We start from the raw sequence: 57671 nt of genomic DNA, 5'->3' as shown, positions 1-57671 counted from the left end.
TCGGCGTCCTGCTGATCGCCTTGGGCTACTCCAGTTTGGGGCAACCGAGTTGGCTACTTGTCTGCCTGGCCGGCCTTGTGGTCTGGGCCCTGCTGGTCCGAGTGGCTAGCCGTTTCTCCCGGCTCCGGCGACCTTTGATGCCGCTGTTCCTGCTGGGTGCCCTTGTCGGCGGACTGCTGGCCTGGTACGGTCTCTTCAAGGCTGGAGTCCACCCGGTGCTAGCGGGAGTGGCTATGGGCCTGTTGACCCCTGTTGCCAGGTCACACGAGGCTGAACCATCCCGAACAGAATCTACCGGAGCCAATCCAGCTGGGACCGAGACAATAGGGATTAAGCAGAGCTACGTCCAGGCATCATCGCCTGCCGAACAGTTGGATCGCCTGCTGACACCCTTGAGCGCCCTGGTGGTCCTGCCCGTGTTCGCCTTCTTCTCCCTGTCCATCTCCCTGGATCAGCTGGGACCTGGACTGCTGACGGACCGGGTCTTTTGGGGCGCCATGCTGGGACTGGCTTTGGGCAAACCCCTGGGAATCATGACCATGGTGATCCTGGCAAGTCATCTGGGGCTGCGGCGGCCTGCCGGCTCCACGACCGGAAACATGATCGGCCTCTGCCAGCTCTGCGGAATCGGCTTCACCATGTCCTTCCTGATCGCCAACTTGGCCTTCGCTGGTTCCCCGCATCTGGAGTCAGCCCTACTGGGCGTGCTGGCAGGATCGGTCCTGTCCGTGCTCATCGTAGCCGTGGGCACCATCCCCGGTCGACTACGTTCTGCCAGGCACACATAGGCTTAGCTGCCAAGACTCAACCTCTGCCAGACCCGGTTCCTGCCAGAATCAGCCCGTCAAACTCGGTTTTGACAGAATCAGTTTTGACTGAATCGGTCCCTTATCAGGCTTAGCTACGACGGTAGAGCTTGGTGTAGGAGCCCTCAGCGCGGGGGCGGACCACAATCTGGTCAATGTCCACAGTGTCGGGTTGCTCCAGGGCCCAGGTGACGCATACGGCGATGTCGTCGGCGGTCAGCGGGTCAGGCACCCCGGCGTAGACCGCATCGGCCCGGTCGCTATCGCCGCCGAACCTCTTCAGGGAGAACTCATCGGTGTGGACCAGGCCCGGGGCGATGTCGACCACGCGCACTGGCTCGCCAATCAGCTCCAGCCGCAGAATGCGGGCCATGACACGTTCCGCTGCCTTGGAAGCGCAGTATCCGCCGCCGCCCTCATAGGGCTCGATGCCTGCCGTCGAAGAGATGACCAGAACCGTGCCCTCCGACTCTTTCAGGGCCGGGAGCAGCTTCTGGATGACCCGCAGAGTGCCGATGACGTTTAGCTCGTACATTCCGCGCCAATCGTCCAAGCTGGAGGTAGCCACCGGGTCCTTGCCGAAGGCTGCACCGGCGCAGTTGACCAGAGCCTTGACTGGACCGCCCTTGAGCACGGCATCGACGGCCGCCTGGGTGGAGTCCTCGTCGGTCACATCGCAGACCTCATAGGTGAAGTTCTGACCCAGCTGGTCGGCCAGAGCCTTGAGCTTGTCCTCGCGCCGGGCCAGGCCGACCACCTTCCAGCCCTTGTCCACCAAGGCCCGAGCACTGGCCTGGCCGATGCCGCTGGAGGCGCCGGTCACCACGGCACGCTTGATTGTTTTCTTGGATTCCGTCATCTCATCCGCTCCTTCATGATCGATTGCCCCGGATCGGCTCCACACACGTCTCCGGGTCACAGGGACCCTACCTAACTGCTGCAGGATCACCACTCTTCCTCAACGCTAGCGCACCATCATGGGCTGCGGCAGTCTCCTGTCGGTCTTCGATGACAAATGTGGCGCATTAAACCAGCCTTGAGTAAGTAGGATCAGAACTAATCAAGGCACATTAATTGAGTCAGAACAGCTCACAGTCAGATCGGTCTGAATCAGACCACATAGACGGGTTAGATCAAGATAGACCGGACGCATCAAAAACCAATCCAACTTCGCACCAGAAGACCCAGCAGGTTTCGGGCGCGAAATCATCAGCACGTATGATGCCACAGGTTCGTAATTTACAAGCTTGCATTGCACAAATTCAGAAATCACGTGGAGTTGATGACCCCAGGATTCATGGCTCTCAAAGTCATAGCTTCAGATGTCCAAGCTTCTGTAGTCACAAAGCCAGATAGCCGTTGAGTCGACGACGGCGCTCGGTCCAGTCGGGCATATAGCGATCCATCCGCGCGCGGAAGCCGGGTCCGTGACCATGCTCGTAGAGGTGGGTCAGCTCGTGAACCAGCACATACTCCAGCAGGTCCGGATCCAGCCAAGCCAGGTCGGTGTTGAGCCGGATGCTGGCAGTGGCGGGAGTGCAGGAGCCCCAGCGGGTTTTCATCTTCCGCAGACTGATGCGCTCGGGTCGGCGACCCACCACGGGGACCCAGCGATCCAGCAGAGTTGGCAGCCTTTCTTGGAGAATTCTCTTAGCTTCAGCCTCGGATCGTCCTGGCTGCAACTGACCACCAGCTCCAGGTTGGGCGTAGACATCGCGTGAGCGGGCTAGACGTTCTCTAGTTGTTGCGATCCAGCGGCGCTTGCCGTCGATAAAGGCACGAATCTGGTCAGCGCTCAGCTTTAGAGGCGCCGTCACTTCCAGATGGCCGTCAGGTGGCTTGACCCGCAGATAGACGTTGGCGATCCGCTTCCTGATGACCAGAACCGTCTCGCCGCCGACCTCCAGCTGCTCCGATCGGACTGGTTCCGCACGCCGTTTCCGCCTCATGACCACCATTCTTCCGCCAAGACGCGACGCGACGCCGCCGAGATTGACTTGAGGAGACACTATGGTAAGCTAACCATTTGTGTGATTCTTCGGTCACACGGCATGGGCCTGTAGCTCAGCTGGTTAGAGCGCATCCCTGATAAGGATGAGGTCGGAGGTTCAAGTCCTCCCAGGCCCACGCATTCTTGCGTGGTTGAAGTTCTTTTCACATTTACGGGGCTATGGCGCAGCTGGTAGCGCATCTGCTTTGCAAGCAGAGGGTCGCCGGTTCGAATCCGGCTAGCTCCACAGGTAGGGATTTCCGAGGCTTTCGAGGTTTTTTTACATCATTTTTGGCAAATATTGACTATCCAACTACGACTACTACAGCGTGGATGACACTGATCCAGTGGGGTGGACACTCTAGCAGCTGAAGCTCATACAACCGAATGTATGACTACACCCCGCCGAATCATTCTATGTAAAGAGAACTTTCAGCAATACTGCCAGCAGGAACAGAAAAATCAATTATAAAAGCCTGCAATCACTATTGAGTTACACAGTCGGTTTCAACACTGATGAAGAAGGAAATGGTCTAAACTCTTGCTCTCCGATAAAATGACTACCTTAAACCGGTAACTGAGCAGGATTCACTTAACTGAAAAAGGCTGAGGGATAAAATGCAATCTTCCGCTTTGATGCGGCTGGTCACTTTCAGCTTTAATGTATTCCGAGAACGCTCGCGAAATACGAATAATGCATGCAAGAGTATTCCTTAAGTGGATGCACTCCGAATTCCCCTGATAATACTGCTCGTAATTCTTGCATATTCTTTGTTCTAGATCTGACATCAATTTTGCTGCTATGCGTCGTATGGGCATACTGTTACAGACTATAAGAAACATGCACAAGAAACTTGAATAGTCATAGACAAGTTGCGACTTCTTAATCGTACTCGGAATAGGCGCCGGGGGGTTATCCATTTGGAACAAATCGCACAAACATCCATCAACAAACTCAGTCTGAGGCACATGGCCCTGCTTGTTTGTCCTATCCACATCCAGCAGTAACGGGGCACTATGCGATACAGCATTTCGCAACCTACGGAAGTTGCCAAAAAATTTTGTAGCATTGTCTCTCAGATGTAATGACTCCAGATACTTCATGTATGAATCAATCAAATCACCCAGATTGAAGCATTCCCATAAGTTCCATATTTCTGGGTCAGGGAAATATTTGCGAACCATAGCATCTGAATAAGGAGAATATTTAAGCTTAATTCCTGTCTTGCCGGGCCTGCCATCGTGCTGATTTCGATAGCCAATTTTTTCATCAAATACAAAGCGATCATCTGGATCAACCAGCTTTGCGACTCGTCTACCGTCAAGCTCAGAATTTGACATCAACAAATTATTAAATCGCACTTTCAAATCATGTTCCGCGTTTGCTACCAGATATTCCAGTGCCATCCTGAGCTCATAGTCAATGACCGCCAAATCCTTGAGTACAGCGAAATCGAGATTCTTGTACTTCCCGTCATCGTGCTTGTTGAAATTGGAAGCATATCGCTTAATCCTAAATAGATAGGTATTTGCAGATAGATATGCTTTAGCGGATTCCTCATTACAGATGTCGAATACGATGCCATCGTTTTGCAAATTAGCAATTTGAAAATCGAGGCTTTTAGCAAGACACGTGCGCTTTGAACTGTCCACATTGGCCCCCGCAGTTAAACTAATGGGGCATCCGCTTCGAAAAGCGCTGCCCCATTAGTGAAGAGCTGGTCAATGTGACCAACCCTCTTTTGACTTTGTACCTACAATGTTAATTGCATATAAGCATCTGTCAATTTATTTCGCGCGTGTTGAAAATATAGTTTTGACGCAGACAAAGGCTAGATTTTTCTGTTTTTCCAAGGACTTATCAGGTGCTGCTGAGTCTGTTTTCTGAAGTCATGGATACCGAGTAATTTTCATAATATTTAAAACTTATCGGTTATCGTTTCAACATAACAGCGGCAACAAAGTACTCAATATAAAGATAAAATTACTAAACATCTAGTCTTTGCTGTTCACGGAGATCAGAGTAGTTATATAAGTGCTGCTTTCATAGTCAAACTTACTGATTCTGCACTCGATAGAAACATAGAAACCTGCATTAACACCGTTAAGCTCGGCGAGCATGGTCTTCTGCTCATCCGGTGTCAGCTTACGGATGCCGATTCCTGTGCATCCTCAGATGGGGGCGAAGATCACGCCAGTCCAACAGAGGATTGCCCAAGGCATTAGGAGAGCGTAGGTACGCCCAAGGTGGCCGCCATATTGGTGCCAGCAGCAGTCAAGGGCAGGATCGACTTGAATATGGTGCCGGAATCCTCTATGCTTCGCCCGAGATTGCAAGGATGCGAGCCTGAGCAGCTCGCCAGGCAGCAGGAGGGAGACCTGGCCGTTGTAGGGGTGGATATTAGTCAGGATGCCGGTCAGCAGGGTGACGACAATCTATGAGCCAGTGCTCTTTCTGATCTTTAGCAGAGACTCCACAATCTTGTTCAAAGCCCCGGGGGCCGAAAGCACCCATGCGAAGGACAGGGTACAGAACGCAATCAGGAGGGTCATCATGCTCTCCATGCCTCCCCTGTTCAGCAGACTGGTGACATCCTTGGCTGCGGGACCCAAGTTGAAACCCTTGGGGAGCACAGAGGTGTCGAATCCGTTGCCGATGGCGTTGAATGCGTTGGCGAAGGAGAAATGCTGGATGACGACGGCATTGAACATGGCCACCACCGACGAGAGCAGCATGACCGGAATAGTTGGCTTCCTCCACGCTGACCCAATCAGGATGCTCAGGAGAGGCATAAAAGCAGCATGGGCACGTTCCAGGTGATGGCCTGTGAAAGCGTGTTGTTCGTCTCAGCGGCCTTGTCAAAGCCGCTGCCACCTGTGGACTGGACCCCATGGCCCGCCACGAACATAATTATCGCTGACACTAAACAGGGAGGGGAACGTGGTCCACAACAGGTGCTTCATATGTGTGAACACATTCCCATAGGGGATGGCAGCAGCCAGGTTGGTCTCCAGACAGAGGGACAGCTTGTCTCCGAAACAGGCGCTGCTGACCAAAGCTAACATCCACCTATTAATTAGGTATGTGAATCAGTAAAGCGATAACTTTACTTATGCACTAAAAGACCTCGACTTTATCAAACGGAATCGTCCGCCTTTCAGCTGTTCTAAGACAGCTAAGCTCCGTGAACCTCACTTATGCGGAACCTTGTCGAAATACCACCACCCCGAATGAGAGCAGACTCCTATTTGGCTGAACCACTTTTCTCAGAACTGACTCCAATCGGGCTTCCCATTTGCACAGTCGGTAGACGGAATCGCTGCCGGAATCACCCGTTGAAATGGACCAGCGCCGGATCAAATTACGTCGATAACACTACGAGCAGCAATTCGAAGTGACACTATGAATTGCACCTCGAATTGCACCTCTTCTCTATGAAATGTTCAGGCGGGGATAAGCTTGCCATTTTGCAGCGTCAGCAGACGGTCAACCCTGGCAAGGACCGAGGGACGATGGGAGACGATCAGACAGGTACGGTCGCCTTTCCGCTCAATCAGCCTGGTCAGAACTCTGCCCTCCAAGAGAGCATCCATATTGCTGGTGGGCTCATCCAAAAGCATGAATGGCGCCGAGCTCAAAAAGGCGCGAGCCAGAGCCACCCTTTGCCGCTGTCCCTCGGACAGGTCCGAGCCGTTGTCAGCAAGCAGATGATCCAAGCCGTCGGGTAGCTGGTCGATCAGATCATCCAGGCAGGCATCATGAGCCGCCTGCTCAATATCCTCTCTGCTGGCATCGGGCCGGGCCAGAGCAATGTTATCCGCCAATGTGAGACTGAATATATAAGTGTCCTGGCTCACCAGAGTCTGCTGGGCACGCAGATCAGCGGTGCGGATGGTCTCGATCGGCAGGTCGGAAACGGTCAGATCCCCGCCGCTTCGCTCCTGGAACCGCATCAGCAGGTCGATCAAGGTGGACTTGCCAACCCCGTTGGCGCCTTGGATGCCAATCAACTCGCCAGGTTTGATCGAAAGATCCAGATTATCCAAAACCGCGATTCGACCGCCATATTTACCTGGGTCAGTCTTGCCCGTGTCAGTCTTGACAGCGTAGGAGAAGGAAACCACCTTGGCCTCCTCTCCAGTGAACTCCGCCAGGTGATTCCCATGACCGGATTCCACCTCGCGCACAGGCGGCTCCTTGTCCAAAAGCGAGAAGACCCGCCGAGCAGCAGCCAGAGTAGGCTGCAGGCCAGCTCCGAGCCGAGCCACAGGTATCAAGGGAGCAAAGGAAGAGAGGAAACCGACCAGTCCGATCATTCCCCGTGCAGGATCCACCAACCCTGCCGAACCTAAGTGGCAGGCCATCAGAGTGAAGACTCCAGCGCAGATCAGAGTGACCACGTTGGTGACCAAATCGTTGGCAATAGTCCGCCCAGAGGTGCGGCCCCGCGCATCCAACATCTGGCCCGTAGCGGCTCCCACCCGACGGCGAGTGTTCTCTAGAGCGCCCAACCCCGCCAGCTCTGTGCGGCCCTGCAGGGTCTCCAGAAGAAGGGAATGCAGGTTGGCTTGGGCCGTCCGTTCCTTCATGGCCATCTTGAAAGTGGGCCGTGCGCTCAGGATAGGAATGAGCAGACCGACGATCAGGTAGGAGACCAGGGCGGCCAGACCCATCCAGGGCGAGAGCCAGGTGAGCAGGGCCAGGTTGGCCAAGGAGGTCACTAGAGCGATGGCGATGGGCGATAGGGTGTGGGCGTAGAAAATCTCCAGCAGCTCGATGTCGTTGGTAATCACCGTCACCATGTCTCCGCGCGCCTGGTCCCGCAGGCCGGCCGGAGCCAGGGACCGCATCTTATCGAAGACAGTCGTGCGGATGTCGCGAAGCATACTAAAGGCCATCTCGTGGTTGTAGTACTGCTCCCCATAGGCCATAACCCCTCGGCTGAGAGCGGTCAGAACTGCCACCAGAGCCCAGACGACCCACTGGCCATTCAGCGGCGGCCAGTCCGTGACCAGACCGAGCAGGGCCGCAGCGGCTGCCATCATGCTCCAGACAGCAAAAAGATGGCCCAGGCTGCCGCAGAGGATGGCCTTGCCCTCCGTACCAGCCAGAGGCTTCATCAGCCGGGCCATGCGGCGCATCATCGCCAGGTTGCCAGTCGCTTGCTGCATGTCGTCACTCCCCGTCCTCATACTGTGCCTGCTCCTTCCACTGGGCCGCGAATCCGCCTCCGGTATCCATCAGTTCGGGGAAGCCGCCTCTCTCCGCTAGACGACCTTCCTGCAGGAAGAGGATGGAATCGGCATTGCGAACTCCGGCCAAACGGTGGGTGATGGTCAGGACCAGGGACTCCTTGCCCAGCGCATCCATCAGGACAGCCAAGGTGGCGTCATGCTCGCGATCCACGGCGCTGGTTGCCTCGTCGAAGATGTAGAGAGGAGAACGCCGCAGGAGCCCGCGGGCAATGGACAGACGCTGGCGCTGCCCTCCAGAAAGGTTGCCTCCCTCGGGGTCGATAGGAGCGTCCAGCCCGCCCTTGCTTTGAACAAGTCCGGTCAGGCCGACCTGGTCCAGTGCATCCTGCAGCTCCCAATCCGAGTAGCCCAGCCCAGCCGGATCGAGATTCGACCTGATGGTCCCGGTAAAGAGGTGATCGGTTCCCCGAACCACGGTCTGCAGACCTACCAGTTCCTCGCGTGACAGATGGCTGATCTGACGCCCGCCAATGGTCAGCTCTCCGGCATACCCCTGAAGTCGCCCGGACAGCAGGCCCGCCAAGGTGCTCTTGCCAGAGCCAGAAGCGCCGACCAGGCCCATATGCCCCTTGGCCGGCAGGTCGAAGTTCAGGTCAGTCAGGGCCTGGAATCCATCAGGATAGGTATAGGTCAGATTGCGAGCGCTGATGCCCGGCAAATCGTCGCCAGACATATCCGCCTGATCTGCCTGCTGCGAGCTCGATCGCGCCGAACCGGTATTCTGCCCCACCACATCGGCAGAACCCGACGCAGAAATTTGGACAGCATCCAAAGCAAGGTTCGAAGCGGATCCCGATGCAGGAATTCGGACATCATCCGAAACAGGTTCCAAAGCAGATTCCGACTCAGGCTGCAAAGCAGGCTTCGAGACGGATTCTGATTCAGAATCCCGAACTGCTCCCTCTGATGCTTCGAGAATCACTTCCGGAGCCGCTTTCTCGGATGCTTCCGGAATCGTTGCCGGAGCAACTTCCGACGCCACTTTCTTGCGTGGCTCAGGAGTCGTCCCCGGAGCCGCCGACTCCCCGTCGCTCCCCTGCCGCGCCTGGAGAATATCGTCAATGGCCTTGCCCTGCTTGATGGCGACCATGCCGGAATGCATCATGTAGACCAGCTGCCGCTCAGGTGCAAAGAGCCGGACCCCAGCCAGGGCGACAACCAGGCAGGACAGCACTCGTGAGGTCCCGCCCTGCCCAATCAGGACCGTAGCTGCAACCGCCAAAATAAGACTGGTGTAGATGACCACGTCGGCCTTGATCAGCGAGCGCAGCTGCCCGCCCAGAACCCCCATGGTTATCCGGCGGAATCCCTCGGACTCCTCGGCCAGATCGTCGGCCTGCCGCTGGTCTGCCCCGAAGATCTTCAGGGTGTTGAGCCCCCTCAGGGCATGCTCGAAATGGACCCCGACCTTGTCGTACTTGCGCAGCTGGCCCAGCTGAATCTTGATGTTCTCGCCCATGGTGGGCTTGGAAGCCAGGGGCAGGGCCACCATGCCAATCACGACGATCACCGCAGCCAGCGGGCTGACAGGCAGGAGGACGGCCAGGGTCACGACCAGCATCAGGGCGGTCTGGACCAGGGCCGGAATATAAGCCGTGAAGTAGGAGACGACCGACTTGACCCCCTCGGTCGAAAGCCCGGCCAGGGTCTGCGCCGGAACGCCCAGGTCGTCCTTCTGCGCATTGGGGTCGAACACAGACAGGTACAGGGCCTGGGAGAGCGCCTTGCCCATCCCATCGGCCAGCCGGGCACTGACGGACTTGGTGACCGCCTGGGTCAGGAGCCGAACCAGAATAAGCCCACCTATCAAGGCCGCCAGAGGTCCGGGCCGACCGGGCACCCAGGCAAGGGCATGGGGAACAGGCAGGCCAAGGGAACGGCCCACGGCCGCGATGGCCACCGGCAGGAGGAGCACCTCCGCCAACGCACCGATCGTCTGCAGGAGGGCCAGCAGGAGGCTGGCGCCCATCCTGGCTCCCGGTAGATGAAGTAGTCGCTTGCTGATCATGCCTGTCCTCCGTGCCGCCTTTCTGATACGCCTCTCTCAGTGGACACTAACAAAATCCTCGCGCGGCAGGCAATACTCTTATTGTGAAGCACTGGCAAGAGACATAAAAAAATATCATTTACTTTCCCTCCCGGCCCTCCTAAACTTGACGGCACAACCTGAAATCGGCGGATATGGCCTAGGGCCGAGCGACCGCCACCCGGATGGGAGCGATCCTTTATGAAAGCACTGAAGACAAAAGACCTGGTCAACGTCGGCGTTTTCACGGCCCTCTACTTCGTCAGCATGGCGGTGGGCAACTTCATCACCGTCTTCCTGGCTGGCCTGGTCATGCCCGGCCTGTCCTCCCTCTTCATCCCTGCTGTGGTGGGGCTGGTCTCCGGCCCGGTCTACATGCTGATGATCCGCCGGGTGCCCAGGTTCGGGGCCATCACCATCGTCGGCGTCATCATGGGCCTCTTCCTGCTGGTTTTCGGCCACTTCGCCCTCTCCTTCATCCCCTACGCCTTCTGCGGCCTGCTGGCTGACCTGGTTCAGTCCTCGCTCGGGGAGAGCCGTCCCAACCTGGCCCGCTACCTGAGCTATGTCATCCTCACCTTCGGCTGCACCGGCCCAGTTCTGCCCCTCTGGTTCATGAAGGACGCCTATGTGGCCAGCCTGGTCCGCCGCGGCAAGAGCCAGGAGTACATCGACGGGGTCTTCGCACCCATCACCGGAGCCACCTTCCTGGTCTGCATTCTGGCCACCCTGGTCGGCGCCCTTCTCGGTGCATGGATAGGCGCCCGGATCGTCGACAGGCATTTCAACCGGATACCCGCCAAGCAATGAGGCCCATCTCCATCTACACCAGATTCCTGCTGGTCATCTTCGCCAACGCCCTGATCTTCGTCACCTTGCCCACCCCGCTGGTCCTGGCCATCAACATCTACTTCTGCAGCTTCCAGGTCATCGTAGGCAGGGTCAGGAAAGGCCAGGCCTGGCTTATGGTCTGTCTGGTCTTCGCCCTGGGCGCCTCCCTGGCCATGGTCTTCCCCGAGAACCTGCCGGGGCATTACCTGCTCTTCCTCTTCGTCGGCGTGGGCAGGGTCCTCCCCCTGGTGCTGGTTGCGGCCTTCATGATGGGCACCACCAAGGTCTCGGAGCTGGTTTACCTGCTGCGCAAGATCCACGCTCCCCAGTGGCTGGTCATCCCCGTCAGTGTCCTCTTCCGCTTCTTCCCGACCGTCAGGCACGACTATGCCCAGATCAGGCGGGCCATGAAATTCAGGGGGATCGCGGTCACCACCGGCGACATGGTCCGGCATCCGATGCGAACCATGGAGCACATCTACGTCCCCCTGCTCAATAACGCCACCAATGTGGCCTCCGACCTGACCTCGGCCGCCCTGACCAGGGGGATCGGCGACCCCGGGCCCAAGACCTCCATCCAACGGATTGCCTTCACCGGACTGGATGCGCTCATGTGCGCCCTGGGTCTGGTCCTTATGGGATGTGGAGCCTATGTTGCAATGTTCCAGGCTTAGCTTCACCTACGAAGGCGCCAGCCAGCCATCCCTCAAGGAAGTCTCCTGCCGGATGGGCCAGGGACGGCTGACCGTGGTCACCGGGCCGAGCGGTTGCGGCAAGACCACCCTGTCCAGGGTCATCAACGGCCTGATTCCCGAACTCTATGAGGGCAAGCTGGAGGGAGGGTGCCTGATCGGGGGCGAACCCACCACGGCCCGGCCCATCTACCGGCTTTCGGAACAGGTGGGGTCGGTCTTCCAGAACCCCAAGACCCAGTTCTTCACCACCGACGTCCGCAGCGAGCTGGCCTTCCCCCTGGAGAACACCGGGGTCCAGCCAGATGCTATCCGGGAGCGCATAGACCAGGTGGCTGACCTCTTCGGCATCGCCCCGCTTATGGACCGGGACATCTTCTCCCTGTCGGGGGGCGAGAAGCAGATGATCGCCATCGCCTCCTCCTGCATGATGGACCCGCAGATCCTGGTCCTGGACGAACCCTCGGGCAACCTGGACGTCGAGGCGGTGGCCAGCCTGGCGCAGATTTTGGGCCGCTTGAAGGACCGGGGCCTGACCATGGTCCTGATCGAGCACCGCCTCTATTACCTGGACGGCCTGGCCGACGACTTCCTGGTCATGGAGGACGGCAGGCTGGCGGAGCACCTGACTCCGGCCGCCATGAGGGGGCTGGATGGCCCAAGCCGCCAGGCCATGGGGCTGCGGGCCCTGAATCTGGACGCGACCGAGAATGCGAGCGCCCCAGCCAGGGTCACTACCGAGAAGACCCCCGACCTCTTGCGGGTCAGGAACCTAACCTATGCCTACCACCACGACCAGGATCCTGCTCTGGATGTGGACGACCTGACCCTGTCCAGCGACGACATCACCGGCATCATCGGCCGCAACGGAGCCGGCAAGAGCACCTTCGCCTCCGTCCTGACCGGACTGCTCAAGCCTGGCGACAGGTCGGAAATCAGCCTGAACGGGACCAAGCAGACCAGCAGGGAGCGCGTCGAGGACTCCTACATGGTCTTTCAGGATGTCAACTATCAGCTCTTCAGCGAGACCGTGGAGGGCGAAATGCTTCTTGGGGCCAGGCGAACCGACCTGTTCGAGGAAGTGGCGCGAAAGCTGGACCTGGAGCGGCTCCTGGGCCGGCACCCCAACACCCTCTCCGGCGGGGAAAAGCAACGGGTGGCCATCGCGGCCGCCATACTGTCGGGCAAGCGCCTGGTGGTTCTGGACGAGCCCACCAGCGGCCTGGATCTGCTCCACATGAACCAGGTGACCGGGATGATCCGCTACATGCGCTCCCTGGGGGTCATGGTGATCGTCATCTCACACGACCAGGAGTTCCTGGCCCAGACCTGCCAGCGGTTCATCACCTTCCGCCAGGGCAGACCAGTCAGGGACAGCCGCAAACTGGGCAACCTCCTGCAAGCCCTCTGAACCTCCGAACCCTTGCAAGGTCGGCGAACATGACGCCTCCCGGCAGGCGGTTCTCCTGTGCTCCGGACCCCACAAACGTATACAGTAGTGGGGAAAAGAGCATCAGGAGGGCGTCCCTTGCGTCGGACGACCCCGCCGCACAGCCAGGGTTACGAGAGGGCATGATGGGCTATATCGACGTCATCGGAGAGACGAAACGGTATGTGACCGGCGAGACGACCATCGTGGCCAACAATGAGGTCACCTTCTCCATCGAGAAGGGCGAACTGGTGGTCATCCTCGGTGCCTCGGGGGCGGGCAAATCGACCGTACTGAACATCCTAGGCGGCATGGACACCTGCAACGAGGGCCAGGTGATCGTGGATGGAAAGGACATCGCCGGCTACGACGCCCGACAGCTGACCACCTACCGCCGCTACGACGTGGGCTTCGTCTTCCAGTTCTACAATCTGGTGGCCAACCTGACCGCCAGGGAGAACGTGGAGCTGGCCTCTGAGATTGTCGACGATGCCGCTGACCCGGTCCAGACCTTGGTCGACGTGGGCCTGGGCGACCGGATCGACAACTTCCCCGCCCAGCTTTCCGGCGGCGAGCAGCAGCGGGTGGCCATCGCCCGGGCTGTGGCCAAGAACCCCAAGATCCTGCTCTGCGACGAACCCACCGGAGCCTTGGACTACCGGACCGGCAAGCAGGTGCTGCGCATCCTGCAGGACCAGTGCCGCAAGAAGGGCGCCACCGTAGTCATCGTCACCCACAACGCGGCCATCGCCCCCATCGCCGACAGGGTCATCCGCATGCACGACGCCCGGGTCCAGGCCGTGCAGACCAATGACAGCCCCGAAGACATCGAAAACGTGGAGTGGTGAGGATGCAGCCCGTCAGGAAGGTGCTCTGGCACGACATCCGGGTCTCCCTGCGCAAGTCCCTGGGACGGTTCATCTCCATCGTCTGTCTGGTGGCGCTGGGCTCCTTCGCCCTGGTCGGACTGAGCGTAACCGGGCCGGACATGCGGCAGGCCGGCAACACCTACCTGTCCAGCCACCATCTGGCCGACCTGATGGTCATCAGCAGCTACGGGCTGGATCAGGGGGATCGGGATGCCATCGACACCGCCCCCGGCAACTCGGGCATCGAATACGGGTATCTGAAGGACGTGGTGCTCAAAGGCACCGACAAGAGCCTGCGCATCTACTCCGCCCCCGACCGGATCTCCACCTATGAGCTGGTCGAGGGATCCATGCCGACCAGACCCGACCAGATAGCGGTCGACACGGCCCTGGGTGAGAGCCACCCCATCGGCAGCAGCATCCAGGTGGACGAAAAGGCTGACCAGCTGGGCAGGAAGGTCTTGAAGCACCACAAGCTGCGCGTGGTGGGCACGGTCAGGTCAACCGAAATCCTGAGCAAGGTCAACATGGGTCCCTCCACAGCCGGATCCGGATCCCTGGACTCCTACGCAGTGACCACGCCAAAGGCCTTCGACTCGGACGAGTACATGATCGCCCGCCTGACCTTCAAGGATCTGGACCGAATCAGGGACCACTATTCCGACCAGTACATCCAGGCCCTACAGACCCACAAGGACGACCTGAACCGGATCCTGTCAGGACGCCCCGCCGCCAGGCTGAACGCCATCAAGGCCCCCCTAAAGAAGAAGCTGGACCAGGGGCAGGACCAGGTGAACCAGTCCAGAGACAAACTTGAGGGAAACCGGCAGCAGCTGGACCAGGCCAGGAAGGATCTGGACCAGGGTGCCCAGAGCATCCAGTCCGCCAAGAACCAACTGGCTGCAAAGACGGTGCAGGCCCAGGCGGCCATCGACCAAGGGCAGCAGGAGGTGGACCTGAGTTCGGCCGAACTGGCTCGAAAGCAGAAGCAATACCAGTCCTCCGCCAGCCAGGTGGCCCAGGGCAGGCATCAGGCCGACCAGGGGCAGCAGGCCATCGACCAGGGACAGGCCAAGCTTGATGGTTCCCGCCAGCAGCTGGAAGGCGGCAAGGCCCAGGCCGATCAGGCTGTAGCCCAGGCCCAAGCGGCTCAAACACAATGCAGACAGGGCATCGCACAGGTCACCGGCCTCATTCAGACCATCGACGCCCAACTGGCCACACCCGGGCTGACCCCTCAGCAGCAGGAGGACCTCAACCACAAGAAGGCCGGGCTCCAGACACAGCTGACCGAACTCAACCGGCAATCACCGCAGATCGATGCCCTGGTGACCAAGGCCAAGACGGGCCGCGATGCCTTCATGACCAACCAGTACACCCCCGGCATGGCCCAGGTTGCGGCCAACCAGCAGACCCTGGATGCAAAGCGTCGGGAGCTGACCCAGGCAAGAGCCAAGGTGAACGAAGGCGAGCGCCAACTGGCCCAGGGCAAGACCCAGCTTGACCAGGCCTCCGCACAGCTGGCCCAGGGCAGGACCAAACTAGCCCAGGCCCGGCGACAGCTGGCCGACAGCCGGGCCTCGGCCCAGGGGCAGATCGACCAGGCCCAAGCCACCCTGAATCAGAAAACCGCGGAATACCGGGCCAAACTGGACAAATTCAACAAGGAAAGCCCGGATGCCCAGAAGAGGATCGACGACTCCCAGAAGAAGCTGAACAAGGCGGCTGACCAGTTGAGCCGACTGGAAAAGCCGGTCTACGCCCTGGACTCTCGTCGTGAGGCGCCCGGCTCGGAAGGCTATAAGGTCTACGCCTCCGTCTCCTTCATCGTGGACTCGCTGGCCAAGGTCTTCCCCTACTTCATGTATCTGGTGGCCGCCCTGGTCACCTTCACCACCATGACGCGCTTTGTGGACGAGGAGCGGATCAACGCAGGAACACTCAAGGCCCTGGGCTACAGGGACCAGGATGTCATGGCCAAGTTCCTGGTCTACGGCGGAGCGGCCTCGGCCCTGGGCGCGCTTCTGGGCATCATCGCCGGCCACACCCTGCTGCCCTGGATCGTCTACCAGGCCTATGTCCACGCCTTCGACATGCCGCCCATCCACTACGGCTTCCACCTGCCCATCACCCTCCTGGCCTGCCTGCTGGCCTTCCTGAGCGCCGTTGTCCCGGCCTTCCTGAGCGCCTGGCGGGAGCTGCACGAGAAACCGTCGGCCCTCCTCCTGCCCAAGCCGCCCAGTGCCGGATCGAAGATCTTCCTGGAGCGCATCCCCCTGATCTGGAACCGGCTCAACTTCACCCACAAGGTCACCGCCCGGAACATCTTCCGCTACAAGCAGCGGATGCTGATGACCATCTTCGGGGTCTGCGGATCGGTGGCCCTGCTGATGGCGGGATTCGGCGTGCAGGGATCCATCTCGGCCATCAACGAGCACCAGTTCGGCCAAGTCATTCGCTACGACCTGATCGCCGCCGAGAACAGCCAGGCCACATCCGACCAACGCCAATCCATCAAAAAACGGCTGGAAAAGCCCGATGTGAGCCGTTCCCTGAACGTGCGTTACGAGGAGATGAGCAAGACGGCCGGCCACAACGCCGACAAGCAGTCCATCACCATGATCGCGCCGGCCAACGCCGAGCACCTGGACGACTTCATCCGCATGGACACCCGGTCGGGGCACAAGCCCCTGAACCTCAAGGGCGACGGCGTGATCCTCTCTGAACGGATCGCCCAATTGACAGGGACCAAGACCGGCGACAGGATCACTCTGCAGGATTCGGGTGGCAGGGACAGGACCATGCGGGTGGACGGCATCTGCGAGATGTACCTGGGGCACTTCGTCTTCATGAGCCCATCGGCCTACAGGACCGTCTTCCACCAGGACTTCTCGCCCAACGCCCATCTGGTCACCTTCAAGGATTCCAGCGCGGAGAACACCAGAAGACAGGCCGCCTCCTTCATACGGATCGACGGCATCCAGGGGGTGGTGCAGAACACGACCCTGATGAGCCAGATCGACACCGTGGTCAAATCCTTGAACATGATCATGCAGGTGCTGATCATCGTGGCCACCCTGCTGGCCCTGGTCATCCTCTACAACCTGACCAACCTGAACGTGGAGGAGCGGATCCGCGAGCTGAGCACCATCAAGGTGCTGGGCTTCTACGACCGCGAGGTGACCATGTACATCTACCGGGAGACCATCCTTCTGTCGGCCATCGGCGTCCTGGCCGGGTACGGGTTCGGGGCCTGGCTGCACCATTACATCATCACGACCGTCCCGCCGGACAACGTCCTCTTTGACCCCTCCATCAGCTGGGTGGCCTTCGTCGTGCCCCTGGTCATGATCACGGTCATCACGGCCGGCCTGGGCTGGATGGTCAACAACAAGCTCAAGCATGTAGACATGCTGGAGGCCCTCAAGTCGGTGGACTAGGCCATATCGGCATTTACCCATGCTGATGGCGTAAGCTGGCACTCCAAGAGTCCATAAGTCCATGCCATTAAAGCCATTGAGAATCCAGAAAGCGGAGGACGACGGTGCTGCAGATCGAACACATCTCCAAACAGTACAAAACGGGGGACTTCGTCCAGCAGGCCTTGAATGATGTCAGCGTCAACCTGCGCGACAACGAGTTCGTGGCCATCCTGGGCCCCTCCGGCTCCGGCAAGACCACCCTGCTCAACATCATCGGCGGGCTGGACCGCTACGACCAGGGCGACCTGATCATCAACGGCACCTCCACCAAGAAGTATAAGGACCGTGACTGGGACTCCTACCGCAACCACACCGTAGGCTTCGTCTTCCAGAGCTACAACCTGATCCCCCACCAGAGCATCCTGTCCAACGTGGAGCTTGCCCTGACCATCTCGGGCGTGCACCGGCAGGAGCGGCGGGAGCGTGCCAGGCAGGCCCTGGAGCAGGTGGGGCTCGGTCAGCACGTGAACAAGCGGCCAAACCAGCTCTCGGGCGGGCAGATGCAGCGGGTGGCCATCGCCAGGGCCCTGGTCAATAACCCCCGCATCCTCCTGGCTGACGAGCCCACCGGAGCCTTGGACTCCGAGACCTCCATCCAGATCATGGACCTGCTCAAGGAGGTGGCCCAGGACCGGTTGGTAGTCATGGTCACCCACAACCCCGAGCTGGCCCACCAGTACGCCACCAGGATCGTGGAGCTGCACGACGGCTCTGTGATCAGCGATTCCGACCCCCTGCCTGATGACCAGGTGCCCATCCGCCGGGCCCGCCACCGCACCTTCGGCAAGGCCTCCATGGGGCTGCTGACCTCCCTGTCCCTGAGCTTCAACAATCTTCGTACTAAAAAGGCTCGAACTGCACTCACCGCCTTCGCCGGATCCATCGGCATCATCGGCATCGCCCTGATCCTGTCGGTGTCCACCGGGGTCAACCGCTACATCGACAGGGTGCAGCGGGAGACCATGACCTCCTACCCCATCACCATTCAGGAGCAGTCCTTCGACCTGAACAAGATAGTGGACTCCGCCCAGGAATCCCAGAAGGAGGCCAAGGCCCACAAGAATCTCAAGGCCATCCAGCCGGACGACTCCAGCATCAAGGGGGCCTCCAGCCTGACCAGCAGCATCACCCAGAACAATCTGACAGACTTCAAAAAATACTTGGATAATCCCAAGAGCGAGATCCACCAGTACGTGGGGTCCGTAGGCATCCAGTACTCCTACGCCACCAAGTTCGCGGTCTTCGGACACGATCCGGACGGCAAGCTGGTCTCTGCAGACAAGGTGACCATGAGCGGGCAGGACGACGCCAGCTCCACCGCCAGCCAGATGGCCACGGCCAACACCGACAGCGACATGGGCGACATCCAGTCCATGCAGATGTCCTACCTGACCGGCAAGACCGAGAAGAACAAGGCTCCGGAGATCTTCGGCGAAATCATGCCGGGGGCCGATGCCAAGACCACCATCAGCAAGGTGGTGACCGACAACTACCAGGTGGTGAACGGCACCTGGCCCAAGGCCAAGGATCAGGTGGTCCTGGTGCTGGACAAGAACAACCAGATGCCCGTCACCAGCCTCTACAAGCTGGGCATCCTCCCCTCCAGCCAGTACACCGACATGATGAACAAGCTCAACAGCGGCCAGGAGGTCAAGGTCGACACCAAGCCCATCGAATACGCCAAGGCCATGGACCAGAAATTCTCCCTGGTGCCCGCTGCGGACCAGTATGCCAAGGGGACCGACGGCCACTACCACTACATCGGCGACAGCACCGACCAGATGACCAAGGCCGCCGATCAGGGCCTGCAGCTGCACATCGTAGGCATAGTACGCCCCCACCAGGGAGCCAAGGCCACACCCCTCAAGGTAGGCGTCGGGTATACCCGCCAGTTGACCGACTACCTGATCGACCAAGCCAAGACCAGCCCCATCGTCACCGACCAGGAGGCCGACCAGGGCCACAGCGTCCTCAACGGGATGGCCTTCGCCCCTGCCGACGATGCCGCCAAAGCCAGCGACGCCAAGGCCTACATCGCATCCCTGGGCGTCACACAGAAGGCCAGCATGGCCCAGGAGATCATGAAGAGTTCGGCAGCCATGGCCGGCCAGGAGGCCCAGCGTCAGGGCCAGGGCCGGGTCGGAGCCGCTGCGGGAGCCCAAGGTCCTGCCGGCATCCCCACGGGGGCCTCAGCCGAGCAGCAGACGGCCCAGGCCTTCGACCAATACATTGCCACCGCCCCTCAGGAGGCCCTGGTCGCCATCTACAACCAGTACGTCTCCACAGGCACCTACGCCGACAACCTGAGCGACTTCGGCCTGATCTCCCGGGACGCCCCCTCCCGCATCAGCATCTACACGGACAGCTTCGAGAACAAGAATTCCGTGGGCGACTCCATCAAGCACTACAACGACAAGGCCGCGGAGAAGAACCGGATCGTCTATACCGACTACGTGGGCCTGATGATGAATTCGGTCACCACCATCATCAACGTCATCACCTACGTGCTGATAGCCTTCGTCGGGGTCTCGCTGGTGGTCTCCTCCATCATGATCGGCATCATCACCTACATATCGGTTCTGGAGCGGACCAAGGAGATCGGCATCCTGCGCGCCATGGGCGCCTCCAAGCGGAACGTCTCCAACGTATTCAACGCCGAGACCGGCCTCATCGGGCTTCTGGCAGGCCTGATGGGGGTAGGCATCACCCTGCTGCTGATCATTCCGGCCAACAGCATCATGCACCACTTCATGGGGACCACCGAGGTCAATGCGGCCCTGCCTGCCTCGGGCGGCGTGGCTCTGGTCATTCTGAGTGTGGTCCTGACCCTGATTGGCGGCCTGATCCCCTCACGGAAGGCAGCCAAGCAGGATCCTGCCACCGCCCTGCGCACCGAGTGACACTGGCAAAGAAGTGAATTCCCGCACAGTCGGGCCCTAAGGCCGGTCCCCCTTTACTCAGGAATGCCATAATGAACCCCGTGAATGAGCAATCCAATCAGATGACAGATCAACAGAAGAGACAGCCCCTCTTCCCCGGGCGGGCCTTCATCAGCACCGTCCTGGACGTGGTCGAGAGCAAGAAGACCATGAGCGGCGCCCTGACCGGCAAGTACATGCAACGAGCGACCATGGCCGGCCTCTTTGTGGGTATCTTCTTCACGGCTTTCTTCGTCATCATGGGTCAGGCCGGCCAAAACCCAGCCGACCACGGCCTGATCCTGGCAGGCCGGGTCCTGGCGGCGACCACCTTCGGCTGGGCCCTGGTCCTGATCTACTACACCAACTCCGAACTGCTGACCTCCAACATGATGGTGGTCACCATAGGCGCCTACCACAAGCGCTTGGGCTGGCTGGCCTCCCTGCGGATCCTGGTCCTCTGCCTTCTGGGCAACCTGGCCGGAGCCCTGATCGTAGCCGTTATCCTGCGCTTCTCATCCATCATCAGCGGTCCCACCCTGGACCAGATGCTGGCTGCTGCGGCGACCAAGACCGGCTACGTCTCCGGCGGCCCCATGGGATTCGCCGACCTCTTCGTGCGCGGCATCCTGTGCAACTTCTGCATCAACATTGCCATGCTCATGGTCTACAACGGCAAGCTTTCCAACGACTTCACCAAGTGCATCATCATGGTCGTAGCCGTCTTCGTCTTCGCCTTCTGCGGGTTCGAGCACTCTATAGCGGATTCGGCCCTTTTCCTCATCCTGGGCGTCTTCGGGCGGGTCAACGCCTGGAAGGCAATCCTGGTGGTCCTGGTGGCCATGCTGGGCAACTACATAGGCGGCGGCATCCTGATTGGCCTGAACTTCGCCACCATGAACGACGAGCGCCACTTCAAGGCCTGATAGCCTTTCCGTAAGCCACCATCCACCTGCTCACCTTGGTCTCATGCACGCTTACGAGCCTGAGCGAAGACACCCATCATGAAGAAACCCGAAAGCCTGGGTACTGGCGGAAGACGAGGGTTCATGATGAGCATGAGTGAGACGGCAGCCAACAAGTCCCTGGTGCAGGAGTTCTACGACCAGGTCTTCAGCCAGGCAGATATCAGCAACCTCGACAGGTTCATGCGGGACGACTACATCCAGCGCAACCCAACATGTGCCGATGGGAAGTCAGGATTCCTGGAGTTCATCAAGGGCTTTCTGTCCCTGGGCCCGCAAATTGACATCATCAGACTGAGCGGCGAGGACGACATGGTCTATGTCTTCTTCAAGTGCACATTGAAGAACGGCCATGTCAACAAGGTCTGCGATATCTACCGGCTGCAGGATGGCCAGCTGGCCGAGCACTGGGATATCATCGAGCACAACGTAGAAGGCGTGAAGTCCCGCAACGACAACGGCCTCTTCTGACCCCAAATTCGAGGAGGGCAACTCCTACAGCATCACTTGCCGTAGGAGTTGCCCCTCCCCCATTTCTTTAGCGGAGACTATACCTCGTTCCCCAAGGTCCCTCAGACCACCAGCGAAAGCAGGAGGACTGCAGCAAGGCCGGTCACAGAAAGAACCGTGGTCACCGTGGTCCAGGACATGAATGTCTCCTTCAGACTGAGTCCGAAGTACTCCTTGATCATCCAGAAGCCTGCGTCGTTGACGTGATCGGCCACGACGGACCCTGCCCCTACAGCCAGAACCATCAGGGCCGGATTGACGGGAGACATGGCCATCAGAGGTGCAACCAGACCGGCGGCCGTCAGCGAAGCCACTGTAGCGGAACCCAAGCATACCCGGAGAACCGCTGCTACCAGCCAGGCCGCGATCAGCGGCGGCATGTTGATGTGAGCGAACAGGGTGGAAATGTAATCGGAGATGCCGCCATCCACCAGAACCTGCTTGAAGGCGCCGCCACCGCCAATGATGAGGAGCATCATGGCGATTTGCTTGACCGATTCCGTCATGGATCCGGCAATCTCAGGCATTTTCTTGCCTCGGGCATATCCCATGGACCATACCGCGAAAACCAAAGAGAGCAGCATGGCGATGTCGGGGGCACCGATGAAGGTGATGACCTTAGTAATAAGTGCGGCCTTGGGCAAGACGAAGGAACATATCGTGGCCACAGCGATCAGAATGACCGGCATCATGGAGGTCAAAACACTGATCCAGAACCCGGGGGTGTCCTTCTCTTCGAACTCCTTGAAGTCGCCCAAGACAGCTACATCAATGTTTTCGTGGTACATCGATGGGCAAACACGGTGGAGGAAGGAGTTGAAAAGGGGGCCGGCAACGATGATCGTGGGAATGGAAACGATAATGCCGTAGATCAGGACCTGGCCCATACTGGCGCCTAGAGTCGCGGTGATGGCCGTGGGCGCAGGGTGAGGTGGCAGGAATGCGTGAGTCACATTCAGAGTGGCTGCCATGGGAATACCCAGATACATGAGTGGCATGTCCAATTCCCGCGCGATGACGAAGATAATTGGCAGAAGAACCACCAAACCCACCTCGAAGAAGAGCGCCAGTCCGATTACGAAGGATGCCAGCACCACGGCTATCTGGATGCGTTTGCGCCCAAAATGTCTGATCAGAGTCATAGCTATGCGATGGCCGCCGCCGGAGTCAGAGACGAGTTTGCCCAGCATAGAGCCGAATCCAAAGATGATGGCAAGATGACCTAATTGACCCCCGATACCATTCTCAATGGTAGTAGGAATCTTATCCGGAGGAATCTGCAGAACCAGAGCTGCCAATATGGATGTGATGATCAGGGAGACGAAAGTGTTGAGCTTGACCTTGACTATAAGGAATATAAGCACTGCTACGGCGCAGGCAACTATGAGAAGCTTCATTGGATCCTCTTTTGTGAGTGGTTTCAGATATCATGCTCAGAATTCCCGATCTACATCGATCGGAGGATGAAGAGAAGAGCCGGCACCCCCGGCCGACAGCTTGAGCCGGGGATATGGCATTGCAATTAACGCAGAAGGTAACCACCGTCTACAGGTATCATGACTCCGGTCATGTAGTCTGAAGCCTTGGAGCAGAGGAAGACCATGGCACCCTTGAGTTCCGAGGGCTGTCCCCAGCGCCCTGCGGGAATATGATCCCTGATCTCTACGCTGCGAACAGGGTCTTTCTGGAGGGCTTTGGTCATGGGAGTGTCAATATAGCCCGGAGCTATTCCGTTGACCTGAACGTTGTAGGGTGCCAAGGCATCTGCATAAGCCCGCGTAAGCCCCATGACCGCATGCTTGCTGGCGGCGTAGGGGAAGATATATTTCCCCGCTCGGTAAGACTGCATCGAACCGATATTGATAATCTTGCCTGAACGCTGCTTCATCATCACCTTGGCCACCGCATGTGACAGGTAGTACAGGGCGTTCAAGTTGAGGTCAATGACGGCCCGCCAATCCTCGTCGGGGAACTCATCTAATGGGTGGCGACGCTGCATACCGGCATTGTTGATAAGGACATCGATCCTGCCGAACTCCTTCATCGCCGTCTCCACCACCTTATCGGCGGCGCCCTCCTGCGTAATGTCCTGCTTCAGGAGGACCAGACGACGCCCCTGGGCCTGGACGAATTCCCTGATCTTGTCCCAGTTTTTCTCCGTGCTCGAAACGACCATGACATCGGCTCCAACCTGGGTCACAGCCTGTGTATAGTACTCACCCAGGCCACTAGCACCGCCCGTAATGACGACCACCTTGCCTGTCAGGGCGAAGCTCTGTAACGAGAAATCATCGTCCACCATCGACAACATCCTTTCGCTGAACACTTAGCACCTTGTCTTGGTAGCGCTTACCTCCGCTGCGTTGGTTAAGGCCTCAGTGTTTTTTATTGGTTTATCGATATCACTTTCATTGAAAACGGCAACGTTTTTATGAGGTTTATCGATTAACCTTAGGTATACACGGTTTGCCCCATTATGTCAATCCGGTCCGCTCCGTAACCTCTCTAGTCACATTGTCGGAGTAATTGTCGGAGTAATCCAAAACCCGGGCTACATAGTGAGGTAAAACGAATAAGGACCAGTGCCCCCGCTACGTATACAAGGCTGGATAAGGGCGCGAATCTCAGGAGGATGCATGAGTAAGGCGACGATAGCGGATATTGCTCGTGAGGCCGGAGTCTCAGTCACCACTGTTTCGCGCTTCATCAACGGCAACTACCGGAAGATGAGTCCTGCCACCAGACTACGCATCCAGGCAACAGTGAATCGGCTCGATTACACGCCCCGGGCTTCGGCAAGGCAGCTAAGACGAGGACAGAGCATGATCGTCGGCGTTATCGTCGGTGATATCTCCAATGTTTTCTCCTCGCTTCTTTTCAAGGGAATCTACAACGTACTGCAGCCCTCCGGTTACGACATCATGCTGATGAACTCCAACAATTCAGTCGACCAGGAAAAGGATGAAATTGAGAGACTGCTATCCCAGCAAGTAGACGGTTTGATTATCCAGCCTAATGCCTGCTATTTTGAAGCCTACAAGTCTATTTCAACTGCTCATCTACCCCTGGTCATGGTTGACAGACTAATCGGGGATCAACCCCACCAGATCAGCCAGGTAGCCAGCGACAATTTTGACTCATGCTTCTCCCTTGGTTCCAAGCTTTTGTCCGGACCCTATCGGAAAGTAGTAGTTCTGAGCCGAGTGCTGAGCCAGGTATCCGCCCAGACCATACGCGCAGAAGGGTTTGAACGGGCATCCCAAGCCTTGAAGAAGAAATATGTCAGAATAGAGATGGGTGATCATGACGGATCATGGTTGTCCAAACAAATCAGAAAAGAAATCGCCGACATGGCAGAGGATGGCAACACCGGCAAGACTCTCCTGGTTTCTTTGATGGGCCCGCTCCTCTTCGAAACACTCGCCTCTCTCCGGGAACTCGGACTCGTTTTCCCTAGAGACTTGGGCCTGGTAAGTTTCGACGACTGGGACTGGTCGCAATACGTGGAAAACGGCATCTACCTGCTTGAACAGGATCCTAAAGCAATGGGTGAGCAGGCCGCTTCCAATCTCTGCCTGCAGATGAAAAAGGCAAAGGCCGGCCGCGACCCTTATGGGGTTAGCAAAAGTTATAGCCTGCCAGTCAAGAATGTTCCAGCTCCCTCTGTCTAAGAACGTAGATCAGAGTTTACCTGTACAGGAAGTCAAGGTCTCCTAGGCCAGGTCCGCCTGTAATACCGTTCGGCTTAATCTAGCCAATTTGAAGTTCATCTCTTTAAGAAAAACAAAAGGCCTCGGGCGCTTATGCGTCTCGAGGCCTTTCAATGTGTTGTGGCGGCGGTGTGCTACTCTCCCACACTCTTCCGGGTGCAGTACCATTGCCGTGCTGGGTCTTAGCTTCCGGGTTCGGAATGGGACCGGGCGTCTCCCCCAGGCCATGACCGCCGCGAATCTTCAATTCTTCCGATCCCGTGGGGTCGGGGTCTCCTGGCGGTTTGGGGACCGGATGGTGGACGCGTGTTCCGTGTGCTTCGATCGTCTGTGGCTGTTCGTGCATATTGCCGCAGGCAGGATGCGCAGTAAGGGTTGATGCCGCCACCCCTCCAGGGGGGTGGGTGTTGTGTTGTCTTCGACCATTAGTGCCGGTCGGCTCCGCCCCTTGCGGGGTGTCCACGTCCGGTCTATCGACCATGTGTTCTGCATGGGGTCTTCAGAAGCCGCAAGGCTTCATGGAATCCTTATCTTGGAGGGGGCTTCCCGCTTAGATGCTTTCAGCGGTTATCCCATCCGAACGTAGCCAACCGGCCGTGCCGCTGGCGCGACAACCGGCATACCAGAGGTTCGTCCACCCAGGTCCTCTCGTACTATGGGCAGGGCTCCTCAAGATTCCAACGAGCGCAGAGGATAGAGACCAAACTGTCTCACGACGTTCTGAACCCAGCTCGCGTGCCGCTTTAATCGGCGAACGGCCGAACCCTTGGGACCTGCTCCAGCCCCAGGATGCGACGAGCCGACATCGAGGTGCCAAACCATCCCGTCGATATGGACTCTTGGGGATGATCAGCCTGTTATCCCCGGGGTACCTTTTATCCGTTGAGCGATGCCGCGTCCGTACGCCGGCACCGGATCACTATCTCCGACTTTCGTCCCTGCTCGACCCGTCGGTCTCGCAGTCAAGCTCCCTTGTGCGATTGCACTCAACACCCGATTGCCAACCGGGCTGAGGGAACCCTTGGGCGCCTCCGTTACTCTTTGGGAGGCAACCGCCCCAGTTAAACTACCCGCCAGGCACTGTCCCTGGCCGGGATGACCGGCCGAGGTTAGAGGCCAGATGAGGACAGAGCGGTATTTCACATTACGGCTCCACGGATGCTGGCGCACCCGCTTCGAAGCCTCCCGCCTATGCTACACAGTCCGCACCTAACGCCAATACCAAGGTATAGTAAAGGTCCCGGGGTCTTTTCGTCCTTCTGCGCTTAACGAGCATCTTTACTCGTACTGCAATTTCGCCGAGCTCCTGGTCGAGACAGTGGGGAAGTCGTTACGCCATTCGTGCAGGTCGGAACTTACCCGACAAGGAATTTCGCTACCTTAGGATGGTTATAGTTACCACCGCCGTTTACCGGGGCTTGAATTCACCGCTGCCCCCCCCGAAGGGGATGACGGATCCTCTTAACCTTCCGGCACCGGGCAGGCGTCAGTGCATATACAGCGACTTACGTCTTCGCATGCACCTGTGTTTTTGGTAAACAGTCGCTACCCCCTGGTCTGTGCCGCCCCCGCCGGCTCCGCGCGTGAAGCGCCTCACCGGCAGGGGCCTCCCTTATACCGAAGGCACGGGAGTGATTTGCCGAGTTCCTTGACCAGGATTCGCTCGATCGCTTTGGTATACTCTACCTGACCACCAGTGTCGGTTTAGGGTACGGGCGGCGCCACTCCTCACGCCGAAGCTTTTCTCGACGGAACGGCACACCGGATTCGGGGCACAAGACCCCCCATCATCACACCTCGCGCTCATGCCGGGCGGATTTGCCTGCCCGACGCGCCGCATGCTTGACCACGGATAACCACCACCGCGGCCCGGCTCCCGTTCCGTGTCACTCCCGCGCTACCCGCCACGCATCCACACGCCGGTCCCATGCCATCGGACGGTCCGAAGACCACCACCCGACACAGGTAAGGGCACGCTTCCACGTCTTGGATTGGACGGCTTGACGCCGGTAGGAGAATATCGACTCCTTCATCCATTCGACTACGCCTGTCGGCCTCGCCTTAGGACCCGACTCACCCGGGGACGACGAACGTGGCCCCGGAACCCTTGGTCATCCAGCGGGCGGGATTCTCACCCGCCTCTCGCTACTCATGTCTGCATTCTCACTTCCACGCGGTCCACGGCCGGCTCACGCCGCCGCTTCACCCCACGCGGAACGCTCTCCTACCCAGCACAGCAAACTGCGCTGCCGCGTCTTCGGTGGCGTGCTTGAGCCCCGCTACATTATCGGCGCGGAACCACTAGACCAGTGAGCTGTTACGCACTCTTTCAAGGATGGCTGCTTCTGAGCCAACCTCCTGGCTGTCTATGCGACTCCACATCCTTTCCCACTTAGCACGCGCTTAGGGACCTTAGACGACGATCTGGGCTGTCTCCCTCTCGACGACGGAGCTTATCCCCCGCCGACTCACTGCCGCGATACACCTCACACGTATTCGGAGTTTGGCTGCTGTCGGTACCCGATACGGGCCCTCAAGCATCCAGTAGCTCTACCCCATGGAGGCACTCACGCGACGCTGCACCGAAATGCATTTCGGAGAGAACCAGCTATCACGGAATTTGATTGGCCTTTCACCCCTAGCCCCAGGTCATCGGCCCGGTTTTCAACCCAGGTCCGTTCGGTCCTCCACGCGGTCTTACCCGCGCTTCAACCTGCCCAGGGCTAGATCATCCCGCTTCGGGTCCAGGACACGCGACTGGAAACGCCCTTATCGGACTCGCTTTCGCTACGGCTGCCCCACACGGGTTAGCCTCGCCACGCACCACTGACTCGCAGACTCATTTTTCGATAGGCACGCCGTCACCCCGAAAGGCTCCGACGGATTGTAGGCACACGGTTTCAGAAACTCTTTCACTCCCCTCCCGGGGTGCTTTTCACCTTTCCCTCACGGTACTCGTACGCTATCGGTCAGACAGGAATATTCAGGCTTACCCCACGGTCGGGGCCGATTCACACGGGATTCCACGAGTCCCGCGCTACTTGGGAACAAGAACCGGCAGGCGGCGCGCCTTCGGCTACGGGGCCATCACCCTCTACGGCCGGGAATTCAATCCCGTTCGCCTCACACGCCGCTTTATCACTGCCGCCGGGCCCGTCGGAGCCCGGACGCCAAGTCCCACAACACCCATGCCGCAACCCCCGACGGGTCTCACACGGCACCGGTTTGGCCATCATCCGCTTTCGCTCGCCACTACTCACGGAATATCCTTTCCTGCAGGTACTGAGATGTTTCACTTCCCTGCGTACCCCCCGCACGAATGCGGTGCCGGCCCATAACAGCCGGCGGGTTACCCCATTCGGACACCCTCGGATCAAAGCCCTGTCGGCGGCTCCCCGAGGCCTATCGCGGCCCCACGCGTCCTTCATCGGTCCTGTCTGCCAAGGCATCCACCATGCGCCCTTGCCGACAACACGACCACAGGCCATGCCACGACAACAACAACTGCGAACTGCCAGACGACAAATCATCACACTAAACGATCACAAAACGATCGACCCGAACCCACCAAACATGGGCCCGGACGAAACAATACAGCAGACAGCCAGCCCGAAAGCCAGCCATCCGCTCGCGTCCACTATCCAGTTCTCAAACCACCAGCACACCATCAGGACCCGCCACAGGGCAAAACCCCCACGCAGGACCCGACGGGCATCAGGAACACCACCCACAAGGGTGGCGGTCCGGGAACCCAACAGCGCATCCATGCCACAGCCTCAAGACCGTTCCACGCCAGCACGCCCACGCCAGCCGGCCAGACGGCCGGCCCGCAGGCACGACCCCCACGCAGACCACGCAGGGGAATTTCCATAATCTCCGTAGAAAGGAGGTGATCCAGCCGCACCTTCCGGTACGGCTACCTTGTTACGACTTAGTCCCAATCGCGGACCTCACCTTAGACGGCTCCCCCCCTCGCGGGTTGGGCCACCGGCTTCGGGTGCTGCCCACTTTCATGACTTGACGGGCGGTGTGTACAAGGCCCGGGAACGCATTCACCGCGGCGTTGCTGATCCGCGATTACTAGCGACTCCGCCTTCACGGAGCCGGGTTGCAGGCTCCGATCCGAACTGAGACCGGTTTTCAGGGATCCGCTCCATGTCACCATGTCGCATCCCGCTGTACCGGCCATTGTAGCATGCGTGAAGCCCTGGACGTAAGGGGCATGATGATCTGACGTCATCCCCACCTTCCTCCGGGTTAACCCCGGCGGTCCCCCGTGAGTTCCCACCATAACGTGCTGGCAACACGAGGCGAGGGTTGCGCTCGTTGCGGGACTTGACCCAACATCTCACGACACGAGCTGACGACGACCATGCACCACCTGTGAACCGGCCCCGAAGGGAAGCCACGTCTCCGCGGCCGTCCGGCACATGTCAAGCCCAGGTAAGGTTCTTCGCGTTGCATCGAATTAATCCGCATGCTCCGCCGCTTGTGCGGGCCCCCGTCAATTTCTTTGAGTTTTAGCCTTGCGGCCGTACTCCCCAGGCGGGATGCTTAACGCGTTAGCTCCGACACGGAACCCGTGGAACGGGCCCCACATCCAGCATCCACCGTTTACGGCGTGGACTACCAGGGTATCTAATCCTGTTCGCTCCCCACGCTTTCGCTCCTCAGCGTCAGTGACGGCCCAGAGACCTGCCTTCGCCATCGGTGTTCTTCCCGATATCTACACATTCCACCGTTACACCGGGAATTCCAGTCTCCCCTACCGCACTCCAGTCCGCCCGTACCCGGCGCCGATCCACCGTTAAGCGATGGACTTTCACACCAGACGCGACGAACCGCCTACGAGCTCTTTACGCCCAATAAATCCGGATAACGCTTGCACCCTACGTATTACCGCGGCTGCTGGCACGTAGTTAGCCGGTGCTTATTCGAAAGGTACACTCACTCTCGCTTGCTCCCAATCAAAAGCGGTTTACAACCCGAAGGCCGTCATCCCGCACGCGGCGTCGCTGCATCAGGCTTGCGCCCATTGTGCAATATTCCCCACTGCTGCCTCCCGTAGGAGTCTGGGCCGTATCTCAGTCCCAATGTGGCCGGTCGCCCTCTCAGGCCGGCTACCCGTCGAAGCCTTGGCAGGCCATCACCCCGCCAACAAGCTGATAGGACGCGACCCCATCCCATGCCGGTAAACCCTTTCCCACACCATCATGCGATGATGCGGAGCATCCGGCATTACCACCCGTTTCCAGGAGCTATTCCGAGGCATGGGGCAGGTTGGTCACGCATTACTCACCCGTTCGCCACTCTCACCAGACAGCAAGCTGCCTGGATCCCGTTCGACTTGCATGTGTTAAGCACGCCGCCAGCGTTCATCCTGAGCCAGAATCAAACCCTCCACAAAAAACCATGAAGAAGGCCGAAACAGCCCACATCAATAATTGACGGGCCAGCTTCCATAAGGAGGAAACCAACCCACGAAAAACCCCGACACCCCTCACAACGCTCCCACGTACCCGACAACAGCCGGGCGGGCATCGGACTGGCAATCAAAAAGCTATAAGTAGCACAAACACGCTCTTGAGTTCTCAAACCACCACCACACCAACAGTTCCAAGCCCTCCGAAGAGTTCTCATCACTGCCGGGCAGCAAGAAGTAAACTTACACGAACTTAGATCGTCCCGCAAATTGGCATAGAAAGATATCGGAGGATCCCAATGATTCCGGGGATTCTACGGCGTGTCGATTTTCATCGACATAGACCCCGTTTCATCGACCTTCGTCTATCCAGGAACCCCGCACACTCTTCAGCGAGGCTCAAACCAATATCTTCAATGACTTATATTAGTGGATTTAGTACCTTGCAGGATGTATTTCCACCATGCGGATGAGCCCGAATGGTGAGGTAGCTGTTCCTTCACTAATCATGCGCTACAGGCAGATGGCTTTAACCGTTGCCGCGAAGCGTTCTGGCTCATCCCATTGTGGGCAGTGCCCGGACCGGTTAAAGCGGATAAACCGATGCGGGCTCTTTAACCCATCCGCAAACCGCTCAACCAGACTGCCCGGCAGATGACGGTCATACTTGCCACTGATGAAATATACCGGCGCCCCGAAGGAGGTCTGCCCGCTGAAATCGACCTGCTCCAGCTCTGCGTCCAATCGAGCGCGAGATTGAGCTACCCCCTTGGCGTGGTTGAGCAGACGCGACCAGTTGTAGTAAGGCGAGCGCAGGTAGGTCATGATCCGCCCCAGGGACTCGAACAGCATGGCAGCCCCTCCACGAGACAGCAGCTCATTGATCATCAGCACCATGTCAGCAGCTCCGCTCTCCCTGCTGACGACCGAACCGAGCCGGGGACCCAAATTCTGTTGCCCCCAATGCCGTCTGAGCCGAAGAGCGGCGCGCATGCTGACAACCTGTCCAAGGCCGATATAGCAGCGAATAAGAGAGGGATACCGCTTCACCATCTCCAGCCCTAGGACGCTGCCCCAGGAATGGCCGACGATGATAAGGGAATCCTGTCGGTAGGTTCGAAGAAGCTCTAGCACGAACTGGTGAATATCTTCGACCATCGAATCAATGGTCACCACCTCGTCAGGCGCAAAGGGATGGTAGGACAGTCCGCTGCCTCGCTGATCCAGGTTGATGAAGCGGAAATCACGCTCCAAGGCCGCGTTGTAGCGCATGGTCAGCGGAATGCAGGCATCGCCCGGACCACCATGGAGGTAAAGGATAATAGGGGCACGGCGAGGGGCTGGATTCATTGAGAAAACCAGACGCGTGCCATTGATTTGCGCCCTATATAGGCGAGAGCGGCTGGGAACTATGTCTGCACGACTAGTCATAGATTTATTTTATCTGCGTCTGTATCTGTTCCTTCATATCTTGCCCTATGACCGCACTGGCACCCCCTCCCCAGAGAGGTATAGAACCGGGGATATTCAATTGCGGTAGAACCCGTTTCTTTAAGAGTTGTCCGTCATCATCGCAGTCCAGGACGACTCCGTCCCGGCAGTTTGGTCGTTCGCTGCAAAAGAAAACTGCTTCACACGTGCCCTGCCAAGCCGAACCAAACAAGGAAAGGTCTTCACCACATACGCCGATACAGGTCATAAATCGATTCAAGTTATGCGGCAAATTCGGCAATTCGCGCATATGCAGCTACAGAAACAGGTCATAAATGTTTAACTGAAACCGTGGCATAAAGGCGTGTCGATGCAGCTGAAGGTCGCTCGCCCACCCTGGAGACGGATCACAGTTCAAATGCTCCGTCTACTTCGTGACCGGCCCGTAGTCGTGACCGGGTGAAGCTTCGGCAGAGAACAGAGGAAAGTAGCGAACATGCTCAATATTAATCTGAGCGATGTGGTCGCCGTACTCAAGTCGCTGATTCCGCAGTTGACGGTCATTGGCGTCTTTCTGATACTGGCACTGCTGATTACAATCACGGTGAACAAGCACACCGTCAAAAACGTAGCCAACCGGAAGATGATCCACTCCCAGTCCTGGCTAGTAACCTTTGTGGCCGTCGTCGTAGCTCTGGCGACCATGCTTCTGGGACCCTTATCCAACCTGATCACCAAGTCCACCAGCAAACATGAGCTCCAGCCCGCAACGGTGACCGCAGCCAGGAATTTGGCCAAGAATATCCAGCGTGAGTCAATCACCCTGCTGCAGAACACCGATCATGCATTACCTCTGGAAGAGCAGAAGGTCAACGTCTTCGGCTGGGCCTCGACCAACCCCGTCTACGGCGGCACAGGCTCAGGATCCATGTCGGCTGATAATCCCACCACCAGCCTGCTTGACGGTCTTCACCAGTCAGGCTTGAAGACTAACACCGAACTGTCCGACTTCTACAGGCACTACCGTGCCGACCGACCAACCGTAGGCATGTTCGCCCAAGATTGGACACTGCCGGAACCAGACGCTACAAAATACACCAAGAAGCTTATAGACGATGCAGCGCACTTCTCTGATACTGCCATCGTGGTCATTGGCAGAGTCGGTGGGGAAGGTGCCGATCTTCCAATCAACATGAAAGCCAAGGGCATCACTTACCATGACAACGATAAATCTACACCAGATTTCAAAAATGGTCAGAGCTTCTTGGAGTTGTCCAAGCCCGAGCAGGACATGATCGCCAAAGTTACTGGCACTTTTAACAAAGTCGTTCTGGTCTACAATGGCGCTAATGCGTTCAACCTGAACTTTGTGGGTCAATATCCCCAGATCAAGTCCGTCCTCTGGTGCCCACCCCCAGGGCAAGCTGGATTCACCGCTTTGGGTGAAGTAATCAAGGGCACAACCAACCCTTCGGGAAGAACTTCAGACACTTTCGTGCGTGATCTAAGCGCAACACCGACTTATCATAATTTCGGTTCATTCACATATACCAACATGGATGACCACCAGGCTACCTACACCGGGTTCACTGGCAAACCGCAGACCGTTACTCCCACTTTCGTCAACTACAACGAGGGCATCTATGTCGGGTACAGGTTCTGGGAAACAGCCGCCAAAGAGGGCCTGATCAACTACGACCAGATGGTCCAGTACCCCTTCGGATATGGCTTGTCGTACACAAGCTTTACTCAGCATATGAGCCCCATCAAACATGACAATGGGAAAATCTCTTTCGATGTGACAGTAACCAACGAAGGTGCGACGAGCGGCCGTGACGCAGTCGAAGTCTACTTCGATCCGCCATACACCGATGGCGGCATCGAGAAAGCCAGCGCAAACCTGATCTCTTTCAAAAAGACCAAGGTCCTAAAGCCTGGAGAGAGTCAGACCATTCCTATCTCCTTCAAGGATGAGGATATGGCCTCTTATGATGCCAACCAGGAGAGAGCCTACGTACTTGATCAGGGGAACTACGAAATCTCGATACGCTCTGATTCCCACCGGCCAATTATGTCGGACGCTATCACAATCAATAAATCCGTCATCTACAACCAGAGTAATCCACGTTCAGTCGATAAGGTCGCGGCAACTAATCATTTCGGCGACTTGAAAGGCAACGTGATTTACCTGTCGCGCGCTGGTCATTTTGCCAATTATGCAGAAGCCACAGCAGCGCCGAAGAGCACAGACATGCCTGAGCAAGCAAAGGCCAGGTTCCTGAATAATGACAACTATCATCCCAAGAAGCTAGATAAGGCCGATGACGCAATGCCCACAATGGGAGCCCGCAATGGCATCAGGCTTTATCAGCTGCGCAACAAGTCCTATGACGACCCCATGTGGGAAAAGCTGTTGGACCAGCTCAGCGTCAAGGACATGGATAACCTGATCGCTATGAGCGGGTATGGGACACAACCAGTCAAAGGTATCGGCAAGATCGAGCTAACTGATGCCGACGGACCTGCTGCGCTGAACAACAACTTCACTAAGGTCGGCTCTCTTGGCTTCCCATCTTCAACTTCCATGGCCTGTACCTGGAATCCAGATCTGGCATCTGAATATGGCAAGATGATTGGCACTATGGCCCATGACATGGATGTTTCCGGCTGGTATGCACCCGCTTTCAACATCCATCGCAGCGCTTTTGCCGGCAGAAATTTCGAATATTTCTCAGAAGACCCGCAAATCAACGCTGTCTTAGGTTCCAACGAGGTCGCAGGAGCCAAATCCAAGGGTGTCTATTCCTTCATGAAGCACTTCGCTCTAAACGAGCAGGAGACCAACCGCCTCAACATGCTAGCTACCTGGATCAATGAACAAACCATTCGTGAAATCTACCTGAAGCCCTTCCAAACGGCTGTGGTTAAAGGCGGCGCTCAGGCTGCAATGAGCTCACTCAATTACATCGGAACCACCTATGCCGGAGCCTATGCACCGTTGATGAAGGATGTGCTACGCGGCGAATGGGGATTCCGCGGAATGGTGCTGACCGACTACTTCGGCGTCTATGGTTATCAGAACGCCGATCAACTGATCCGCAACGGGAACGATGCCATGCTGGCTACCACAGACGTGACCAACCACGTCAAGGACAAGAGCGCCACTTCGGTCAAGGCCATGCGCCAGGCCAGCCATAACATCCTCTACACAGTCGTGCACGGATACAAGTACGCCAACGGTGACCCCAAGGTGCAGACCCCGGCCTGGCAGATTGCCCTCTATGTGGCACTGGTTGTGCTGGCCCTAATCTTCCTGGCCCTGGAGTACCTGGCCTTCAGAAGGTTCAAGGCACGGCGCAGCGCTGTCAACGTGGGCACCCTGAGCGATCTGGCAGACGACGCCCGGCAGACCCGCGCTCAGGATCCGGCCAGCATGGAGTCCACGCCATCCGAAAACAGCTCTGACCAAGGGCCGACGGCCTGATCCTCCATCTCTATTGATTTGCTCCTCGGCAGACGGACCTATGCACCGTCCGCCGGGGAGCGGATTGACACACCCGTTGACATCCAGGCGGCATTCATGCCAGGAAAACAACAGGTTATGCAACCCGCTCGAGCAGGCCTCGGCAGTCGGGGAATAATGAAATTCAGTACCAATCCGAGGCCAATCGTGGAAGCAACGAGGGTTCCCGCCGCAGGATCAACCCCCGTCATAGAGAGGGAACACTATGGAAGTCAAGGATTTGACAGTTCTGGAACGGGCATCGCTGCTCTCCGGAAAATCCACCTGGGCAACCCGTGCCTTGAAGAGGGCGGGCATCCCGAGCATGGTCCTGAGCGACGGGCCGCATGGCCTGCGCCGCCAGACCGGATCAGGGGACAACCTAGGCATGGGCAAATCCAAGCCCGCCACCTGCTTCCCCACAGCCGGCACCGTGGCCTGCTCATGGGACCCGGAGCTGGCCAAGACCATGGGCCAGGCGCTGGGTAGCGAGGCCAGAAGCCTGGGCGTCAACATGGTCCTGGGCCCGGGCATGAACATCAAGCGCAACCCCCTGTGCGGCAGGAACTTTGAATACTATTCCGAAGACCCCCAGGTGGCAGGTCGCATGGCTGCAGGCCTGATTGAAGGCATCCAGTCCCAGGGCGTGGCCGCCACCCCCAAGCACTTCGCCATGAACAGCCAGGAGCTGCGGCGCCAGGCATCCGATTCCGTGGTGGACGAGCGCACCATGCGCGAGCTCTATCTGACCGGATTCGAGATCGCCGTGCGCCAGGCCCATCCCTGGGCCATCATGACCTCATACAACATGGTCAACGGCACCTATGCCAACGAGAATCCCCACCTGCTCAAGGACATCCTACGCAAGGAGTGGGGCTTCGACGGAATGGTGGTCTCGGATTGGGGCGGCTCCAACAGTGCGGTCGCCGCAGCCGCCAATGGCTCCTCCCTGGAGATGCCCCAGGCAGGATATGACTCCGTGCGACAGGTTGCCAAGGCCGTGCAGGAGGGCCGCCTGGACGAAGCCGACCTGAACGCACGGGCCGAAGAGGTGGCGCGGCTGGCCAAGCTGACCTACCACTCTGGCATGGATCCTGATGGGAACCTGACCGCGGATCAGATACGGGACCACCATCAGGTGGCACGGAGCATCGCCGAAGGATCCTCCGTCCTTCTAGTCAACCGGGAAGGATGCCTGCCACTGGCCGCCGGCACTCGGGTCGGCCTGGTCGGGGATATGGCCGAGACCCCAAGGTTCCAGGGATCTGGGTCCTCAAAGGTCAACGCAGCCAAGCAGGAAAGCATGCTGAGCCTGCTCAGACAGGGCAACAGCGACGGCCTTGAGCTGGCCTCCTACAGCCAGGGCTACGAACGCCATGGTGAGAAGAACCAGTCTTTAATCGACCAGGCCGTAGCTGCCGCTGGCCAGGCTGACGTGGTTGTCGCCTGCGTGGGCCTGGATGAACGCAGCGAATCCGAGGGCCTGGACCGCTCCCATATGGACATTCCCAGCAACCAGGTCGATCTGATCAAAGCCCTTGGTGCGACGGACAAGCCCCTGGTGGTCGTCCTGGTGGCGGGCTCCCCCGTCACCACCGACTGGATTGACCAGTGCGATGCCGTTCTCTATATAGGGCTGTCCGGGCAGGCTGGAGCCTCAGCCACCCTGAACATCCTGACCGGCCGGGTTAACCCATCCGGTCACCTGGCGGAAACCTGGCCCAAGTCCTATGCCGACTGCCCCAGCGCCGACTGGTACCCCGACCCCGCGCACGAATCCATCTACCGAGAGGGTCCCTTCGTCGGCTATCGCTACTACCTGACCGCCGACGTGGAGGAACGCTTCCCCTTCGGCTACGGCCTGTCTTACGCACACTTCGCCTACGCCGATCTGTCCGTGGACGACAAGGGAGTCACCTTCACCCTGACCAACGATTCGGACAGGCAAGGAGCCACCGTTGCCCAGCTCTACGTCCAGGCGCCCAAGGGTGGCGTTCTCAGGCCGGTTCGCGAACTGAAAGGCTTTAAGAAGGTCAGCCTGGAGGCCGGCCAATCAACCCAGGTCCGCATCGACTTCGACCAGATGACCTTCCGACACTTCGATACGGCTAGCAACTCCTGGCAGGTGGAGTCCGGCGACTGGACCATCATGATCGGCTCCGATGCCCGTCGCATGAAGCTGAGCGGGCATCTGACGGTCCAGGGCACAGTCGACCCGCAGAGTCCCGACCCTGCCCTGGGCGCCTACCTGACCGGTCGAGTCAAAGAAGTCGATGATGCCGCCGTAACGGCCCTCTTCGGTCACCCGGTGGTCCGACAGGGCGCCGTCAGCACCTTCGGCGTCAACGATCCGCTCTCATCCTGGAAGGACTCAAGAAGCGCCCTGGCCAGGTTCGTGGCCAACTTCCTGGCCAAAAGCGAGAGTCGCCACGAAGCCAAGACCGGCAACCCCGACCTGAACACCCTCTTCCTGCTCAACATGCCTCCCAGGGCCATGGCCAAGATGACCAACGGGCTGATTGACACGGCCATGGTCGAGGCCATCGTCCGCATCCCCAATGGCCACCTATGGCGTGGACTGGGCGGATTCATCGCCGGATTCTTCAGGAACATGTCCGCCAACCGCAGGACCGGAAAGGAGCTCAATCATGAGTGATCAGCACAGCCAGCAGGCCGGACAGCCGGCCCAGGAGAAGGCGACAACGGCCTCGCAGTGGGCGATTGTCCGCTGGTGGCGGCGGTTCAGCAACCGGCACACCACCCTTGCCCAGTTCATCGTCTTCTTCATCCTGTCCAACGGGGTCACCGTACTGCAGCTGGTGCTCATGCCTGTGCTCAAGGCCATCTTCAACGGCACCTCCCTGGTGGGCACCAACTTCCAGATCTGGCGTATGGGGACAGTCGGCGGCAAGCCCTACTACCTGTTCGACTACGCGGCCGGATCTATCGGCCACGGCGGCGGGGGTGGCCTGGCCTACTTCCTTGCTGTGGAGATCACCCTGCTGATCGCCCAGGTCATCAACTTCTTCCTCCAGCGCAACATCACCTTCAAGTCCAACTCCTCGGTCTGGAAGGCGGCCTTCTGGTACCTGGTGGCCTACGTGATTATCACCATCATCGCGGCGGCACTGCAGGGTTGGTACAAGGACCCCATCTACGGCTTCTTCCAGCACACCCTGAACTGGGGCAGCCTGGGGACCACCGTTGCTGATCTGGTCACAATGATCATCAACTCGGCCATCTCCTTCTGGGTCTTCTTCCCCATCTTCAAGGTCATCTTCCGTCAGGAGCCCACCGAATCGAAAGCGAGCGCCCAGTAAAATTCCAGCCCCACTCCTCTGGCTGCCAATGAACCGGCATGCATCGGCAGCCAGAGGGGCGGGGCCTTTTCCTCAAACCCATCATGTACAGTGGTCGCATACAACGGCCGCCGACGGGATTACGGCAACCCCGCCGACATGCCCGCCGACCCATTCTTTTGCGAAGTGATTGTTCATGACAGCTGACCGACCGGCCTCCACAAGCCCGCCCGTTCTCACCTTCATCGTCCCCGCCTATAACATGGCCCAGCATCTGCCGACCTGCCTTGACTCCCTCCTGAGCCGGGAGGGTGACGACCTGGAGATCATCGTGGTCGATGACGGATCCACCGATACCACAGCGCAGGTGGTGCAGTCATACCAAGCACGCCACCCTCACACTGTCCGCCTGATCCGCCAGACCAACAAGGGCCACGGCGGCGCAGTCAACACAGGTCTGGCAGCCGCCCGGGGCCGCTATGTCAAGGTGGTCGACGCCGATGACTGGGTGGACCCGACCTCCCTGGGCCTGGTCCTGGACCAGCTGCGCGACCAGTCGCGACGGACGAATCCGGTGGACATGGTAGTCACCAACTACGTCTACGAAAAGGAAGGCCGTAGACATAAGCGGGTCATCAACTTTCGCAGTGTCATGGACCCGGGGCAGGTGCTGGACTGGAACCATTTGCGGCGGTTCGGATTGGCCCAGTACATGATCATGCACGCCCTGATCCTGCGCACCGAGGTGCTCCGCCAGGCCCGCACCCGCCTGCCCGAGCACACTTATTACGTGGACTTCATCTACTCCTATCAGCCCCTGCCCTGGGTACACACCCTGCTCTACCTAGACACGAATTTCTACCGCTATCACACCGGTCGCCAAGGCCAGTCGGTGCAGACCTCGATCATGATCGCCCGGGTCTCACAACTGTTGCTGGTCAACGGGCTCATGGCCGACTCCACGCCTGATCCGGGGACGGTTCCCCGTGGACTCTATCGTTATATGATCCACTATTTGTCCATCAACTGCGTAGTGACCTCGGTCTTCCTGATCCTCTCTCGCAAACCCAGCAACTACCGGAACAAGGACATGCTCTGGCGAAGGCTGGAGCACCGCTCCCCCGTCATCGCCTCCGACGTGCGCTCCACCCTGCTCTGTCGGATAATCAACATGCCGGGCCGGCCGGGCCGCCTGGCCATCCGTCTGGGCTATAAGGTCGCCGATGCCGCCATGGGCTTCAACTGATCGCCCTCCCTCGGCAGGAGCACACAGAGGCTGAACCAGTGATGCTCGGTACGTAGGGTTATCTCGCCCTGGTAGCGATGGGCTATGTGCCGGATGGACTTGACCCCGTATCCATGCAGGCCACCGTCGGTCCTGGTCTTGGTGGTGGCCAATTCGCCATTGCCTTTCCAATTCAGAGGCGAGGCGAAATAATTTTCAATGCGAATCACCACGAATTGTCCCCGGGCGTACAGGGCCACCTTGATTAGACGGCGGTCGGGTTCCTTGACCTTCCTCAAGGCCTCAATGGCATTGTCCAAGGCGTTGCCGAAGAGGGTGGAGACATCCATGGGCGCCATCCCCTCCAAGAGCGAGCCGTCGGCCACCATGGTCAGGGTGATCCCTTCTTCCGAGCATATGCGCTCCTTGGTCGACATGACCACGTCCAGGATTGGGTTGCCGGTGTGCTGCTGTGACCCGTACCGTCCGACCGCAGCCTCCAGCTCCTCGAAGTCCTGGGACTTACGTTCAGGGTCCATCTGCGAGCGCAGGGCCGCAATCTGATGCTTGAGGTCGTGGGCAAGCCTACCCATGGCCTCCAGATTTTCCTTGGATCGTATATACTCCCGGTGCTGGCTGTATTCCCGGGCGTTGATGGAGGCCAGCTCGGCGCTGGTATGACTCTCCCGCAGCTGTTCCTGCTGGGCGTAGAGCATGGCGAACCCGCACAGGTCCACCAGGGTGCGGATGTAGAAGATCTCCAGACCGACCCGACCCGAGAAGGGGGTGTTGGTGGAGACGAAGCTCAGGTTGGACATGGCGAAGGTAACCACCGCGATGACCGCGGCCATGAAGACGCTGCGTCCTGGCACAGAAGGCTGGGCATCGGCGAAGTTGCGCCTCTCCGCCACCCAGGCCAGCAGCCCTACGCCACCGTAGATCAGCACCAGCAGGATCAGGGAGGCCGGGTCATACAGGCCGTGGCCGGCAGGCCGCATGAAGGAATCCAGCTGCCAGTGCAGAGAGGCGACCAGCTCAGCAAGAACGAAGGCACGGGCCAGCAGATAGGCCCCATCCAGCACACCCAACCCTGAAGCCAGCATGATGATGGCGTACATGCAGGCCACAGCCAGACACATGCTGATGACCCAGAAGGCGATAGGCAGGGTGCCGGCCCAGTACTGGACCCCGATGAGCACGGCCAGACCGGGCAGAAGCACAGCTACCATTCTTAGGCGTGATGTCCTCACTCCGATGGCCAACAGATAGACCAGGCAACCCAGCCACTCGCTGATGGCCGTATAGAGTCGGGGGATGTCGGGCAGGGCATTGAGGATGTGGGTGGTGGTCATGGCCGACCTGCCACGTAGGCGGTTAGAGCCGTCATGAAGGACTTCTTACGGGGTCTGCTGACCCGCAGCCGCTGACCGGTGGACATAATGCAGTCCTGGTCCTCTATGCCCGTCACATGGGCCAGATTGACCAGGTAGCAGGAGTTGGATCGGAAGAATCCCCGCTGGTCCAGCTGGCCCTCCAGACTCTTCAGGGTGCTGTTCGTGGTCAGCGAGGAGCCCAAGGTATGGATGACGCTGCTGTGGCGGACGGATTCGATGAAGACGATGTCCTTGAGGGGAATCCGGGTGGATCGTGCTCCCTCGGTAATCAGGATGGACAGATCCACGCGGCCGCGCACCTGGGCGATGGACCGGTCCAGCTCCTGGGAGAAGGCAAACCAGGGCAGGGGCTTGAGCAGGTAGGAGAGTGCGCCCACCTCATAGCCGTTGATGGCGTATTGGGGGGCGGAAGTGATGAAGACGATGACCACAGACTCGTCTCGGGCGCGCACCCTGCGGGCCACCTCAATCCCGTCCATGGGGGTCATCTGAATGTCCAGAAGAAGGATGTCATACACGGGTCGATAACCGTCTGCAAAGGCCTTGCCATCGGTAAAGACGCTGACCGTCAGCTCTTCATGACGTTCCTTGCGGTAGCGACTCAGGTAATTGACCATGGTTCGACAGCTGATGGAATCGTCATCCACCACTGCGATTCTGATCATCCTGGCGCACACTCCTTACCCCGTCGACCAAGGACCCATGGCCGCCGTTATCACCGTTCTTCCATGATATCGGAGATGTCCGCATGGCAGACTCCGCTTGCCCGAAGCCGAACTCGGGCTCAGTGAGTCTCAACCACTCGTGCGGTCTTGTAACGCTCGGCTCGGGTCAGAATCAGGAAGCAGATGATGCCCAGCAGAGCGGATACGGCAATGATGCCAAAGCCCACGTTCCAGCCGGACTTGCCCACAAGCGAGCCGATTCCATAGGAGGCAGTGGCTTCTCCGAATATATAGCCGAACAGGCCTACGAATCCGGTGGTACTGCCAATGGCAAAGCGTGGCGCCAGATCAATGGTCAGTGCGGCGATCAGCATCTGTGGCCCGTAGACGAAGATGCCCATCAGGGCTATCTCCAAGTCAATGGCCCAAAGGTCGCTGGACGCCCAGTAACCCAGGAAGACGACCCCCAGCAGGGCCATTAAGCCCGCCGCCATGCCGGCACGCTTGCCGTGGAAGAAGTGGTCACTCATCCAGCCGATCAGGATGGTCCCCGGGATGGCCGCATACTCGAAGAGCGCGAAGCTGGAGCGCGCCTGGGCAAGAGAGAATCCCTTGGCTTCGTTCAGGTAGATGGGGATCCAGTTGAGCACGCCGTAGCGCAGAATGTAGACGAAGGCATTGGACAAGGCCAGGACCCAAATGTAGGGGTTGGAGGCCACATACCGCAGGAAAATCTGCACAATGGACAGGTCGGAATGGGTCTGGAGCTTGGCGGCATCAATGTTCTCGTCCTCATATTCCTCGGCCTTGTACTCCTGGATGGGCGGCAGACCTACAGACTCGGGGGTATCGGCTCCCAGCAGCACAACCAGCAGGGCCATGATCAGCGAGATGATCGAGGGGACGAAGAAGATGCTCTTCCACATGTGAGGTCCGAAGGCGGCCAGGGCTACGCCCACAATAGGCGCCACAGTGCCCGAACCCAGATTGTGGGAAGTGTTCCACATGGACACGAAGGAACCGCGCTCTTTCTCAGCCCACCAGTTAGACAGCGACTTGTGCGCGGCAGGTGCCCCCATGCCCTGGAAAATACCCAGCAGGACCATGAGCACCATCATGACCCCCTTGCTCGCCGTGGCCCCAAAAATCAGGTTGAGCAGGGCAGACAGGACCAGTCCGGTGGCGATGTAGTAGCGGGGGTTGGATTTGTCGGAGAGCATGCCCATGACGAACTTGCTGATGCCGTAGGAGACGGCCAGGCAGAGCGTAATCAGTCCGATGTCCGCCGTAGTGAACCCATAGTTGCGCTTAAGGTAGGGGGAGGCCACAGAGAAGTTGGAGCGGATGATGTAGTACCCTGCGTATCCTAGGTAGATGCTGAAGAATACCCGTATACGATAGGAACGATAAGTCGCAGGAATCTTCTTTTCGGGAACCTTCACCTTGGCAGGAGGGGCTGGTTTGAGAAAAGCAAACATAGTTTGGAATACCCTCTCTCTTTTTGCAATCAGTCGGTCTGCACGCCTATGTGCACAGACTGGACACTGGAACTGCTCAGTCCAGACGCCACATTCCAGTATAGGACGCCTTGGTGGAACAAGTCGGCATAGGACTCAATAGTCGGATGTATACATGTCTTGCGAATCAATTCTCACTTGTGGACGGGAACGGTTAGAGTCGAAACATGTCTACCTCCGCACCCTCTTCGTCCTGGAAACCCTCCACCTGGCTGGCCCGCCTGATGCTGCTGATGGCCGCGGCCGCCTGGGGAGCCGGATACACCTTCGAAAAGGTTGCCATGGAGACCCTGACCGTGCGCTGGCTGATGGGTATTCGCATCCTCTGCGCCATCGTCATCATGACGCCCTTTTTGCTGCCACGGCTACGCCGAACCGGGGCCATACATACTCTGGTACCGGGGCTGATTCTAGGGGTCAGCTACTGGGCGGCCTTCAGTCTGCAGATGATGGGACTGACCACCATCGCTCCGGGCCGCAACTCCTTCCTGACAGCCACCTACTGCATTTTTGTGCCCTTCCTAGTCTGGATCATGGCACGTCGACGGCCGGCCCTGCGCCACTTCGTCGCGGCCGCTATCTGCATCCTGGGCGTGGCTCTGATCTCACTGCCGGCTCATGGCGGGGGACAGGGGCTGTCTTTGAGTACCGGTGACCTGCTGACTCTGGCCGGCGCGCTGCTCTATGGAGTCAACCTGGTAATCACCGGTTTTTTGACCAAGGAGTTCGACGCCCCCACGCTGACCTACCTGGAACTGCTCTTCGGCGGCATCCTCTTTTTGGTCTGCGCGCTGATCTTCGATCCCTTGCCCAGCGCTGCCGACTTCACGCCATCGACCATAGGCTCCATGATTTATCTGACACTGATTTCGACACTCATGGCCCAGAACTTCCAGAACATCGCCTTTTCAAGAGTCCCTGCCGCTCAGGGTTCGCTGATCCTGTGCTCGGAGAGCCTGTTCGGCATGCTGGTCTCGGTCTTGGTCCTGCACGAGGAGCTGACAGCCACCCATCTGTTGGGCTTCGCCATCATCTTCGCCGCCATCATCCTGTCCGAGGTCAGGATTCACCCCCGCCGGTCGTCGGCGGATTCCTCAGCACCTGAGTCCTCTCGGTAGGCTGTCCCAGGCAAGAGGTCATAGGGCATCTGGCGCTTGATCAGATAGAAAACCAACAGGAGCAGAGCCAGGATGCGTGTTGCAATCTGAACATTGCCGGTCCATGGGCCGAAGACAGCCAGGATGACCGCGGTTCTGAACAGATAGAAGAGGAAGCGGGACCAACCATGCCGCTGCTTGGTCTCGACGGTCATGTGGGTGAATGTGGCGCCCAGCGTCCGTCCCCGGCGGGGTAGGGGGATGAGCAGTTCGAAGATCAGCAGCATGGCCAGATCAACTACGGTTCCAAACACGTCCAAAGCTGATGGTGCGATCAGTAGCCCGCCAAAGCGGTAGTGGCCATCCAGCTGGTAGGTGCCCAGGCGATGGACCGCATAGGTTACGCCCATCCCCAAAGACATGGACAGGATGGTGGCCAGGAGCAGATCCAAAGCCATGGAGACGGCACGGTGTATGAACCCGGGGTTGGTGATCAGCTGAGCGGCGTCAGCTTGACGGGTTGGAACGAGTTTGTTGGCCGCCATGGCCACCAGGTAGCCGATTACGGCGCCTGAAGTGTTCCAAATCAGATCGTCCACGTCGAAGAGACGGTAGGCACAGCCCACGATGCCGAAAACACCGGTCAGCTGGGCCGTTTCAATGAATAGGGAGACCAGGAGGGCAACCGGCAGGGCCAGGATGAAGCGCCAACGGAAGACCCGCCCCATGATGAAGCCCAAGGGCAGGAAGAAAGCCACATTGAGCAGAATCTGCAGCATGGCCATCCGCCCGCCTGTGTTCAGGTCGGTCAGGAACTGCAGGGGGTTGAGCTGGGGGCTCAGATGATGGGTGGCACAGAAGGCGGCACGGTCGTCGGGCATGGGCCAGAGGGTGAAGAAGACCAAGGCCAGCAAGTATAAGACTGTCAGATAAGCCGCCATGGCTGCTGTCAGCCGGAGCCGGTGGTAGCGGTTGTAGATCAGGGCAAGAATGGGCAGGGTCAGAATCAGCGAGGCCAATGGCCAAAAAACCAGAGATATACCAAAGGAGCCGCTGAAGTAGTCCAAGTATGTCGAGAGCACAGATCCAGTCTAAATCGCTCTCGGCCCTATCGACCGATTGACCGCGCCGACGAGAAGCTCAGTCGTCGCCCAAGGTCACGTGGATACCGCCCACGAGGGAGCTGACCAGGTTGTAGAGGAAGGCGAAAATGGTGACCAGAACCACTACTATGACAATCTCGAAAATGGAGAAGATGGTCACCGAACTCAGGACCGTCCCCAGACTCAGCACCTGGCCCAGATCGAAACCGCCCGCGTCCAGGCCTGTCTTGGAAATGACTTGAGTCAGATTGTCAAAGAGCCCCATGGCGTTGAGCAGGAACCAGAGCAGGGCAGCAGCCACCACTTGAATGATGCCCCCGGCGATAGCCAACAGGAAGGTGACCTTGGCCACCGACCAGGGCTCCAGCCGGGTCAGAGACAGCTGCATGCGCCGGGCCCGAGGCACACGAGGACGCACTGCCGAAGCCGAAGCCGCAGGCCGGGCAGGACGGGATGAGGATACTTTGACCGGACCGGCAACCGAAGCTGTGGTTCTTGCGGAACGTCCCGATGCCGTCCTGCTAGCTGCAGGAGCCGGGGGAGCGGCCGCTGATGATCGACGAGACTCGCCCTTTGCGGATTCATCAGCCTTGGTCTTCCCCTTTTGGGGCTTACCAGCACCCTGCTTGCCGGCCTTGACCTGCTTCTGATCATCCTGGCTCATCGGCACTCCTTGATCCTTGCGTTCAATGGCCCGCGCATACCGCCGCTTGGCCTGCATGACTTCTTACGAGGCTACCAGTCTTGTCAGACTGGTAGCGGACCAACTCAGTCCTCCTGGGTCAGGCTCTGGCCGTCGCCGGTTCCGGTGGTGGCGATGGGCTGATCCTTGGCTGCCAGGGGAGCGGCGGGAGCCAGATCGGTCTGACCGGCATCCTCTTCCTGGTCGTCACGCTCAGCATTGCGGGCGATGGAGAGAATCTCATCACCCTTGTCGGGCTTGGCCAGGGTAACTCCCTGGGTGTTGCGACCGGTCCGCTTGACCTCGGCCACATCGGAGCGGATGACCTTGCCGGACTTCATGATGGCCATGATCTGGTCGTCCTCATTAACCACCAGGGCGCCGACCAGGGATCCCCGGCCCTCCACCATGGCGATGGCCTTGACACCATAGCCGTTGCGGCCTTGCAGGCGGTACTCGCTCAGAGCGGTTCGCTTGGCAAAGCCCTCATCAGTGACCACCAGCAGGTCATCCTCGGACTCCTTGGCGATCACGTCCATGCTCAGCAGTTCGTCGCCTGGGCGGAACCGCATGCCCTGGACGCCAGCGGTCTGTCGTCCCATAGGCCGCAGGGTGGAGTCGTCGGCTGAGAAGCGCACGCTCATGCCCTTGCGGGAGACCAGGATGATTTCGTCGTCGGCATTGCAGAGAGCGGCACCCACCAATTCATCGCTTTGGGGCACCTCCTGTCCCTCCTCGTCGGAGACGCTACCCAGCTCCATCAGTCGTACGGCAATCAGACCGCCCTGGCGAGGCGAATCATACTCAGCCAGGCGGGTCTTCTTGACCCGTCCTGTCCGGGTGGCCAGAACCAGATAGTCGGCATCGTCATAGCCGTGCAGGGAAAGGACCTGTTCGATCCGCTCACCTTGGCCCAGCTGGAGCAGGTTGGCCACATGCTGTCCCTTGGAGTCACGAGAGCCCTCGGGCAGCTCATAGGCCTTGAGCCGGTACACCCGGCCTTTGTTGGTGAAGAAGAGCAGCCAGTTATGGGTGCTGGTCAGGAAGAAGTGGTCCACCACATCGTCCTCGCGCAGCCTGGCTCCGCGGATGCCCTTGCCGCCGCGGTGCTGGGCACGGTACTCGTCAGCCTTGGTCCGCTTGACGAAACCGGAATGGGTGACGGTGACCACCACCTGCTCATCGGCAATCAGGTCCTCCACGTTCATCTCGCCCGAGTAGGGAACGATCCGGGTACGCCGCTCGTCGCCGTACTTGTCGACGATCTCGTCCAACTCGTCGCCCACGATGGTGCGCTGGCGTTCGGGGTGGGCCAGGATGTCGTTGTAGTCGGCAATCTTGCGCATGAGATCCTCGTGCTCGTCCAGGATCTTCTGCCGTTCCAGGGCAGCCAGACGGCGCAGCTGCATGGCCAGGATGGCATCGGCCTGGACCTCGTCCACGTCCAGCAGCTCCATCAGGCCGGTGCGGGCCGTCTCCACGTCCTTGGAGGCTCGAATCAGGGCGATGACCTGGTCGATCATATCCAAGGCCTTCAGATACCCCTGCAGGATGTGGTCGCGATCCTCGGCCTCACGCTTCAGATAGCGGGTGCGACGCTCGACCACGTCCAGCTGGTGGTCCACCCAGTGGCGGATGAAGGCATCCAGGCTCAGAGTCCTGGGGACACCATCCACCAGGGCCAGCATGTTGGCCCCAAAGGTCTGCTGAAGCTGGGTGTGCTTGTAAAGGTTGTTGAGGACCACCTTGGGCACGGCATCGCGCTTGAGCACCAGGACCAGGCGCTGGCCGGTGCGGCCCGAGGTTTCATCGCGCATGTCGGCAATGCCCTGGATCTTGCCATCGCGCACGGCCTCGCGGATGGAGGAGGCCAGGCGGTCGGGGTTGACCTGGTAGGGCAGCTCGGTGACCACCAGGCACATCCTTCCGCGAATTTCCTCGGTGTTGACCACGGCCCGCATGGTAATCAGGCCGCGACCGGTCCGGTAGGCCTGCTCGATGCCTTTGTGCCCCAGAATAGTGGCGCCGGTGGGGAAGTCAGGCCCCTTGATGATGGCGATCAGGGCGTTGAGCAGCTCCTCCTTGGAGGCCTCGGGATGCTCCAGGGCCCAGTGCACACCCTTGGACACCTCACGCAGGTTGTGCGGAGGAATGTTGGTGGCCATGCCCACGGCGATGCCGGCTGATCCGTTGACCAGCAGGTTGGGGAAGCGGGAGGGCAGAACCGTGGGTTCCTGGGTCTTGCCGTCGTAGTTGGGAATGAAGTCGACCGTGTCCTTATCGATGTCGCGCACCATCTCCATGGCCAAGGGGGCCATGCGGCACTCGGTGTACCTCATGGCGGCCGCCGGGTCGTCGCCGGGGGAGCCGAAGTTGCCCTGGCCGTCCACCAACGGGTAGCGCATGGACCAGGACTGGGCCAGGCGCACGATGGTGTCGTAGATGGCCGCATCGCCGTGGGGGTGGTACTTGCCCATGACGTCGCCTACAACACGCGAGCACTTGTTGTAGCCGCGGTCGGGTCGGTATCCGCCGTCATACATGGCGTAGATGACCCTGCGGTGGACTGGCTTCATGCCGTCGCGGACATCGGGCAAGGCCCGCTCCACGATCACTGACAGGGCATAGGACAGGTAGGATTCCCGCATCTCCTGCTGGAGATCAATGGGCTGAATCCGCTCGCCCTTCAGGAGGCCGTAATCGGTGTTGTCCATCTCCTGGGGGCTGAGCGGCTCTCGAGACCCGTCAGGCAGGTTGAGGCCGTCCTGGTCCGGGCTGTTGTCGTTGTTGTTATCGTCTGCCAAAATCGATCCTTAGCTCAAATGTTGAAAGGGGAAGGCGTCCGCATCTCAGGCGTCGATGAAGCGGGCGTCGTGGGCGTTGCGCTGGATGAACAGACGCCGGGGTTCGACCTCGTCGCCCATGAGCATGGTGAAGGTCTCGTCGGCCTGTTCGGCGTCATCGATGCGGATCTTCTTGAGGATGCGGTGTTCCGGATCCATGGTGGTCTCCCAGAGCTCCTGGTAGCTCATCTCGCCCAGACCCTTGTAGCGCTGGATGCCTTCGCCCTTGGGCAGCTGTCGACCGGAGGCCTTGCCCTCGGCCAAGACCCTGTCGCGCTCGGCATCGGTGTAGACGAAGCTGTGGGGCCCCTTGGTCCACTTGAGCCGGTAGAGCGGTGGCATGGCCACGTAGACGTAGCCGGCCTCGATCATGGGCCGCATGTAGCGGAAGAAGAGAGTCAGGTTCAGGGTGGCGATGTGGGCGCCGTCCACATCGGCGTCAGCCATGATGATGACCTTGTGGTAGCGCACCTTGTCGATGTTGAAGTCCTCGCCGTATCCGCCGCCCACGGCCGTGATCAGGGATTCGATGGTGTCGGACTTCATCATGCGGTCCAGGCTGGCCCGCTCCGTGTTGAGGATCTTGCCACGCAGGGGCAGAATGGCCTGGGTCATGGGGTTACGCCCCTGGATGGCCGAGCCGCCTGCGGAGTCGCCCTCCACGATGAACAGCTCACACTCTTCGGGGTCGCTGGACTGGCAGTCCTTGAGCTTGTCGGGCATGCCGGCCGTCTCGAAGATGGACTTGCGACGGGTGTTTTCGCGGGCCTTCTTGGCCGCGATCCTGGCGCGGGAGGCCTCCATGGCCTTCTGAATGATGGCCTTGGCCTCGCCTGGGTGGGCGTCGAACCAGTCGCTCAGCCTTTCGGTCATGACCCGCTGGACGAAGGTCTTGGCCTCGGAGTTGCCCAGCTTGGTCTTGGTCTGACCCTCGAACTGAGGGTTGGTCAGCTTGACGGAGACCACGGCGGTCAGCCCCTCGCGCACGTCGTCGCCTGAGAGATTGTCGTCCTTGTCCTTGAGGATGTTCTTGTCCCGAGCGTAGCGGTTGATCATACTGGTCAGAGCCGCGCGGAACCCTTCCTCGTGAGTGCCGCCCTCGGTGGTCGCGATGGTGTTGGCGAAGGTGTGAACCGACTCAGAGTAGGCGGTGGTCCACTGCATGGCCACTTCGGCGGAAATGCCCAACTTCAGATCCTCGGCCTCGAAATCGATGACCTCGGCCTCCACAGGCGTGGCCTTCCTGACCTTGACCAGGTAGTCCACATAGTCCTTGATGCCGTTGGCGTACTGGTAGCTGACGGACTGACCCTTCTGCTCCGGGGTCTGCTCCTCGCCCGCCACCTCGTCGCCGGCCTGGTCATTGGGGCGCAGGTCGGTCAGAGTGATCCGCAAGCCCTTGTTGAGGAAAGCCATCTGCTGGAAACGGCTGCGCAGGGTCTCGAAGTCATAGACCGTGGTCTCGAAGATTTTGGGATCGGCCCAGAAGGTCACCGAGGTCCCGGTGCTCTCATCCGGCCCCATGGCTTGGTCCTTGGACAGGGGAGCGGTGGGCTTCTGGTTGCGGAAGTTCTGATGCCAGTGGTAGCCCTGTCGGCGCACCTGGACGTCGATTCGGGTGGACAGGGCGTTCACCACGGAGATGCCCACGCCGTGCAGGCCGCCCGAGACCGCGTAGCCGCCGCCTCCGAACTTGCCGCCGGCATGCAGCTTGGTCATGACCACCTCGACGCCGCTCTTGCCCTCGCCTGGCACCTCGTCTACAGGGATGCCACGGCCGTTGTCATCCACACGGATGCCGTTGTCGGGCAGGATGGTGACTTCAATATGGTCAGCGTACCCAGCCAGAGCCTCGTCGACCGAGTTGTCGACGATCTCGTAGACCAGATGATGCAGGCCCCTGGGGCCCGTCGAACCGATGTACATGCCGGGACGGACGCGGACCGCCTCCAGCCCCTCCAGCACCTTCAGATCGCTGGCGTCATAATGCTCGGGGGAGAGCGAGTCATCCAGCTGCGCGTCGTCCAGCTGATCCTGGCCCGTCATGCCATCATCCTGAGGCTTGCCCTCCTCATGCTCCCGACCCTCTTGGGGGGTCTGGGACGGGTCAGTGTTGAGATCTGCCACAGATAGTCCTTTCTGCACCCCCATCGTCGGCCACTGACGACAAAGCAGCTTCCGTTCGTGGTCGAGCGGGGGATCGAGTCATGGTCACCAGGTTCCAAATCGTCCATAAAGGGGCCTTGGAAGCGTTTGACCCTATAACCCATAGATTACCAGCGCTATGGGACTTTAGGCTTACAGAAAGCTGGGAAGACGGTATTCACAGATTATGGGTTCACCCGTAGGTGTCACGCACACCTCGGCCGGGCGGATCGAACCGCGATCGGCGGAAGCTGTAGTTGTGGGGGCCGGTCACCCGGATCTGTTTGACCGGCATGCCCAGCCGCTTGACAATGGTCGCCTTGATCTGGGGGACCAAGTAGGTCAACTGGGTGGCCCAGACCGTGGTCTGCGCCTGGATGATCAGCACGCCCTCCTGGTAGGAGACCACTCGCGAATGGGCGGCGATGCCGGGTCCCACTACACCGTCCCACTGGTTGCGCAACCGAGCAACCTTCAGATGACTGGTCCACCCGCTCCCAGCAGCAAGGCTGGTCACCACACCTCCCAGTTTGGCTGGGTCGCGGCCCGGCTTGCCAAATGCATACCAGGCCTTACGGGAGTTGTCCTCCCGCTGCCGACGAGTGGCCGCCCGTCGCGTGCAGCCCTCGAAGACCAGGGCCGGCAATCGACGCTGATCCAGGTGCAGAGTCTCAACCATGGGGGCCTTCATGACAGGTCGTTCCCCTCCGGCCCATCCGGCATATCCGAGTCCTCATGAGCCGTCCCTCTGGTTCGACGCAGGTCCTGCATGGCACTGGCAATGGCTGGATCCTGGGCAGCCGGATCAGATGGCTGCACAGGCCTCAGTCGGGACACATCCACCAGCCTGGCACCCTGCAGGGAGGGAATATCGCTGTCGGCGGCCACGGTGATCAGCACCTGGCTCTGCTGACGGGCAAAGTCCAGAATCTGATCCCTACGGCCCCGATCCAACTGGGCGAAGACATCATCCAAAATGACGATGGGCTCCAGATCGCGACGATCCTTGACCACCTGCAGCAGAGCCAGCCGCAAAGCCAGGGCCAGGGTCCACATCTCACCGTTGGAGGCGAACTCACGAGCAGGCATGCCGTTAAGGGTGAAGGCCAGATCATCGCGCTGGGGACCGATCAGATTAGTGCCCCGGGCTACTTCTCCCGGGTAGATCCGCTGAAAGTGACGGCTGACGGCTTCGGCGACCTCTGGACCGGTCTGCCTATCGGGTCCGATTTCCTCCAGGGATGGCTGGTAAGTCAATCGAGCATCCTGATCAGGGCCTGCAAGCCGACCATACAAATCGCTGAAGGGCTGGTCCAGAGCCTCTACCAGAGCCGCTCGTCGTCGGCTCAGATCCAGCCCGGTGCGAATAAACTGCCCAGTCCAGACCTCAAGGCCGGAAAGGGCGGTGTCATGCCCATCACCCGAGGGATCATAGCCCGCCTGGGAGAGCTGCTTGAGCAGGGCGGCGCGCTGCTTGGCCACATGACGAAAATCCTGCCGGACCTGGAAGTAGTCGACATCGAGCTGGCTGCCGGCCTGGTCCAGCACGGCCCGCCTGGCCGCCGGCTCTCCGGAGACCATCAGCTGATCCTCAGGGCTGAAGGTCACGCAGGGTACCCGGCCCACCAGGTCACGCTGATAGAGGGAAGGCCCGCCGTTGATTCTTCCCCGGTTGGCTCCCTTGGCGGCAATGGTCAGCTCATAGTCAGTAGCGGTTCCGTCCTGCTCCAGCCTGGCCCTTATGGTGGCCTTGGACTGCCCACGTTCTACCAGGGGTAGTGAAGATGAAGTCCTATGGCTGCCGCCGGTGGACAGGACCTCGACGGCCTCGACCAGGTTGGTCTTGCCCAGACCGTTGCGCCCCTCCAGAATGGTCACTCCAGGCTCCAGATCGAGGACACAATGCTCCCAGGAACGGAAGTGATCCAGAACCAGACGGGAGATGTGCACGACGATCGTTCCTCGAACCTACCCGGGTGTCAGTTGTTGAAACGCATGGGCACCAGCAGGTAACGGTAATCCATGGACTCCTCGGAATCCTGCTCCTGCTGGCCGTTGAATTCCACAGCCTTGACTGCCGAAGTCATCTTGATGCGGACAAAGGGCTCGGCGATGGCACCCAGCCCGTCAATCAGATAGTTCGGATTGAAGGCCACCGTGATGTCTTCCCCGTCCAGATCCGCCTGCAGAACCTCATGTGCCTGTGCTTCGTCAGCCGTGCCGGCACTCAGGGTCACCTCGTTGCCGGAGAAGACCATACGGATGGGGGCGTTGCGTTCGGCTACCAGGGCCACACGCTTGATGGCATCGATCAGATCCTGCCGGGCGATGACCGCCTGGATGGGGTATTCGTCCGAAAAGAGACGATCCACGGCCGGGAATTCCCCATCGATCAGCTGGGTGGTGGATATTTTGCCAGCGTTTTCCACGCCCATGATGGTGGGGTTGTCAGCCTCGTAATCCATGGTCACGTTCTGGTGCTCATCCAAAGAACGTGCGATGTCTCGCAGCAGGGAGCCGCGGATCAGCATGGAGGTGGAAAAATCGGCGTCCCGAGGAGTCCAGGTGAAGCTTGAACGGGACAATCTGAAACGGTCGGTGGCGGTCATGACCACCTTGTCCCCAGTGATTTCGGTTTTGACGCTGGTCAGGACCGGCCGGCTCTCTTCCCTGGAAACAGCGACGATGGACTGGGAGATGGACTGGATAAAGGTCTCAGCATCCACCTGGCCCATAGGTTCAGGGACAGCAGGGAGGTCGGGATACTCGCTGTCAGGCATTAGTTGCAGAGAAAAAGTGGATTTGCCTGAGGTGATGGTCATCTTGGATCCCTCGGTTGACAGATAAGTCTTCTCTGATGGTAGTGATTTGGTGATGTCTGCCAACAGTTTGCCTAGCACTAGAGCTGTTCCAGATTCATCGATGCCTGCTTCTATGTGGTTTCTTGCCGAAACTTCGTAATCGAAAGCGGAAAGCTTCAATGTTCCATCAGAGGCTTCCATCCTGATGCCTGCCAGAATCGGCGAAGCTGGTCGGGAAGGGATGATGCGGGTGGTCCAGGCCACTGCATCCGAGAGTGCGGATGAATTCACTTCTACTTTCATGGGAGCCTTCTTGTTGACGAATGAACTGGATTCATTCTATCGAATGGCTCAGGTGATGTGGTTGGAACAAGCAGGTGTGCTTGAGTGTGAAGGCGGTTATTGCATAAATATACATAGAGTCATCGTAATAAGCTCGGTGGATGGTGTGGATAAGTTCTCAAATCCTTGCAACGAAGTGGATAGACCTCAATCAGACGATGTGGATAAGCGGTGAAATCGATGTGAATAAGAGGCCAAGTTATCCACAGGGATGTATTTTTGCTGGGTTATCCACAAAAGAGACGCAGTTATTCGCTGAAAATACACCACTTATCCCCGGAAAACCGGTGTGTTATTCCCAAGGTTTGCCCACATCCGGGGATAAGTAGGTGGATATCTTTTTCTGTCGATCCACAACAGTGTCTGCGTGTCGCATCAATTTTGGGGCTGCTTGAGCCGGACTGTGAGCTCCATGACATAGTTGTAAATCTCTCGCTTTTCCTGCATCTCATTGGAGATACGAGTGTAGGCGTGCATGACTGTGGTGTGATCGCGGCCGCCAAAGACCTCGCCGATGTCGACCAAGGACATGCTGGTCATTTCCCGGGCCAGATACATGGCGATCTGTCGGGCTAGGGCGATGTTCTTGGTGCGCGTACGGCCGACGATATCGTCGAAGGTCAGATGGAAGTACTTGGCTACTTGGGAGATGATGTCAGTGGGCTTGATTTCTACGTCCGTAGAGAAGAAGTCTTGCAGGGTCTGTTCAGCCAGGGCCGTAGTGACCGGCTGATTATTGAGGCTGGCCACGGCCGTGACACGGGTCAGGGCCCCCTCAAGCTCTCGTATGTTCTCGGTGAAGCGTTCCGCGATCAGGTCCAAGACCTCGTTGGGGATGCTGACTCCGTTCATGGAAGCCATCATTCTCAGGATGGCCACCCGGGTCTCCCGATCTGGCGGCTTGACGTCCACAGTCAGACCCGAGTCGAAGCGCGAGATCAGCCGCGATTCGAAACCCTTCAGATTCTTGGGGGCCACGTCCGAGGCGATGACGATGCGCTTGTTGGCATCATGCAGGGCATTAAAGGTGTGGAAGAACTGATCCAGGGTAGCTTCCTTGCCCCCTAGAAATTGGATGTCATCGATGAGGAGCACATCCACCTGCCGGTAGCGGCGGTTGAATTCAGCGATCTGGCCTGACCCTTGAGTGGAGTTCTGCAGGGCATCGATGAACTCATTGGTGAATTCCTCCGAGTTGACGTATCGGACCTTGAGCGAGGGATCCTTGACCAGGGCATAGTTGCCGATAGCGTTGAGCAGATGGGTCTTGCCCAGGCCTGAGCTGCCGTAAATACACAGGGGGTTGAAATCCTGGCCTGATCCTTCGGCCACGGCCAAGGCCACGGTCCGCGCAAAGCGGTTGGAATCGCCCGGGACGAAGGTATCGAAGGTGGCGTTCTTGTTCAGGTGAGTTTGTGGGTCGCGCTCCACCCGGTTCTGGCTCATGGGGAAACGGGGCACGGTGAAGGCGGGTCGGGATGTGGTCCTTTCTGTATCGCTCTGCCGGTCGGTATCACCGCCTGCAGTTGGTCTCACCACGGAGGAGGGTTCGGATAGCTCGGCCTGCATATCCAAGGTCATGGGCACATAGGTGCCCTCGTGGAAGTCATTGACGGAGACAATCGGGGATTTGGAGGTTCCAACAGTCTTGGTCTGCCAGTCTGAACGGACCTCTGAGCCAGAAGAGGATCGGTCGGCGCCGGCTCCACGCTGATAGTCGCCGTAAGGATCCTGAGCAGGACTTGGGACCTGACGGAACTCGCCACTGCCCGGTGCGGACCCGGCCATGGCGGATGTGCGTTGGTCGTTCTGCTGGTCGGCAGCCATCTGCTTGGCCATCTGCTCTGGGTATACGATTTTGATGGCCGGGAACATTTCTTGGTTGGTCACTAGCTGCAGTGCATTTAAGACGGGCTGGCTGAGCGGTCCCTGCACTGCCTCCTGAGTTGCCTTGGAAGAGACCCGCAAAACGATGGTGGTGCCGAAAACCGCCTCGGGAGTGATGTCCTCCAGCCAGCCTTTGTCCCTGGAGGTCAGTGAGCTGCTGTAGCGGAGCACCTGCAGGACCGAATCCCAGATTCTCTTAGCCTGGGCAGCGGCATCCAGCGGATCCTGCGCCATCAGTGTGCTCCTCTCTTCTTGACGACTGATTGTCCCGGTCTTTCTGCTTCTCTCAAATTCGACAGTAGCCCATTGTTACACCGACTTTGCGTGGTTATCCACAAGATAGCGTGTTGTATCTGCGATGAATGTGAATAACAGTGATGTAATTTGTGGATAAGTGAGGAGGCCCTTTTCCCGCTATCACAGGGTTTGCGCAGGGCATGAAGCGGTCCCGACCAACTAAACAGCGAAAGCTCGTTTGACTCCGTCCCGGCTCATGTGTACCGTGATATAGCTTGACTCATAACGAGCCGTACTCGAGTATGTCTACACACGGGAGCAACGAATTATGAAGAGGACATTCCAGCCTAACAATCGCCGTCGTCACATGAAGCACGGATTCCGCGCTCGCATGCGCACCCGCTCCGGTCGCGCCCTGATCAACCGACGTCGGGCCAAGGGCCGTCGGACCCTTTCTGCCTGAGTCGGATCCCGATTCTTTTTCAGAAGGTGGAACGGCTGAGGAGCCACCGGGAGTTCACGGCGGTGCTCAGGCGACGCCATCGGGTCAGCAGCCGGGATCTGGTCATACATTATTTGTTACCCGAATCTGACC

The 57671-nt window shown here is 58.9% G+C and carries 39 protein-coding genes, 2 tRNA genes and 3 rRNA genes (2 of these 44 cut by a window edge); 20 read left to right on the top strand and 24 right to left on the bottom strand.

The genetic code is table 11. The features are described 5' to 3' along the window. Positions 1-788, top strand: the 3' portion of a protein-coding gene (locus ACUIAI_RS08345) for a Na+/H+ antiporter NhaA (protein ID WP_445342143.1). The gene continues 736 nt to the left of window position 1, outside the view; 788 of the gene's 1524 nt are visible here — the last part of the coding sequence; its start codon lies off the left edge, out of view; its stop codon occupies positions 786-788. 109 nt (positions 789-897) lie between these two features. Here the strand turns inward: ACUIAI_RS08345 and ACUIAI_RS08340 are convergent, their stop codons facing one another. Together ACUIAI_RS08340 and ACUIAI_RS08335 are read right to left on the bottom strand one after the other, a co-directional pair. After that, complete coding sequence (locus ACUIAI_RS08340; RefSeq protein ID WP_445342142.1) at positions 898-1665, bottom strand: SDR family oxidoreductase; 768 nt, start codon at positions 1663-1665, stop codon at positions 898-900. A gap of 481 nt (positions 1666-2146) precedes the next feature. Beyond that, positions 2147-2755 (bottom strand): M48 family metallopeptidase, encoded by a 609-nt coding sequence (locus tag ACUIAI_RS08335; RefSeq protein WP_445342141.1) that lies wholly within the window; start codon positions 2753-2755, stop codon positions 2147-2149. A 104-nt stretch (positions 2756-2859) separates the two neighbouring features. On the opposite strand from ACUIAI_RS08335, the gene ACUIAI_RS08330 reads away from it, so the two are divergent. Both ACUIAI_RS08330 and ACUIAI_RS08325 read left to right on the top strand, forming a co-directional pair. Beyond that, positions 2860-2933: transfer RNA gene (locus ACUIAI_RS08330), tRNA-Ile, on the top strand. A 37-nt stretch (positions 2934-2970) separates the two neighbouring features. Next, positions 2971-3043, top strand: a tRNA-Ala gene (locus ACUIAI_RS08325). 341 nt (positions 3044-3384) lie between these two features. Here ACUIAI_RS08325 and ACUIAI_RS08320 read toward each other — a convergent pair. Next, a complete protein-coding gene (locus ACUIAI_RS08320; protein ID WP_445342140.1) occupies positions 3385-4449 on the bottom strand; it encodes an Abi family protein in 1065 nt (354 codons plus the stop codon). A gap of 609 nt (positions 4450-5058) precedes the next feature. Here ACUIAI_RS08320 and ACUIAI_RS08315 point away from each other — a divergent pair. Beyond that, the gene (locus tag ACUIAI_RS08315; protein ID WP_445342139.1) at positions 5059-5238 is read left to right on the top strand and encodes a hypothetical protein; all 180 of its coding nucleotides are present in this window, start codon (positions 5059-5061) and stop codon (positions 5236-5238) included. Here ACUIAI_RS08315 and ACUIAI_RS08310 read toward each other — a convergent pair. From ACUIAI_RS08310 to ACUIAI_RS08295, 4 genes are all read right to left on the bottom strand, one after another. Beyond that, on the bottom strand, positions 5233-5589 hold the full coding sequence (locus ACUIAI_RS08310) for a Na+/H+ antiporter NhaC family protein (protein ID WP_445342138.1): 357 nt from the start codon (positions 5587-5589) through the stop codon (positions 5233-5235). The genes ACUIAI_RS08315 and ACUIAI_RS08310 overlap by 6 nt on opposite strands. Continuing rightward, positions 5577-5699, bottom strand: a complete 123-nt coding sequence (locus tag ACUIAI_RS08305) for a hypothetical protein (RefSeq protein WP_445342137.1) — start codon at positions 5697-5699, stop codon at positions 5577-5579. The genes ACUIAI_RS08310 and ACUIAI_RS08305 overlap by 13 nt, the downstream gene beginning before the upstream one ends. Before the next feature lie 541 nt (positions 5700-6240). Further along, positions 6241-7989: an amino acid ABC transporter ATP-binding/permease protein gene (locus tag ACUIAI_RS08300; protein WP_445342136.1), complete on the bottom strand. Its 1749-nt coding sequence runs from the start codon at positions 7987-7989 to the stop codon at positions 6241-6243. Beyond that, positions 7973-10060, bottom strand: a complete 2088-nt coding sequence (locus ACUIAI_RS08295; RefSeq protein WP_445342135.1) for an ATP-binding cassette domain-containing protein — start codon at positions 10058-10060, stop codon at positions 7973-7975. Before ACUIAI_RS08295 ends, ACUIAI_RS08300 begins: the two co-directional genes overlap by 17 nt. Positions 10061-10279: 219 nt before the next feature. Here ACUIAI_RS08295 and ACUIAI_RS08290 point away from each other — a divergent pair, with 219 nt between their 5' ends. The 8 genes from ACUIAI_RS08290 to ACUIAI_RS08255 all read left to right on the top strand — a co-directional run bounded on the left by ACUIAI_RS08290 (position 10280) and on the right by ACUIAI_RS08255 (position 21735). Continuing rightward, positions 10280-10888, top strand: a complete 609-nt coding sequence (locus ACUIAI_RS08290; RefSeq protein ID WP_445342134.1) for an MptD family putative ECF transporter S component — start codon at positions 10280-10282, stop codon at positions 10886-10888. Further along, on the top strand, positions 10885-11583 hold the full coding sequence (locus tag ACUIAI_RS08285; protein WP_445342133.1) for an energy-coupling factor transporter transmembrane component T: 699 nt from the start codon (positions 10885-10887) through the stop codon (positions 11581-11583). The genes ACUIAI_RS08290 and ACUIAI_RS08285 overlap by 4 nt, the downstream gene beginning before the upstream one ends. Beyond that, positions 11561-13012: an ABC transporter ATP-binding protein gene (locus tag ACUIAI_RS08280; RefSeq protein WP_445342132.1), complete on the top strand. Its 1452-nt coding sequence runs from the start codon at positions 11561-11563 to the stop codon at positions 13010-13012. The genes ACUIAI_RS08285 and ACUIAI_RS08280 overlap by 23 nt, the downstream gene beginning before the upstream one ends. A gap of 164 nt (positions 13013-13176) precedes the next feature. Beyond that, the gene (locus ACUIAI_RS08275; RefSeq protein ID WP_045923831.1) at positions 13177-13878 is read left to right on the top strand and encodes an ABC transporter ATP-binding protein; all 702 of its coding nucleotides are present in this window, start codon (positions 13177-13179) and stop codon (positions 13876-13878) included. 2 nt (positions 13879-13880) lie between these two features. After that, positions 13881-17339, top strand: a complete 3459-nt coding sequence (locus tag ACUIAI_RS08270) for an FtsX-like permease family protein (RefSeq protein ID WP_445342131.1) — start codon at positions 13881-13883, stop codon at positions 17337-17339. 104 nt (positions 17340-17443) lie between these two features. Continuing rightward, complete coding sequence (locus ACUIAI_RS08265) at positions 17444-20281, top strand: ABC transporter ATP-binding protein/permease (RefSeq protein WP_445342130.1); 2838 nt, start codon at positions 17444-17446, stop codon at positions 20279-20281. Positions 20282-20382: 101 nt separating this feature from the next. Continuing rightward, entirely contained in the window at positions 20383-21225 is an 843-nt protein-coding gene (locus ACUIAI_RS08260) for a formate/nitrite transporter family protein (RefSeq protein WP_445342129.1), read from the top strand. 78 nt (positions 21226-21303) lie between these two features. After that, positions 21304-21735: a nuclear transport factor 2 family protein gene (locus tag ACUIAI_RS08255; RefSeq protein ID WP_445342128.1), complete on the top strand. Its 432-nt coding sequence runs from the start codon at positions 21304-21306 to the stop codon at positions 21733-21735. A gap of 101 nt (positions 21736-21836) precedes the next feature. Here ACUIAI_RS08255 and ACUIAI_RS08250 read toward each other — a convergent pair whose 3' ends face one another. After that, positions 21837-23171: a gluconate:H+ symporter gene (locus ACUIAI_RS08250; RefSeq protein WP_254478373.1), complete on the bottom strand. Its 1335-nt coding sequence runs from the start codon at positions 23169-23171 to the stop codon at positions 21837-21839. 125 nt (positions 23172-23296) lie between these two features. Then, on the bottom strand, positions 23297-24076 hold the full coding sequence (locus ACUIAI_RS08245) for an SDR family oxidoreductase (RefSeq protein ID WP_445342127.1): 780 nt from the start codon (positions 24074-24076) through the stop codon (positions 23297-23299). Between the two features lie 334 nt (positions 24077-24410). Between ACUIAI_RS08245 and ACUIAI_RS08240 the strand changes: the two genes are divergently transcribed. After that, on the top strand, positions 24411-25445 hold the full coding sequence (locus tag ACUIAI_RS08240; RefSeq protein ID WP_445342126.1) for a LacI family DNA-binding transcriptional regulator: 1035 nt from the start codon (positions 24411-24413) through the stop codon (positions 25443-25445). Positions 25446-25605: 160 nt separating this feature from the next. Here ACUIAI_RS08240 and rrf read toward each other — a convergent pair. The 4 genes from rrf to ACUIAI_RS08220 form a co-directional block, all read right to left on the bottom strand. Then, positions 25606-25722, bottom strand: a 5S ribosomal RNA gene (gene rrf, locus ACUIAI_RS08235). Between the two features lie 168 nt (positions 25723-25890). Further along, positions 25891-28960 (bottom strand): 23S ribosomal RNA (locus ACUIAI_RS08230). 406 nt (positions 28961-29366) lie between these two features. Then, positions 29367-30891 (bottom strand): 16S ribosomal RNA (locus ACUIAI_RS08225). The 16S, 23S and 5S rRNA genes sit together here, the layout of an rRNA operon. Before the next feature lie 528 nt (positions 30892-31419). Beyond that, positions 31420-32256, bottom strand: coding sequence for an alpha/beta fold hydrolase (locus ACUIAI_RS08220; RefSeq protein ID WP_445342125.1), 837 nt, complete (start codon positions 32254-32256; stop codon positions 31420-31422). A 577-nt stretch (positions 32257-32833) separates the two neighbouring features. On the opposite strand from ACUIAI_RS08220, the gene ACUIAI_RS08215 reads away from it, so the two are divergent. The 4 genes from ACUIAI_RS08215 to ACUIAI_RS08200 all read left to right on the top strand — a co-directional run bounded on the left by ACUIAI_RS08215 (position 32834) and on the right by ACUIAI_RS08200 (position 40384). After that, positions 32834-35821, top strand: a complete 2988-nt coding sequence (locus tag ACUIAI_RS08215) for a glycoside hydrolase family 3 N-terminal domain-containing protein (RefSeq protein WP_445342124.1) — start codon at positions 32834-32836, stop codon at positions 35819-35821. A gap of 244 nt (positions 35822-36065) precedes the next feature. Next, positions 36066-38495 (top strand): glycoside hydrolase family 3 C-terminal domain-containing protein, encoded by a 2430-nt coding sequence (locus ACUIAI_RS08210; RefSeq protein ID WP_445342123.1) that lies wholly within the window; start codon positions 36066-36068, stop codon positions 38493-38495. Continuing rightward, positions 38488-39159: a hypothetical protein gene (locus ACUIAI_RS08205; protein ID WP_445342122.1), complete on the top strand. Its 672-nt coding sequence runs from the start codon at positions 38488-38490 to the stop codon at positions 39157-39159. Before ACUIAI_RS08210 ends, ACUIAI_RS08205 begins: the two co-directional genes overlap by 8 nt. A 175-nt stretch (positions 39160-39334) precedes the next feature. Further along, positions 39335-40384: a glycosyltransferase family 2 protein gene (locus ACUIAI_RS08200; protein ID WP_445342121.1), complete on the top strand. Its 1050-nt coding sequence runs from the start codon at positions 39335-39337 to the stop codon at positions 40382-40384. On the opposite strand, the gene ACUIAI_RS08195 is transcribed toward ACUIAI_RS08200, so the two are convergent. The 3 genes from ACUIAI_RS08195 to ACUIAI_RS08185 all read right to left on the bottom strand — a co-directional run bounded on the left by ACUIAI_RS08195 (position 40348) and on the right by ACUIAI_RS08185 (position 43900). After that, positions 40348-41715, bottom strand: coding sequence for a GHKL domain-containing protein (locus tag ACUIAI_RS08195; RefSeq protein ID WP_445342120.1), 1368 nt, complete (start codon positions 41713-41715; stop codon positions 40348-40350). The genes ACUIAI_RS08200 and ACUIAI_RS08195 overlap by 37 nt on opposite strands. Next, positions 41712-42422, bottom strand: coding sequence for a LytR/AlgR family response regulator transcription factor (locus tag ACUIAI_RS08190; protein ID WP_445342119.1), 711 nt, complete (start codon positions 42420-42422; stop codon positions 41712-41714). Before ACUIAI_RS08190 ends, ACUIAI_RS08195 begins: the two co-directional genes overlap by 4 nt. Positions 42423-42541: 119 nt before the next feature. Next, a complete protein-coding gene (locus ACUIAI_RS08185) occupies positions 42542-43900 on the bottom strand; it encodes an MFS transporter (RefSeq protein ID WP_445342118.1) in 1359 nt (452 codons plus the stop codon). A 206-nt stretch (positions 43901-44106) separates the two neighbouring features. On the opposite strand from ACUIAI_RS08185, the gene ACUIAI_RS08180 reads away from it, so the two are divergent. After that, positions 44107-45057, top strand: a complete 951-nt coding sequence (locus ACUIAI_RS08180) for a DMT family transporter (RefSeq protein ID WP_445342117.1) — start codon at positions 44107-44109, stop codon at positions 45055-45057. On the opposite strand, the gene ACUIAI_RS08175 is transcribed toward ACUIAI_RS08180, so the two are convergent. The 8 genes from ACUIAI_RS08175 to dnaA all read right to left on the bottom strand — a co-directional run bounded on the left by ACUIAI_RS08175 (position 45006) and on the right by dnaA (position 57073). Next, entirely contained in the window at positions 45006-46118 is a 1113-nt protein-coding gene (locus ACUIAI_RS08175) for a VanZ family protein (RefSeq protein WP_445342116.1), read from the bottom strand. The genes ACUIAI_RS08180 and ACUIAI_RS08175 overlap by 52 nt on opposite strands. A gap of 58 nt (positions 46119-46176) precedes the next feature. Further along, positions 46177-46803, bottom strand: a complete 627-nt coding sequence (locus ACUIAI_RS08170; RefSeq protein ID WP_110412774.1) for a DUF3566 domain-containing protein — start codon at positions 46801-46803, stop codon at positions 46177-46179. Between the two features lie 104 nt (positions 46804-46907). Continuing rightward, on the bottom strand, positions 46908-49535 hold the full coding sequence (gene gyrA / locus ACUIAI_RS08165) for a DNA gyrase subunit A (RefSeq protein WP_438820772.1): 2628 nt from the start codon (positions 49533-49535) through the stop codon (positions 46908-46910). 135 nt (positions 49536-49670) lie between these two features. Continuing rightward, entirely contained in the window at positions 49671-51710 is a 2040-nt protein-coding gene (gyrB, locus tag ACUIAI_RS08160; protein WP_445342854.1) for a DNA topoisomerase (ATP-hydrolyzing) subunit B, read from the bottom strand. A 292-nt stretch (positions 51711-52002) separates the two neighbouring features. Next, complete coding sequence (locus tag ACUIAI_RS08155; protein ID WP_254477647.1) at positions 52003-52488, bottom strand: DUF721 domain-containing protein; 486 nt, start codon at positions 52486-52488, stop codon at positions 52003-52005. Positions 52489-52496: 8 nt separating this feature from the next. Beyond that, positions 52497-53759, bottom strand: coding sequence for a DNA replication/repair protein RecF (gene recF, locus ACUIAI_RS08150; protein WP_445342115.1), 1263 nt, complete (start codon positions 53757-53759; stop codon positions 52497-52499). Positions 53760-53788: 29 nt separating this feature from the next. Beyond that, on the bottom strand, positions 53789-54913 hold the full coding sequence (dnaN, locus tag ACUIAI_RS08145; RefSeq protein WP_110412227.1) for a DNA polymerase III subunit beta: 1125 nt from the start codon (positions 54911-54913) through the stop codon (positions 53789-53791). Between the two features lie 414 nt (positions 54914-55327). Further along, entirely contained in the window at positions 55328-57073 is a 1746-nt protein-coding gene (gene dnaA / locus ACUIAI_RS08140; RefSeq protein WP_445342114.1) for a chromosomal replication initiator protein DnaA, read from the bottom strand. A 331-nt stretch (positions 57074-57404) separates the two neighbouring features. Here dnaA and rpmH point away from each other — a divergent pair, with 331 nt between their 5' ends. Next, entirely contained in the window at positions 57405-57539 is a 135-nt protein-coding gene (gene rpmH, locus ACUIAI_RS08135) for a 50S ribosomal protein L34 (protein WP_015022700.1), read from the top strand. A gap of 26 nt (positions 57540-57565) precedes the next feature. Further along, positions 57566-57671, top strand: partial view of a ribonuclease P protein component gene (gene rnpA, locus ACUIAI_RS08130; RefSeq protein ID WP_445342113.1) — the beginning only. Its footprint extends 398 nt past the window's final position; the window shows 106 of its 504 coding nt (coding positions 1-106); its start codon is at positions 57566-57568; its stop codon lies off the right edge, out of view.

Source organism: Bifidobacterium sp. ESL0827 (assembly GCF_052606685.1).
Note: the sequence above shows the minus strand (reverse complement) of the source record. Positions and strands in the feature narration are given on the sequence as shown.

Bases quoted from the DNA above. Each gene is read 5' to 3' on its own strand.
- dnaN (WP_110412227.1), bottom strand. From the start codon at position 54,913: ATGAAAGTAGAAGTGAATTCATCCGCACTCTCGGATGCAGTGGCCTGG.
- ACUIAI_RS08240 (WP_445342126.1), top strand. From the start codon at position 24,411: ATGAGTAAGGCGACGATAGCGGATATTGCTCGTGAGGCCGGAGTCTCA.
- ACUIAI_RS08275 (WP_045923831.1), top strand. From the start codon at position 13,177: ATGGGCTATATCGACGTCATCGGAGAGACGAAACGGTATGTGACCGGC.
- dnaA (WP_445342114.1), bottom strand. From the start codon at position 57,073: ATGGCGCAGGATCCGCTGGATGCCGCTGCCCAGGCTAAGAGAATCTGG.
- ACUIAI_RS08300 (WP_445342136.1), bottom strand. From the start codon at position 7,989: ATGAGGACGGGGAGTGACGACATGCAGCAAGCGACTGGCAACCTGGCG.
- ACUIAI_RS08295 (WP_445342135.1), bottom strand. From the start codon at position 10,060: ATGATCAGCAAGCGACTACTTCATCTACCGGGAGCCAGGATGGGCGCC.
- ACUIAI_RS08195 (WP_445342120.1), bottom strand. From the start codon at position 41,715: ATGACCACCACCCACATCCTCAATGCCCTGCCCGACATCCCCCGACTC.
- ACUIAI_RS08245 (WP_445342127.1), bottom strand. From the start codon at position 24,076: ATGGTGGACGATGATTTCTCGTTACAGAGCTTCGCCCTGACAGGCAAG.
- ACUIAI_RS08155 (WP_254477647.1), bottom strand. From the start codon at position 52,488: ATGGTTGAGACTCTGCACCTGGATCAGCGTCGATTGCCGGCCCTGGTC.
- ACUIAI_RS08200 (WP_445342121.1), top strand. From the start codon at position 39,335: ATGACAGCTGACCGACCGGCCTCCACAAGCCCGCCCGTTCTCACCTTC.
- ACUIAI_RS08205 (WP_445342122.1), top strand. From the start codon at position 38,488: ATGAGTGATCAGCACAGCCAGCAGGCCGGACAGCCGGCCCAGGAGAAG.
- ACUIAI_RS08220 (WP_445342125.1), bottom strand. From the start codon at position 32,256: ATGAATCCAGCCCCTCGCCGTGCCCCTATTATCCTTTACCTCCATGGT.
- rpmH (WP_015022700.1), top strand. From the start codon at position 57,405: ATGAAGAGGACATTCCAGCCTAACAATCGCCGTCGTCACATGAAGCAC.
- ACUIAI_RS08190 (WP_445342119.1), bottom strand. From the start codon at position 42,422: ATGATCAGAATCGCAGTGGTGGATGACGATTCCATCAGCTGTCGAACC.
- ACUIAI_RS08210 (WP_445342123.1), top strand. From the start codon at position 36,066: ATGGAAGTCAAGGATTTGACAGTTCTGGAACGGGCATCGCTGCTCTCC.
- gyrA (WP_438820772.1), bottom strand. From the start codon at position 49,535: ATGGACAACACCGATTACGGCCTCCTGAAGGGCGAGCGGATTCAGCCC.
- ACUIAI_RS08180 (WP_445342117.1), top strand. From the start codon at position 44,107: ATGTCTACCTCCGCACCCTCTTCGTCCTGGAAACCCTCCACCTGGCTG.
- ACUIAI_RS08290 (WP_445342134.1), top strand. From the start codon at position 10,280: ATGAAAGCACTGAAGACAAAAGACCTGGTCAACGTCGGCGTTTTCACG.
- ACUIAI_RS08310 (WP_445342138.1), bottom strand. From the start codon at position 5,589: ATGCCTCTCCTGAGCATCCTGATTGGGTCAGCGTGGAGGAAGCCAACT.
- gyrB (WP_445342854.1), bottom strand. From the start codon at position 51,710: ATGACGGGCCAGGATCAGCTGGACGACGCGCAGCTGGATGACTCGCTC.
- ACUIAI_RS08255 (WP_445342128.1), top strand. From the start codon at position 21,304: ATGAAGAAACCCGAAAGCCTGGGTACTGGCGGAAGACGAGGGTTCATG.
- ACUIAI_RS08335 (WP_445342141.1), bottom strand. From the start codon at position 2,755: ATGAGGCGGAAACGGCGTGCGGAACCAGTCCGATCGGAGCAGCTGGAG.
- ACUIAI_RS08185 (WP_445342118.1), bottom strand. From the start codon at position 43,900: ATGTTTGCTTTTCTCAAACCAGCCCCTCCTGCCAAGGTGAAGGTTCCC.
- ACUIAI_RS08285 (WP_445342133.1), top strand. From the start codon at position 10,885: ATGAGGCCCATCTCCATCTACACCAGATTCCTGCTGGTCATCTTCGCC.
- ACUIAI_RS08170 (WP_110412774.1), bottom strand. From the start codon at position 46,803: ATGAGCCAGGATGATCAGAAGCAGGTCAAGGCCGGCAAGCAGGGTGCT.
- ACUIAI_RS08280 (WP_445342132.1), top strand. From the start codon at position 11,561: ATGTTGCAATGTTCCAGGCTTAGCTTCACCTACGAAGGCGCCAGCCAG.
- ACUIAI_RS08250 (WP_254478373.1), bottom strand. From the start codon at position 23,171: ATGAAGCTTCTCATAGTTGCCTGCGCCGTAGCAGTGCTTATATTCCTT.
- ACUIAI_RS08260 (WP_445342129.1), top strand. From the start codon at position 20,383: ATGACAGATCAACAGAAGAGACAGCCCCTCTTCCCCGGGCGGGCCTTC.
- ACUIAI_RS08340 (WP_445342142.1), bottom strand. From the start codon at position 1,665: ATGACGGAATCCAAGAAAACAATCAAGCGTGCCGTGGTGACCGGCGCC.
- ACUIAI_RS08215 (WP_445342124.1), top strand. From the start codon at position 32,834: ATGCTCAATATTAATCTGAGCGATGTGGTCGCCGTACTCAAGTCGCTG.
- ACUIAI_RS08270 (WP_445342131.1), top strand. From the start codon at position 13,881: ATGCAGCCCGTCAGGAAGGTGCTCTGGCACGACATCCGGGTCTCCCTG.